The organism is Oribacterium sp. HCP28S3_H8 (assembly GCF_052064775.1).
GTDB lineage: Bacteria > Bacillota > Clostridia > Lachnospirales > Lachnospiraceae > Oribacterium.
This window is the reverse complement of record NZ_JBQHUZ010000004.1, coordinates 1-57,671: the sequence shown is the minus strand read 5'-3', so window position 1 is coordinate 57,671 and position 57,671 is coordinate 1. Positions and strand designations below refer to the sequence as shown.

General features: G+C 47.9%; 45 protein-coding genes, 7 tRNA genes, 1 rRNA gene and 1 pseudogene (1 of these 54 running past the window's edge). 3 read left to right on the top strand and 51 right to left on the bottom strand.

The window, feature by feature from the left end; all coding sequences use genetic code 11:
• The 8 genes from ACTNEN_RS05960 to ACTNEN_RS05925 all read right to left on the bottom strand — a co-directional run.
• Positions 1–393, bottom strand: the 5' portion of a protein-coding gene (locus tag ACTNEN_RS05960; RefSeq protein ID WP_441205132.1) for an ABC transporter ATP-binding protein. Its footprint begins 354 nt before the window's first position; 393 of the gene's 747 nt are visible here — the first part of the coding sequence; it begins with the start codon at positions 391–393; its stop codon lies off the left edge, out of view.
• Between the two features lie 142 nt (positions 394–535).
• Complete coding sequence (locus ACTNEN_RS05955; RefSeq protein ID WP_441205131.1) at positions 536–1,186, bottom strand: S1-like domain-containing RNA-binding protein; 651 nt, start codon at positions 1,184–1,186, stop codon at positions 536–538.
• A gap of 13 nt (positions 1,187–1,199) precedes the next feature.
• Entirely contained in the window at positions 1,200–1,928 is a 729-nt protein-coding gene (locus tag ACTNEN_RS05950) for an acyl-[acyl-carrier-protein] thioesterase (RefSeq protein WP_441205130.1), read from the bottom strand.
• A 13-nt stretch (positions 1,929–1,941) separates the two neighbouring features.
• Entirely contained in the window at positions 1,942–3,102 is a 1,161-nt protein-coding gene (locus ACTNEN_RS05945; RefSeq protein ID WP_441205129.1) for a cation diffusion facilitator family transporter, read from the bottom strand.
• A 57-nt stretch (positions 3,103–3,159) separates the two neighbouring features.
• Complete coding sequence (gene mscL, locus ACTNEN_RS05940) at positions 3,160–3,633, bottom strand: large conductance mechanosensitive channel protein MscL (protein WP_441205128.1); 474 nt, start codon at positions 3,631–3,633, stop codon at positions 3,160–3,162.
• A gap of 153 nt (positions 3,634–3,786) precedes the next feature.
• Positions 3,787–3,858, bottom strand: a tRNA-Gln gene (locus ACTNEN_RS05935).
• Between the two features lie 182 nt (positions 3,859–4,040).
• A complete protein-coding gene (locus ACTNEN_RS05930; RefSeq protein WP_441205127.1) occupies positions 4,041–5,198 on the bottom strand; it encodes an FAD:protein FMN transferase in 1,158 nt (385 codons plus the stop codon).
• A 135-nt stretch (positions 5,199–5,333) separates the two neighbouring features.
• Entirely contained in the window at positions 5,334–6,305 is a 972-nt protein-coding gene (locus ACTNEN_RS05925) for a GNAT family N-acetyltransferase (protein ID WP_441205126.1), read from the bottom strand.
• A 258-nt stretch (positions 6,306–6,563) separates the two neighbouring features.
• Between ACTNEN_RS05925 and ACTNEN_RS05920 the strand changes: the two genes are divergently transcribed.
• Both ACTNEN_RS05920 and ACTNEN_RS05915 read left to right on the top strand, forming a co-directional pair.
• Positions 6,564–6,649 (top strand) — tRNA-Leu (locus tag ACTNEN_RS05920).
• Between the two features lie 55 nt (positions 6,650–6,704).
• Positions 6,705–6,792, top strand: a tRNA-Ser gene (locus tag ACTNEN_RS05915).
• A gap of 266 nt (positions 6,793–7,058) precedes the next feature.
• On the opposite strand, the gene ACTNEN_RS05910 is transcribed toward ACTNEN_RS05915, so the two are convergent.
• The 8 genes from ACTNEN_RS05910 to ACTNEN_RS05875 form a co-directional block, all read right to left on the bottom strand.
• Positions 7,059–7,601 carry a peroxiredoxin-like family protein gene (locus ACTNEN_RS05910; RefSeq protein ID WP_441205125.1) on the bottom strand — a complete coding sequence of 181 codons (543 nt, stop codon included), beginning with the start codon at positions 7,599–7,601 and terminating at the stop codon, positions 7,059–7,061.
• Positions 7,602–7,621: 20 nt separating this feature from the next.
• Positions 7,622–8,839, bottom strand: coding sequence for a MalY/PatB family protein (locus ACTNEN_RS05905; RefSeq protein ID WP_441205124.1), 1,218 nt, complete (start codon positions 8,837–8,839; stop codon positions 7,622–7,624).
• Positions 8,840–8,901: 62 nt separating this feature from the next.
• Positions 8,902–10,284 (bottom strand): APC family permease, encoded by a 1,383-nt coding sequence (locus ACTNEN_RS05900; RefSeq protein WP_441205123.1) that lies wholly within the window; start codon positions 10,282–10,284, stop codon positions 8,902–8,904.
• A 589-nt stretch (positions 10,285–10,873) separates the two neighbouring features.
• Positions 10,874–11,383, bottom strand: a complete 510-nt coding sequence (locus ACTNEN_RS05895; RefSeq protein ID WP_441205122.1) for a MarR family winged helix-turn-helix transcriptional regulator — start codon at positions 11,381–11,383, stop codon at positions 10,874–10,876.
• A gap of 180 nt (positions 11,384–11,563) precedes the next feature.
• Positions 11,564–12,046, bottom strand: a complete 483-nt coding sequence (locus tag ACTNEN_RS05890; RefSeq protein ID WP_441205121.1) for a hypothetical protein — start codon at positions 12,044–12,046, stop codon at positions 11,564–11,566.
• A 27-nt stretch (positions 12,047–12,073) separates the two neighbouring features.
• Entirely contained in the window at positions 12,074–13,618 is a 1,545-nt protein-coding gene (locus ACTNEN_RS05885; RefSeq protein WP_441205120.1) for a Y-family DNA polymerase, read from the bottom strand.
• 122 nt (positions 13,619–13,740) lie between these two features.
• The gene (locus tag ACTNEN_RS05880; protein ID WP_441205119.1) at positions 13,741–14,472 is read right to left on the bottom strand and encodes a sulfite exporter TauE/SafE family protein; all 732 of its coding nucleotides are present in this window, start codon (positions 14,470–14,472) and stop codon (positions 13,741–13,743) included.
• 337 nt (positions 14,473–14,809) lie between these two features.
• The gene (locus ACTNEN_RS05875) at positions 14,810–15,655 is read right to left on the bottom strand and encodes an HAD-IIA family hydrolase (protein ID WP_441205118.1); all 846 of its coding nucleotides are present in this window, start codon (positions 15,653–15,655) and stop codon (positions 14,810–14,812) included.
• Positions 15,656–16,013: 358 nt separating this feature from the next.
• Here ACTNEN_RS05875 and ACTNEN_RS05870 point away from each other — a divergent pair, with 358 nt between their 5' ends.
• Positions 16,014–16,601, top strand: a complete 588-nt coding sequence (locus tag ACTNEN_RS05870) for a LysE family transporter (protein WP_441205117.1) — start codon at positions 16,014–16,016, stop codon at positions 16,599–16,601.
• Positions 16,602–16,699: 98 nt separating this feature from the next.
• Here the strand turns inward: ACTNEN_RS05870 and ACTNEN_RS05865 are convergent, their stop codons facing one another.
• From ACTNEN_RS05865 to ACTNEN_RS05695, 35 genes and pseudogenes are all read right to left on the bottom strand, one after another.
• A complete protein-coding gene (locus tag ACTNEN_RS05865) occupies positions 16,700–17,935 on the bottom strand; it encodes an ABC transporter ATP-binding protein (protein WP_441205116.1) in 1,236 nt (411 codons plus the stop codon).
• Between the two features lie 78 nt (positions 17,936–18,013).
• Positions 18,014–18,778: a glycerophosphodiester phosphodiesterase gene (locus ACTNEN_RS05860; RefSeq protein WP_441205115.1), complete on the bottom strand. Its 765-nt coding sequence runs from the start codon at positions 18,776–18,778 to the stop codon at positions 18,014–18,016.
• 105 nt (positions 18,779–18,883) lie between these two features.
• Positions 18,884–20,308, bottom strand: a complete 1,425-nt coding sequence (locus ACTNEN_RS05855) for an ABC transporter substrate-binding protein (protein WP_441205114.1) — start codon at positions 20,306–20,308, stop codon at positions 18,884–18,886.
• Between the two features lie 137 nt (positions 20,309–20,445).
• Positions 20,446–21,330: a carbohydrate ABC transporter permease gene (locus tag ACTNEN_RS05850; protein WP_441205113.1), complete on the bottom strand. Its 885-nt coding sequence runs from the start codon at positions 21,328–21,330 to the stop codon at positions 20,446–20,448.
• On the bottom strand, positions 21,330–22,220 hold the full coding sequence (locus tag ACTNEN_RS05845) for a carbohydrate ABC transporter permease (protein WP_441205112.1): 891 nt from the start codon (positions 22,218–22,220) through the stop codon (positions 21,330–21,332). The genes ACTNEN_RS05850 and ACTNEN_RS05845 overlap by 1 nt, the downstream gene beginning before the upstream one ends.
• Positions 22,217–23,428 carry an ABC transporter ATP-binding protein gene (locus tag ACTNEN_RS05840; protein WP_441205111.1) on the bottom strand — a complete coding sequence of 404 codons (1,212 nt, stop codon included), beginning with the start codon at positions 23,426–23,428 and terminating at the stop codon, positions 22,217–22,219. The genes ACTNEN_RS05845 and ACTNEN_RS05840 overlap by 4 nt, the downstream gene beginning before the upstream one ends.
• A 189-nt stretch (positions 23,429–23,617) precedes the next feature.
• Positions 23,618–24,418, bottom strand: coding sequence for a bifunctional hydroxymethylpyrimidine kinase/phosphomethylpyrimidine kinase (gene thiD, locus ACTNEN_RS05835; RefSeq protein ID WP_441205110.1), 801 nt, complete (start codon positions 24,416–24,418; stop codon positions 23,618–23,620).
• Between the two features lie 79 nt (positions 24,419–24,497).
• On the bottom strand, positions 24,498–26,366 hold the full coding sequence (locus tag ACTNEN_RS05830; protein ID WP_441205109.1) for an LCP family glycopolymer transferase: 1,869 nt from the start codon (positions 26,364–26,366) through the stop codon (positions 24,498–24,500).
• Positions 26,367–26,967: 601 nt separating this feature from the next.
• A pseudogene (locus ACTNEN_RS05825) lies at positions 26,968–27,750 on the bottom strand (RnfABCDGE type electron transport complex subunit B); the annotation flags it as partial.
• Between the two features lie 16 nt (positions 27,751–27,766).
• Positions 27,767–28,381, bottom strand: a complete 615-nt coding sequence (locus ACTNEN_RS05820) for an electron transport complex protein RnfA (protein ID WP_441205108.1) — start codon at positions 28,379–28,381, stop codon at positions 27,767–27,769.
• A 4-nt stretch (positions 28,382–28,385) separates the two neighbouring features.
• A complete protein-coding gene (gene rsxE, locus ACTNEN_RS05815; RefSeq protein WP_441205107.1) occupies positions 28,386–29,084 on the bottom strand; it encodes an electron transport complex subunit RsxE in 699 nt (232 codons plus the stop codon).
• Positions 29,085–29,101: 17 nt separating this feature from the next.
• Entirely contained in the window at positions 29,102–29,716 is a 615-nt protein-coding gene (locus tag ACTNEN_RS05810) for an RnfABCDGE type electron transport complex subunit G (protein ID WP_441205106.1), read from the bottom strand.
• Positions 29,713–30,660, bottom strand: coding sequence for an RnfABCDGE type electron transport complex subunit D (locus ACTNEN_RS05805; protein ID WP_441205105.1), 948 nt, complete (start codon positions 30,658–30,660; stop codon positions 29,713–29,715). Before ACTNEN_RS05805 ends, ACTNEN_RS05810 begins: the two co-directional genes overlap by 4 nt.
• Complete coding sequence (rsxC, locus tag ACTNEN_RS05800) at positions 30,660–32,057, bottom strand: electron transport complex subunit RsxC (protein ID WP_441205104.1); 1,398 nt, start codon at positions 32,055–32,057, stop codon at positions 30,660–30,662. Before rsxC ends, ACTNEN_RS05805 begins: the two co-directional genes overlap by 1 nt.
• Positions 32,058–32,471: 414 nt before the next feature.
• The gene (glmS, locus tag ACTNEN_RS05795; RefSeq protein ID WP_441205103.1) at positions 32,472–34,310 is read right to left on the bottom strand and encodes a glutamine--fructose-6-phosphate transaminase (isomerizing); all 1,839 of its coding nucleotides are present in this window, start codon (positions 34,308–34,310) and stop codon (positions 32,472–32,474) included.
• 537 nt (positions 34,311–34,847) lie between these two features.
• Positions 34,848–36,107 carry a DUF4349 domain-containing protein gene (locus tag ACTNEN_RS05790; protein WP_441205102.1) on the bottom strand — a complete coding sequence of 420 codons (1,260 nt, stop codon included), beginning with the start codon at positions 36,105–36,107 and terminating at the stop codon, positions 34,848–34,850.
• A gap of 74 nt (positions 36,108–36,181) precedes the next feature.
• Positions 36,182–36,937, bottom strand: coding sequence for a hypothetical protein (locus tag ACTNEN_RS05785; protein ID WP_441205101.1), 756 nt, complete (start codon positions 36,935–36,937; stop codon positions 36,182–36,184).
• Positions 36,934–37,494 (bottom strand): RNA polymerase sigma factor, encoded by a 561-nt coding sequence (locus ACTNEN_RS05780; RefSeq protein ID WP_441205100.1) that lies wholly within the window; start codon positions 37,492–37,494, stop codon positions 36,934–36,936. Before ACTNEN_RS05780 ends, ACTNEN_RS05785 begins: the two co-directional genes overlap by 4 nt.
• A 184-nt stretch (positions 37,495–37,678) precedes the next feature.
• Positions 37,679–40,024 (bottom strand): flavocytochrome c, encoded by a 2,346-nt coding sequence (locus tag ACTNEN_RS05775; RefSeq protein WP_441205099.1) that lies wholly within the window; start codon positions 40,022–40,024, stop codon positions 37,679–37,681.
• 217 nt (positions 40,025–40,241) lie between these two features.
• Positions 40,242–40,910, bottom strand: a complete 669-nt coding sequence (gene trhA, locus ACTNEN_RS05770; RefSeq protein ID WP_441205098.1) for a PAQR family membrane homeostasis protein TrhA — start codon at positions 40,908–40,910, stop codon at positions 40,242–40,244.
• Between the two features lie 408 nt (positions 40,911–41,318).
• A complete protein-coding gene (locus tag ACTNEN_RS05765) occupies positions 41,319–43,082 on the bottom strand; it encodes an ammonium transporter (protein ID WP_441205097.1) in 1,764 nt (587 codons plus the stop codon).
• Positions 43,083–43,460: 378 nt separating this feature from the next.
• Positions 43,461–47,222 (bottom strand): phosphoribosylformylglycinamidine synthase, encoded by a 3,762-nt coding sequence (locus ACTNEN_RS05760; protein WP_441205096.1) that lies wholly within the window; start codon positions 47,220–47,222, stop codon positions 43,461–43,463.
• Positions 47,223–47,234: 12 nt separating this feature from the next.
• The gene (purD, locus tag ACTNEN_RS05755) at positions 47,235–48,503 is read right to left on the bottom strand and encodes a phosphoribosylamine--glycine ligase (protein ID WP_441205095.1); all 1,269 of its coding nucleotides are present in this window, start codon (positions 48,501–48,503) and stop codon (positions 47,235–47,237) included.
• Positions 48,500–49,090 carry a phosphoribosylglycinamide formyltransferase gene (gene purN / locus ACTNEN_RS05750; protein ID WP_441205094.1) on the bottom strand — a complete coding sequence of 197 codons (591 nt, stop codon included), beginning with the start codon at positions 49,088–49,090 and terminating at the stop codon, positions 48,500–48,502. The genes purD and purN overlap by 4 nt, the downstream gene beginning before the upstream one ends.
• Before the next feature lie 44 nt (positions 49,091–49,134).
• Positions 49,135–50,319, bottom strand: a complete 1,185-nt coding sequence (locus ACTNEN_RS05745; protein ID WP_441205093.1) for a phosphoribosylaminoimidazolecarboxamide formyltransferase — start codon at positions 50,317–50,319, stop codon at positions 49,135–49,137.
• A 14-nt stretch (positions 50,320–50,333) separates the two neighbouring features.
• Positions 50,334–51,056, bottom strand: coding sequence for an IMP cyclohydrolase (locus ACTNEN_RS05740; protein ID WP_441205092.1), 723 nt, complete (start codon positions 51,054–51,056; stop codon positions 50,334–50,336).
• Between the two features lie 14 nt (positions 51,057–51,070).
• The gene (gene purM, locus ACTNEN_RS05735; RefSeq protein ID WP_441205091.1) at positions 51,071–52,120 is read right to left on the bottom strand and encodes a phosphoribosylformylglycinamidine cyclo-ligase; all 1,050 of its coding nucleotides are present in this window, start codon (positions 52,118–52,120) and stop codon (positions 51,071–51,073) included.
• A 3-nt stretch (positions 52,121–52,123) separates the two neighbouring features.
• Positions 52,124–53,671 carry an amidophosphoribosyltransferase gene (gene purF, locus ACTNEN_RS05730; protein ID WP_441205090.1) on the bottom strand — a complete coding sequence of 516 codons (1,548 nt, stop codon included), beginning with the start codon at positions 53,669–53,671 and terminating at the stop codon, positions 52,124–52,126.
• A 39-nt stretch (positions 53,672–53,710) separates the two neighbouring features.
• On the bottom strand, positions 53,711–54,205 hold the full coding sequence (gene purE / locus ACTNEN_RS05725) for a 5-(carboxyamino)imidazole ribonucleotide mutase (RefSeq protein WP_441205089.1): 495 nt from the start codon (positions 54,203–54,205) through the stop codon (positions 53,711–53,713).
• A 338-nt stretch (positions 54,206–54,543) separates the two neighbouring features.
• Positions 54,544–56,574, bottom strand: coding sequence for a molecular chaperone HtpG (gene htpG, locus ACTNEN_RS05720; protein ID WP_441205088.1), 2,031 nt, complete (start codon positions 56,572–56,574; stop codon positions 54,544–54,546).
• 426 nt (positions 56,575–57,000) lie between these two features.
• Positions 57,001–57,073: transfer RNA gene (locus ACTNEN_RS05715), tRNA-Thr, on the bottom strand.
• Between the two features lie 11 nt (positions 57,074–57,084).
• Positions 57,085–57,158 (bottom strand) — tRNA-Ile (locus tag ACTNEN_RS05710).
• Between the two features lie 84 nt (positions 57,159–57,242).
• A tRNA-Thr gene (locus tag ACTNEN_RS05705) sits at positions 57,243–57,315 on the bottom strand.
• A 21-nt stretch (positions 57,316–57,336) separates the two neighbouring features.
• Positions 57,337–57,409, bottom strand: a tRNA-Asn gene (locus tag ACTNEN_RS05700).
• A 114-nt stretch (positions 57,410–57,523) separates the two neighbouring features.
• A 23S ribosomal RNA gene (locus tag ACTNEN_RS05695) occupies positions 57,524–57,671 on the bottom strand; the annotation flags it as partial.

The following is a 57,671-nucleotide window of genomic DNA, read 5'->3' as shown; positions in this document are numbered from 1 at the left end:
ATAGCGTGACAGCAGCTCCCGGATTTTAAGAGTCTCAGCCGTTTCCTTTACTCTGTGATCAATTTCCTCCTCCGGCAGCTCCTGCAGTCTCAGTCCAAATGCAATATTGTCATAGACAGTCATGTCATCATATAGGGCGGACTTATGAAACAGCATTGCAATACCCCGCTCTCTCGGAGGGGTATTTTTTGCGCTGACTCCATTGATCAGGAGATCCCCGGATGTAATGTCCTCCAGTCCGGCGATCATCCTGAGAATTGTGGTTTTACCGGAACCGGTTGGTCCCAACAGGAGCAGGAACTTCCCATCCTCCACCGTCAGATTGAGATTCCGTACGGCGATGAAGCCATCCGGAAATTGTTTGCTTACATTTTTCAGCTGAATTTCAGCCATAAGGTGCAATCTCCTTTGCTAAATACGATCTTTGCTTTTACAGAAATATGATACATGTACAAGGGTAATTACACTACAGCACAACTCTCCGAAAATGTTTCATGGAATTTATGAAAAATAAAGCAATGTGTCTTTGATATTGTTAATATATATAAAAAATAGATGCTTTTGTAATTTTTATTTTCCCATCTTTCAGAAGCTTACCGATAGATCTCTTAAAGGCTGCCTTGGAGATACCAAAGTCCTGAAGGATCTGCTCCGGCTCTACGGTCTTATCGGTGTACGGTACATGACCGTCAAATTTCTCCCGGAGGATCCCGAGCACACGGTCGGCGTCTTGTTCGTAGTGATAGGTGCGGATCTCGCTGCCCTCGATATGCTTTGCGTCCTCGTGCTTTTTGGTATACATGGTAGCCGCAAGCCGGTGGGATTTATCCTCGTAAAGATACACCTCTACACTCTCGCCCTTTTTAGGCTCATAGCGCATTTCATGGTGTGGAATCAGGACATCCTTCTCAAGACCTATACTCACAAAGGCACCAATGTCGTTAACATCTGTCACGATCACCCTGGCAATGTCTCCTACCTCCATGATTGGCTTGCGAGTTGTAGAGATCATCCGGTCCCGGGAGTCCTTATAGACAAATACAGAAATCTCGTCCCCAATCTGCTTGCCCTTTGGTACCTGCTTCTTAGGCAGGAGCACGGAATTGCCCTCTGCATCCTCCAGATAAACGCCGAAGTCCTTCTCTCTTGCAATGCGTAATTTCTGAGTTTTACCTAACTGAATCATATGTTCCTCTTTCTCAGCGAAATTCTACATTGCAGTAGACCTCGCCGCCTGGGTTTTGCAGACTGACAATAACACCCTGCCCGTCTGCGGTGCTGCCATACAGCGGGATCATGGTGTCACCAAGGACCGCTGCGGTTCTGTATTCTACCCGGACTCTGCCGGAGGTAAATCGTTTGCTGCCCTTTACTGCGGATGTCAGTGCCTCATCCGCAATTTCAATATACTGGGCATTGTTTACATGATGGTTGCTGTCGATGTGATGCGGCTGTATCAGGACCGGTTCGGCTGCAATCAAATCTGCAGGCACATCGATTTTGCGGCTGCTTACCGGAAGCTTCAGAAGATTCTCCTGCACGCCAAAGGGGAGAATCATTTCCTCCGGAGCTTTGACAGGTCTCCTGCGCTCTGTGTCAAAACAGAACCAGACACTGTCAGCGCGCAGTAAATCCTCGCCGCTCTCCGTGCGAATCCAGAAATTTCTACTGGCGAGCACACCCCGGAAGCCATAGGGACTGGTACCAATCAGGATTTGCTCGCCGAGGCGGGGCATGCGGTCGATGTAAATATCCCAGTAGCTCAGAAGCCAGGTGCGGTGCATTTCCTTAAGCCTTGATATAGGGAGTCCTGCATCCATCGAATGAAATGTGGAGCAGTCCTGCAGGTAATTTACAAGTGCAGTGAGCCGGATATTGCCGAGCTCATCGGTTTCCGAGTATCGTACCCGGCTGTTACATTGATACATGAGATCTCCTTATCTAAGTGCGTTCCTGTACATACGGCTTATCCAGATGAATCACCAGGCGGATCCCGGGATTCTTTTTGCGGATTTTTTCGGTTAGAGACATTCGCAGCTGCTCATCCTCTGCTTCACTCCGGGACCAGGGGGTCACCATATCAAAGGACATGCGGAGATGCATACCGTCGGAGTCGTCGGGATCCCGTCCTAGCTGGAAGTCGTGAATGCTGATCGCCGGATCGATTTCCGCTGCCGTCTTTAAAAGGAAGTTCTCATAGTACTTCGACGCCTCGTCATGATCCACCGGATCCATATGGATCACAAGCTCAATGCCGAGCTGCTGATATGCGTCCCGCTCGATCTGATCGATGATTTCGTGTGCTTCCCGGACGGTCATGCCTCCATCTACCTCGGCATGGATCGATGCCATGGATTGACTCGGACCGTAATTATGTACCACCAGGTCGTGGGCTCCATAAATGCCCCGGTATTTTTTTACAAACGATATAACTCGCTCATAAAGCGCCGGATCAATGGAGCCTCCGATCAGAGGACGCAGAGTTTCACGTACAATGCCAATGCCGTTGTAGATAACTATGATGGATACCATCAGTCCGATGATCGCATCCAGGTTACGACCTGAAAAACGGTAAATCAAAAGAGACACAAGCGTCGCCGTAGTTGTAATGGTATCCTGCAGGGAATCAGACGCGGATGCCTCATAGACCTTGGAATCAATGCGATGCGCAACCTGCTTATAGTACCACGCCATGAAGCACTTGATCAGGATAGATGCAATGAGGATGCCGGCGGTAATCCGCGAAAACACAAGCTCCTCCGGGTGCAGGATCCGGCCTACTGCATTTCGGAAGGCGGTAATACCGACCTCGACTACCAGGAAGGCGATGATGAATGCAGCGATGTATTCAATCCTCCCGTGCCCGAACGGATGGTTGGCATCGGCCTGCTTTGCCGCCATTTTGGATCCGACGATGGAAATGACAGCGCTTCCGGCATCGGAAAGGTTGTTAAAGGCATCTGCCATGATGGACACGGAGTTTGCCAGGAGCCCTACAAGAAGCTTGGATACAAAAAGAAGCAGGTTGCATAATATGCCTACAAAACCTGCTCTTTCACTTATCCTGCTACGTTCTTTTGTGCTTAATGTAATTTCGTTCATTCCGGTAAAATCTTTTTAAATCCGGCTTATGTCACATGGGGAGATCCGACAGCGCCATCAGGCCTCTGCTGTCGTCTCCTCCTTAAAGCCGGCAAGCTTTGAAGTACAATGCGGACATCTCGTTGCGGCAATCGGGATCATGGTCTTGCAGTACGGACATTCCTTCTCAGTTGGTGCTGTCTCCGGAGTTGCTGCAGGTTTCCGAAGCCGGTTCATCTGCTTCACAAAAATAAATACGACCAGCGCCATAATCAGGAAATTGATGACACCTGTGATGAATGCACCATAGCCCAGTACTGCGCCCTCGGCAACGGCTTCAGAATACACCTTGGTTGTCTGACCAGCCAGAGGGATAAACATGTTGTTGAAGTCGATCTTTCCGGTAATCAGAGAAAGAAGAGGCATAACAATTTCGTCTACAAAGGCCTTTACGAGAGCAGTGAATGCAGAACCAATGATCATGCCGACAGCCAGATCGATCATATTGCCTTTAATTGCAAATTCTTTAAATTCTTTAAAAAAGTTTTTCATGGTTTGCCCCCCTTTTTCTTAGACTTTACTCCACCAAGAGGATAACTGCAAGAGATTCTTATATAATTACGACTTATTAATTTTGGGGCTGACGGGCGATACATAATATAAGACCCGGCACCTTGAATTCTCAAAGCGTCGGGTCTTATTTAGCAGGGCTACGTGGATTCGAACCACGAAATGACGGAGTCAGAGTCCGTTGCCTTACCGTTTGGCGATAGCCCTAAGTCTTGCTTCTTGTTTTTGTCTCGCCTTGTTTCTGACGACTCATGTATAATACAAAATCCCGAGATTTTTGTCAACAACTTTTTGAAATTAATTTTGCGATTTATTTCATTGCCTTTTTAACAACATACGGATAACATACGGATCGACAAAACCGACAGCCGATCCGCATGCGGAAGTTCTTATTTCTCTATATAATTCTTAAATCCGTCTGTATAGGTCATGGTACCGTCGGCATCAATCCAGCAGGCTTCAATCTGGTCATCCTGCGGTCGGTCAGCATTCAGCTTGGAAAGACATGCCTTGCCATCTTCCACCGACATGAGAAACAATCCTGTGGATAAAGCATCCGCGAGCCCGGAGTCCGAGGTCAGGATGGAAACACTTCTATGATATGTGCCGGGGTACAGCGTGTCCGGATCGATCAGATGGGAGTATCTCACGCCATTTACCGTATAGTATCTCTCATAGTCTCCACTTGTGACCAGTGATTTCCCGTCCAGATTTGTGACTACGGCGTACTGCTCCGCGTTTGTGTCTCCATCCCGGTAGTCTGGATTTTCAATTGGAATCACCCATTTCTTGCCGTCCGCGCGGGTGCCGATGGTGCGCACATTCCCGCCAAGATTAACACAGAAGCTCTGGTTTCCCTCTGCCATGATCTGCTTTGCCGCAAGCTCCGCAGAGTAGCCCTTGGCGATACCGCCCACATCCAGACTCATATCCGGATCCGAAAGATAAACGGTAGAGTTTGCCTCATCAATGACGATGTTGTTGATGTCCGTGTGCTTCGCCGCCTGCTTGAGCTCCTCGTCCTTAGGCAGTTCTGCATGCTCCGGATCACTGATCCCGGCTTCCCGCTTATCATGCCAGACGCTTAGTACTGCACCACCGGCAATATTCACCTTGCCATCGGTGATCTCATAGACCTCCTTGCCAAATTTTACAAGGTCAATGATCTTCTGATCCACCTTGACAGGCGCGATTCCGGCATTGTCGTTGACGGTTTTTAAGTTGTTCATGCCGTCATAATTATTATAGATATCATACAGACGGTGGCAGTCCAGCAGGAGATCGTGCGCATCCGAATACGTTTTCTGGAAGCTGTCTTCATTTTTGCTGTATCCTATAATTATGGATACGGTATCAAAAACGTCCAGGAACTGGTTCTGATAGCGGCTCAGACTGACACCGCAGCCGGCAAGCACTCCCACCAAGCAGATGACAGCTGCGAATGCAGTCAGACTTTTAAATCCTCGTTTCTTCTGGATTTTGCGATCTCCTTTAGTTAGTTGCGTTAGCAGTTTTTCTTCGCGTTCTGTTGTCTTAATTTTCTTCATGTGTTTGTTAAAACTAGTCCAAAATGAAAAATGCATAAATCAGTGAAATCCTTCCTGTTAATCCTTTCTTAAATGCCAGCCCTGGAGCCGGTATTGTATTTGGGCGATAAAAACTTTGTAAGCGAGCAGCTTGCGTCAGTGCCCGATCACCTTGCGGATGATGGACAGGATAAGACCTGCGATGCCGAGAGTGCGAATGATTATGCCATTTGCAAGATAGGTTTCTGCGGCAGTAAGGATCCCGCTCAGGACCATACCATCTCCGGTTACAAAGGCATCCGCAACAAGAGCCAGGAGATAGAAAAACAGCACCAGCACAAATGCAGTGATGCCTCTGCCACTGTCGATTCGATAGCTGCCATCCTCATCCCAGACCTTTTTGCGGGTGAGCATCCAGAAAAATTCAATGAAGAAGATCAGGAGGATTCCTCCGGAAATTCCGCAGAAGGTCATTTCTGCAATATTTTTATCATATACCATCGTCTCCCATTGCCCCAACGTTTCAAGGTTCAGGAGCACGGCATAGGTATAGATGATAAAAATCAGCGCGAGGAAAAAGGCGCAAAGCAGCTGCAGACCTCGTGTGATTACGCCCATGACGGTTCCGGCAACATTACGGGGCATGCCGCTCTCTGCTTCCTTATACGCAGGAGTGTATTCCGGAGCCGTGCGGCGCAGTCTGGGCGCCGGGGCATAAGCACCAGGATAAGGAACGGATGCGGGGTCCGGATGATGGACGTAGGGATCCTGACCTTGCCCTCCGGCGGGGCTTCCTGTCTGCTCTGGTCTAGGTGCGGCAGGCATATCCTCAAGCTCGGGCATATAGTCCGGCGACAGAACGTCGGAGGCTTCCGGGTGTTTTTGAAACCATTTGACTGCATAGGAACAGCTGGGAATAGCTGTCAGATGGTTTTTGCGCAGGTACTCTGTCAGCTTCAGCATGAGCTTCCCTGCGATGCCCTGTCCCTGCAGGCTCTCATCCACTACAGTGTGTGTGATTTCCACGGTATGATCCGCTCCTTCAATCGCCGGAAAATCCACCTCCGCCAATGCGAGATCGTCGTCGTCCGCGAGTACGATACGATCGTGATATATCTTATAAATCATTTTACTCTCCATCCCGCTGTGATGCAGGTACCGGTTTGCTTTTGATACAGTTGATTTATTATATCGTAAAGAGTAGAGAGGCGCAACTTATCCGGAGGGGAGGAAGGCATCCCCCACTCAAGTTTCATCTGCACGGGGATGAATCATCCGGGAGGAGTGATTTAGACCTCGATCGGATGACTTTCCAACTATGGAGCAATGATCTGACACGTGAAAATAATTGACAATCCGTAAAATTTCAGATATTATAATTCTGTTGCCGGTGTGGCGGAATTGGCAGACGCACAGGACTTAAAATCCTGAGGTTCGAAAGGACCGTACCGGTTCGACCCCGGTCACCGGCACTTGAAAAGGATGAAATCAAGTAAGGGTTTCATCCTTTTCTTTTAAAAATTATATGGAGATGTACCCAAGAGGCTGAAGGGGAGGCACTCGAAATGCTTTAGGCCGTGTAAGCGGCGCCAGGGTTCAAATCCCTGCATCTCCGTTAATAAACATAACGTATTTAAAAAAAGGGTCGTTTGCAGGTTTGTATATGCTTATCTGCAAATGACCTTTTTGCTATTATACAAGACAAGAGCTGCATCTGTACGAGAGATTTAAAAGCAGATCCTCCCAGGTACCTGATCAAATGTACCTGGGAGGATCTGCTCTATTGAAAAACTTTTATATAACTTGAGATTCTCCGGATTATTATATATCCGGGTATCTTCATATATCCCGGGCATCTGCCACCGGTCTTGCCACGATGACTTAGCTCAGGAGCTCCACCATCTCATCAACCGTCGGGAAATCTCCCGCGCTGACACCGTAGTGGGCATGTAATGCCTTACCTGTTTTGTCTACTACAAAGCAAGCCGGGAGCTGCAGTTCATTACCCTCATATTCGCCATGCTGGTATCCGGCTGCGTGAACCTTCTGAATGAGCTCCATGGTCCTGGCATCTCCCATTTTCTCCATGGAAGGTGCTGGTTCAATGGACAAAAGCTTGTAAATCGACTGATCCGGATCGCAGATGATCGGGAAGGACAGGGCATTTCCTTCAAGCTTCTCTAGAAGAGACGTCCGTTCTGACTGAAGGACAACATAAAGCTGCCCTCCAGTTGCCTTAATTCTATCAAAATGTGTCTGAATTTCATGTATATCGAACTGACAAATCGGACATCCATAGTAACGGAGAAACAGAAGCATTGTCTTCGGAGCCGCTTTCACAACCTCTGAGAGCTGCTGATTTAATTGCTCTGTTGTATCAAATGTAAAATTCGGCATGGTCTCCCCAACCGAAATACGAGACATACATCAAACCTCCTGCAAAATTATGCATTAAAAACATATTTATCCATCCGGTCAAAGGCTTCCTTGATCCTGGATGTCGGGGACGCAAGATTGAGACGGATGCAGGTCGGACCTTCAAAGAGGTGACCATCCTGCCAGCCGATACCATAGTCCCAGCCTTTCTTAAGAAGATCTTTCTGCTCCATGTTGTGCTCCTTAAGCCACTCTGCGCAGTCCAGGAACATCATGTAAGTACCCTCGGTCCGGAAGGTATATACACCCTTAAAATGCTCCTTGATGTAGTCATATGCATAGTTTACATTGGCGGAGAGCACCGGCAGCAGCTGACTCAGCCAGTTATCTCCCTCTGCACTGTAGGCGCCGATGAGCGCATGCTCGGAGAAAACATTCATCGAATTATACACAAGCTTGGAGCTGATGCCCTGTACTCTCTCACGGATCGGCTTGTTGTAGATGACGCTGTAGCTTCCGATCAGACCGGCAAGGTTAAAGGTCTTGGACGGAGCATAGAAGTTAATGGTATGGTACTTTGCCCATTCGCTGACAGATGCCACCGGTGTGTATTTGTGACCATTCATCATGAGATCCGACCAGATTTCATCCACGATTACCCAGACATCGTTCTTTTCATAGACCTCCATCGCCTGCGCGATTTCATCCTTTGTCCATACACGTCCGCATGGGTTGTGAGGATTACAGAAAATGGCAACGTGAATGTGGTTTTCCTTAATCTTCCGGTCCATATCCTCATAATCCATCCGCCAGGTGCCTTCGGCATCAATTGTCAGTGGACTGTGAATGATATGGTAGCCGTTGCTTGTCACGCAGTTTGTAAATCCCATATACGTCGGGCTGTGAAGCAGAACATTGTCTCCTGGCGCTGCAAATACCTTGAGCGCGGATACCACGCCGCCCAATACTCCGTTTTCATATCCGATGTCCTCTCTCTTAAGGTCGGTCACGCCCTTTCTCAGCTTATGCCAGTAGAGGATTGCGTCAAAATATTCATCCGATGGAGTGAAATATCCAAATGCCGGATGCTCTGCTCTTTTGATGATGGCATCCTGAATCGATCTTGCAGTCGGGAAATTCATATCTGCAACCCACATAGGGATTGTATCAAAACCCTCCTTGGGAGTGGAAGGCGCAAAGCCCTTAAATGCATCTTTTCCAATCGCATCCACTGCGATGGCATCATGCCCACGACGATCCAGTAAAGTTTCAAAATCGTATTTCATAGTAGTTCCTCCTATTTTTGATAGATATTTATAGTATATATAATATTGTTCTTACAGTAAAATTAATCTACATCATCCAGCAGAGCTTCTGCGACAATTTTCTTTTTCTGCTCTTTAAGATAATCTACATTTACAGCACCTATCTTAAGTCTCCAGAGAGACAGACCAACCAGAGCGACAAGGATAATAACGCAGACGATTGCGTTCTGCATATTGAGATCCTTAAACAGGTTAAATGCTACTACCCCTGCGCAGAAAGCGCCAAGTACACAGCAGACATTGTAGAAACCTACGCCCATTTTAATGGAGCGATCATTCCATTGATTTGGATATGTTTTTGGCAGCGTCATGCAGGCAATATTCATATACATATTCATCAGCATGGATGGAATCATAACAAGAGAAACTGCGGCATCCAGACTCATACCAGTTACAATCGGAAATACGCTGACAAGATAAAATACCAGATAGGTGAGATATGGATATCCACTCTTGGTTGTTTTTTTAAATACTGCAGGAAGCCATCCATCTTCAGCTATATGGATGAGCGGGTAACGGAACATTGCAAGTCCGCCGAGCAGCGAGGAAGCGATGGCTCCGATGCCGCCGCCGATTACAAAGAAGGCATACAGTGATTTCGGGAAAATTGCCTCTGCAGTCACACTCAAGTTGGCACCTGCAATCTTTTCATACGGGAGAACACCGCCTGCAACATATGCCATTAATCCATATACCACTGCAAGAAGTGCGGTGATAATGATGATACCTACAGGAATGGTCCTCTTGGGCTTTTCTGTTACAGCAGCCATGGACACCGGAGCCATGGTAGTTCCCTGACAAGCCCAGCCCATAACGGCGATTGCACTGACAAATCCGGAAAAGCCGCCATGGAAAAAGCCGCCATCTGCAGTCGGATTAAAGAACTCTATAGGATTTACATGAGGGATACCAAATAAAACAAATAATGCAAGTGCGGCAATAAGTACGATTGTTACCAGATTTTCAAGTATGGTAACGAAGCGGGACCCTTTGATAGTTGAAATGAAAAATACCGTAATGATGATAAACGAACATAACTGCTGATATGCTTCAATTTTAGGAAATACAACCATCAGATAGCTTGTGATGGCAATGGCATAGCTGGACATTGCAAAAGCATTTACGATCGTCATCCATCCGCCTACGCCGGTCATTATAGGATTAAACAGCATTGCTTTCATACTGTAATCTCCGCCCTTCAGGACAAATATGCTTGGCATCGCAAGATTATACCAGTATGCAAGAAGCATAAAGAAACAACCAATGATGACAACCCAGATAATGGATCTGCCGGTGTACTTGATACCTGCTCCGAGCAGGACAAAGATACCTGTACCAATGGCTCCGCCTAGACCGAGACCAATGATATTCAGGATATTAAGCTTTTTGCCTTTTTCCTCGTTCATAAAATCCCCTTTCGGGCACTCTCCGCCTGCGCATTGCATCAAGGCCCAGACACTGTAAAATACGACAAAATGATTCGATCACGTGCACGATTCATACATTAATGTTTAACGTATTTAAATATTAATGTACTTAACTATTAAGTATTATAAATAAAAATTGTTCTTAAGTAAATACAATTTCCATTGTGTTTATTACCGAAAAAACGCTTTCCTTTTTGATACATATTTTTTAACACATATTGCTCCTTTCTGAGAATCCCCGTTTCTGTATTCTGCGTGGAGCAAGTGGCCTGCTGCTCTACACTTACAGCAACAAAAAAGCGCACACAATATGGATCTGAAACGTATCCATCATTGTATGCGCAATTGATATTCTCGATTTGATTAATTTACCTGTATTTTAGAGCGGTTAGCCTAAAAATGCAAGTACATATTTGTATAATTAAGATACTTATGTTTAAGTATGACTTAAGGGTAAAAAGCTCTTATACAGTTCAAAATGATATGTGTCTATCCATCGCGGCATGGAGCATAGAGAACCTATGTCACTCATAGCAACGCGGAAGGAACAGGAGGCGTTAACCAAAGCTTACCTACTCTGCTTCTTGTAAAAACCCGGGATCGGAAAAAAACGCTGTCCACTCTCGACATCATCAAGATAGGCAGCATTGATGGACTCCTGTACTTTAGCTGCGATTGCAAGTTCTTCATCAGAGTATTTAGCAAGCAGTTTGCGCATTTTTTCCTGGCAGTCCTCGGTAAAGGCTACATGACTTTTGTATACACTCTGTCCAAACTCCGTAAGCGTGAGATAATACTCCCGGTTATTTTTCTGATTTCTGACCTGCTCGACGATGCCCTTTGCGCGCAGCTTCCGGATGAGCTGGGAGCAGGCACTCGGAGTTTTATTTAATATGATCGCAAGCTCTGTGATCGTTACATCCTTATGCTCCGCAATCAGATCTATAAGCACTCCCTCTGCCTGGTACAGTGTGATCTCCTCACTGTATCTGTGAGGAATCGAGTCATACTGTGCCATAAGATCATAGGCTCTGTCCTGCGCCTTCCATATCGTCTGAAAGATTTCTTCTCGAGTCATACCGTTTTGCCCCTCCGTAAGAGAAATGTCTAAAAACGGCATTCCTCCAGGATTTTTTTACATGGCAATAATCATATCGTAAGAAACAAAGCTATGTCAATCCTTCTTTAATCATTTGAACTGCCATGGAAAGCATTCACGATGGTTTACCTGCAATGTGATTTATCCAATCAGGTTCCGTCAGACCAAAATTATATTATAGATATCATCAATGGGAATCTCTTTTCCGCCTATAAAAATCAATACGTTCCGTATCAGATCAGCCTTTCGGAAATTTCCCTTAAAAGAGCAATAGGAACCGCCGTGTTTTACGTAATCCTCTTTGAAAAAGGTAAGCTGTACCGTTGGACTTTCCTTTTCGCGTGCGATGAGATTCTGTAATACTGCATCAATCTCCGCTTTCCGTGTATCACTAAGCTCCGATTTTTCTTTGGTATACCTGGCGCTTTCCTTAATGGCGTCTTCATATCCGGTGAGAGCAGCAAAGGGAGAAAACTGAGCCGCACGTGCTTCCAATGACATTCGCGGATGTTTCACCGGATCCGGCTCATGATGCGGCAGATCCATCATATCACCGTACTGTCTGACTGCCTCATCGGCAGCATTTTTGAGCTCTTTGCTTGTCACACCCAGGACATTATGCCAGTACTTTTTCTTATCCATGTATCCTGACCTGCTTATGTTTCATTTTCATGCCTTGTGGCCTCCGATCTGCATATTCCTTTCCCGCATTGTGGCACCCTCCAGGAAATTCATGCCTCGCAGCACTGCATTATGACCGAATTTCTTTTTAATTTCCAGTGTCGCGTCCTGCATTTTCCGTTCTTTTTTTATTGATTGATCTAATGAATTCCGCTTTTTCTCCTCTGCGTCGTAATCGGTAAAGAGATCCAATTGCTCCCAGGTGCCGGTTTGATTGCCAAAGGTATTCTTTTTTTTAGAAACTATTTCTTCCGGTTTCACATGACAGGCAGTGATGTTTATACGTCGAATCGTAAGGACAGGATCTGTAATTTTATCAAATAAAGAAGTTACTGCGGTAATGATTTGCTGACCCGAGCTCATGCTAAAAGGAAGATTGACGGAACCATGTGCAGGTTTTGGAATCATTCTTCCATACCAATCTTTTTTCACCGGACCATGATAATTTTTTCGATGATTTGGATCTGTAAGATTTTCTATATCATAGCCGATATCCAGCACCAGCTGATCCGTTACCAGCCGTTTATCAACAAGGTCAAGGACAAGTGCGTCTGTCATCTCCTTTACAATGAGCCGAGCGTTATCTCGATCGTAAGGGCAATGCAGTACCTGTCCGGAACAAAGGCTTCTGTCCTCCGGACGATAGGCTTTGATCTCCTTAAGACCACAGCTCTCATACCCCCATGCGTGATCAATCAGAAGCTCTGCATTCACACCAAAGGCTTTATAGAGCATGTCCTCGTCCTGCAGTGAGCATCTGGCAATATCGCCCATTGTATATAAGCCTAAAGCACTAAGCTTCTTTATGTAACCACCGCCGACTCTCCAGAAATCTGTAAGTGGTCTATGCGTCCATAAAAGCCGCCGGAAGCTCATTTCGTCCAGCTCTGCAATCCGTACACCATCCTGGTCTGCCGGAATGTGTTTGGCGACAATATCCATGGCAATTTTGGCAAGATATAAATTTGTGCCGATGCCTGCCGTCGCCGTGATACCGGTTGCATCCATCACAGCATGAATCATCCTGACACAAAGCTCATGCGGTGTCATGGCATAGGTATTAAGATAAGGCGCAACATCCATAAATACCTCATCAATGGAATACACATGGATATCCTCCGGTGCGATCCATTGAAGATAAATATGGTAAATGTCCGTGCTGATCTTTATATAATGTGCCATTTGTGGTGTCGCGACAATAAAATCAACCGCAAGAGAAGGATCTGCTGCCAGCGCTGTCTGGTTCGCCGACTTTCCGGTAAAAGGATGACCATGGTTTTTCCGTTTTCTTTCTGCATTCACCTCGCGAACTCTTTCCATCACTTCAAAGAGCCGTGCCCTGCCGGGAATGCCGTAAGATTTTAGTGAAGGCGATACCGCGAGGCAGATCGTTTTTTCCGTGCGGGAAATATCTGCAACCACCAGATTGGTTGTTAGTGGATCAAGATTTCGCTCGTGACATTCGACGGATGCGTAAAATGACTTGAGATTAATTGCAATATAAGATTTGTTTCCGGTATACTTATCCGCCATTATTTCTCCCATTGCCTACTTAAAAAATATATATAACAGAACATACATTCTGATTATATACAAAAATGCCTCTGATTGCAATTAAAATGAATAACCGGAAGGCTACGATCCGTAAGCAACCTTCAAAGTGGTGACAGCATATATACACCGGCAAGAACCATAAATATGCAGACCACCTTTCGGAAGGCATCCTGCCGGATTTTCCGGAACACCTTTAGCCCCACCACTGTTCCAATGCCAAGACCGAGAACCGCCGCTATACAGTACATCCATACCTGTGATGTAAGGTGCCCCATAAAAATATGGGTGAGCAGCAGATATATTGAGGATAAGAAGAAATACATCTGCAGTGTTGCTGCGTACTCTTCCTTGGAATCCGTAACACTGAGACAATACAGTACCATCGGCGGCCCGCCAATGCTCATGAGACCGCCCATGATTCCACTCAGCGTTCCTGCTGCAAGACCTGACATGATCCAGTTCCCTGCTTTTGCTGCCTGCCGCGTTTTCATCATCCAGAAAGAAAGCATGATCAGGCAGATCCCGAGGATCTTTCTTAGCATTACGTCCGGAACAGCGGACTGGATGCAGATGCCGATATATCCGAAAACCGCATTGGCTATCATCGGTAAGACAATAAGCCTCCAGCGAATATTTTTCCAGTACCTGAGTGCAATAGCGCATACCATAACCGAGGATGTAACGACCTCAAGCACGGAAGCTGTCTGAATGCTCAGAAAAACAGGGAGAATGGACATTAATACGATGGCATAGCCAAATCCTGAAACGGATTGGATAAAACTACCCAAAACCGCGGTCCCAAAAATGACCGCCAAAATGCTGTTGTACTGCATATGTTTATCCTGCCCTTTCCTGCTGCGCTCCCCGGTTATCGGCCATGCCGGAAGCTATTGCTACTAAAATTTTTATATACTGGGAGTAATTTGTCACTAGAAACAATTTGTTATAATATTTAACTAATTATGGCATAAAACAGCAGGATGGTTCAAGAGGCAATCCGTTTCAAGCAGAAATTGGGAGCAAGAAATGGTGGAACAGTTTGCTCGCCATCCAGCATCATGCAGCCAGCTCTTAATGGCGATGGCTGCAAAAAGCCTTTTGGCATATACAGAAAATAATAAAAAACGTACCCGAAAATGCGGCAGACATTCGGGTACAAATTACTGTACTTTACTTTTCTGTGACCTTTGTTACTGTCACATTGGCTGCGCCGCTGACGCTCTCCTGCGCCGCTTTTTTGGCAAGCCTTGGAATGTCTCCAACGCCGTTCAGTACGACACTAGGACGATAGGCATATTCCTTAAGCGTTTCCTGAGTTGAAATACCGGACAGCACAAGCACCGTAGACATACCGCTTTCCAGACCTGTGATGACATCCGTATCCATACGGTCGCCAACCATCACTGCCTCTGCAGAATGACAGTTCAGAATCCTGAGCCCGGTCCGCATCATCAGCGGATTAGGCTTACCACAGAAGTAGGCCTTTTTACCGGTTGCAATTTCTATTGGCGCAATCAGCGCACCGCAGGCCGGAGCAATACCGTGCTCAATCGGGCCGGAGACATCGGAGTTTGCACCGATCAGCTTGGCGCCCGCCAGCACCAGATTGGTCGCCTTGGTCAGCGCATCCAGCGAATAGGACTTGCCCTCTCCTACCACGACATAATCCGGGTCGACATCATTCATCGTGATACCCGCATTGTAAAGTGCGTTAAAAAGTCCCGCTTCACCGATTACGTAGGCGGAGCATCCCGGCGCCTGATCCTTGAGAAACGCTGCCGTCGCAAGCGCACTGGTATAGAAATGGTTTTCCGATACATCCAGTCCCATACGGCTCAGCTTCTGGCTCAGCTCCTTCGGCGTACTGCTGCTGTTATTGGTAAGGAAAAGATATTCCTTTTTGGTATCCTGAAGCCAGTGTATAAATTCCTTAACACCTGGAAGGATGTTGTTGCCATAATAGATGACGCCATCCATATCGCAGATGAAGCCTTTTTTTGCATTGAAATTAATCATGATCTGTTTCCTCCTTGATCTATTTCCCGCTTATCATAATCTGCGAATGTGAACTCCTTATGAATTTTCCGTTATTTCTTAATGTTCTTGCTTTTCTCTGAAATTTTACAGATTCCTCATCGATCTTTGAGATATGTGTTCAATTTATTTCACAATCGGAGCTTCCTGTAGTATATTTAATCAATATGCACGCAGGTCCAGATCAAGGCTGAAAACCAAAATACGAAATTCCTGTGTGAAGCAGGACGGAATCAAGCTAAGTGCCTCATCAGGAACTGTATCAAGGCCAAGACAAGACCTCAGAAGTAAGCGACAGGACAAAAAATCCAGCCATCGATATCAACAGAGAGGAGTCGCCATGCCAGGATCCATTATTCCGTCTTTTTTATTTTATTGTTTCATAAACGGCATTACCCCGGGACCGGCAAATCTCACATCGCTTAATGCCGCGCTGCGCTATGGCAGGGATGCTGCATTACGTCAGTGGAGCGGCATCTTTATCGGATTTTTTGCGGATGCCATGTTTGCGGTATTTCTGAATTTCTTTGTGGGAGCTGCGCTTGGATCCAAGGTTCGGTATCTCTCTTATGTCGGCATAGCCTATATCCTATGGCTGGCTGTTCATATACTGAGGAGCACCGGTACCGGTGAAGCAAATGCAAAACAAAACTGCAATTTTCTGACAGGCTTTTTTGTGCAGATCACCAATGTCAAGGTCATCCTTTTCTGCATTACTGCACTCGGAACTTTTGTCCTGCCCTATACGGACAACCTCCGGCAGCTTATATTGGTAGGCTGCTTTCTGCCGTTTACAGGACCGATCTGCAACCTGGTATGGCTGTTTGCGGGAGTCTATCTGCAGGGAATCTTCCGTAGGCATGAACGCGTCATTAACATCATCATGTTTATCGCGCTCATTCTGTGTGCGTTAAATCTCCTGAGATAAAACCGATGATACCACAATCATGACCGGGAGCTGCGGCTCTGAGATAAGATAAGAAAGGATACTTTATCATATCCTGCACACAGAGGGCTTACGGGAACCTAGACTTTCTCCGGCTCGCTCAACAGGCTTTTCCCGCTTGTTTCTGAAAAAAGGTGAATATCGCTACCCAGAAAGCTGAACGCGAGGGGCTGCCCGGGCTGAAGCTGCATGCTCTCCCACTGAAGCGCCGGGATCACCGCCGTACGGTCACCGTCACAGGCAGTGAAATGAAGCTGTACGGTTGCGCCCATGAGCTCTGATACATCGGCTGTGCCGGGAAGCGCATGGAGCCCGGCATTCACAGGCTGTGTAGGGAGAGGCTGCGCTTTTGCGGTGCTTCCGGACTGTGTAAGGGATTCCGTTTGCATGAGCAAGATGTTTTCCGGGCGGACGCCGATGATCACATCCTGCACAAGGGTTCCGGAGGAAACAAGTGTTTTACATGCGTCCTTTGGCAGAGGAAAAATGACATCTTCAATCTCGACCTTATATTCCGTCCCTGTTTTAAGAAGTGTGCCTTTAAAGAAATTCATTTTAGGAACGCCGATAAAGCCAGCAACAAAAAGATTTGTCGGATGATCGTAAACCTCCTCCGGTGTTCCGATCTGCTGGATCACCCCATCCTTCATTATAACAATCCGGTCACCCAGCGTCATAGCTTCGGTCTGATCATGGGTAACGTAGATAAAGGTGGTCTTTAACTGTTTTCTCAGCTGAATGATTTCTGCCCGCATCTGATTCCGAAGCTTTGCATCCAGATTGGACAGTGGCTCATCCATAAGCAGCACCTTGGGATGCCGGACAATGGCACGTCCGATGGCAACTCTCTGTCGCTGCCCACCGGACAGAGCTCCCGGCTTCCGCTTTAACAGATCCTTGATTTCCAGCATTTCTGCGGCTTCCTGCACTCTCCTGCGGATTTCTTCCTTTGGAGTCTTGCGAAGTTTTAAAGGAAATTCCATATTCTCCTGCACGGTCATGTGTGGATACAATGCGTAATTCTGGAAAACCATCGAAATATCCCGCTCCTTGGGAGGCACGTTATTCATGAGTGTGCCATCGATATAGAGATCTCCCCGGCTGATGGATTCAAGACCGGCAATCATCCGGAGTGTCGTGGATTTACCGCAGCCGGAGGGACCGACCAGTACAATAAACTCCTGATCTTTTATTTCAAGATTAAAATCCTCAACAGCGTGTACACCCTCTTCGGAAATCCGGAGATTCTGTGTTCCGTCAGGTTTATCCTGTGCCGGATAGATTTTTTCAATATGCTTTAATGTAACCGATGCCATAATGCTCCTGTCTGATGCTGCTTTCAAAAAATCCTCTGTCTATTTTGCAGCTCCTCTAAGGGATCTGCATTCACGGATTTATTTTAAAAAACTTCTGACATAGTCCGGCCGGTTGGTGATGATTGCATCCACACCCTGACGGAGACATTCCTCAATGTCCGGCTGCTCGTTAACCGTCCAGACATGTACGGAGAGACCATGCGCATGTGCATCCTTTACCAGAGATTCATCGGACAGATGATAGATCGCAGGATGCAGGGCATTGACTCTCAGGATGTCCTTGGCATACGAAATGACCTTTACCGGGCGATCACCGTAAAGCATCCCGGTAACAGCATCGGGTCTAAGCTCACGAAGAAGAACCAGGCTCTGATGACCAAAGGAGGAGTAGATCACGCGATCCTCCATGCCCATTTCCTGTGTGATCCGCAGCACCTTTTCCTCGATGCCCGGATAGGTGAATATACCTGTTTTAAGTTCTACGTTGACAAGCATCTTTCCCGGCTTGACGAGTTCATAGACCTCCCGGAGCGTCGGAATCACGGCAGTGGTATATTCCGGATGTGTCCGATTAAAATGCAGAGACTTGAGCTCCGCAAGCGTATAATTTTTAAGAAAGCCCATTCCATCAGAGGTCCGGTCAATTTTTTCATCATGACAGACAACGACCTCTCCGTCTTTTGTAAGCTGAACGTCAAGCTCGATCCCGTCTGCACCCTGCTCCTCTGCAAGCTGAAATGCCTCCAGAGTATTTTCCGGTGCATATTGTGAGGCACCACGATGTCCCCAGATCCTGCAGGGATGATCAGATGCACGATTGTTATTTTGATTTTGCTGTTTCATTTTTTTCTCTATTTTTGGAAATTGCAGATGAACCAAAGACACCTTTGCTTAAGATATCCCGGAAAAGGCATGTAAAGCAAGGGTGTCTGGTAGTTTTGTAATCAGTTACCCATTGACCAGGTTATAGTCAGAAATTGCGGAGTTGATCTGCTCTGCCATCTTTGATGCGGTATCCTCTGGTGAGGCATCGTTATTGAGCATGTTTTCAATTTCGGTTTCCACGATCTGACGAGCCTCCGGAAATACACTCAAGAGTGCGCCAGCGGATTCCGGTGTGGAATCATGCAGCTGATCAATGGCAGTACCGAACTGAGGATACTTTGCAAGGTTATCCTTAAATACCTGTTCATCATGTGCAGCGGTTGTTACAGGGAAGTATCCGGTCTGAGCATTCCAGTATGCCTGAGATTCCGGAGAAACCAGGAATTTCACAAACTCCCAGGTTGCTGCCTTTTTGGCATCATCTTTATTATCCAGAGCCCAGAGTGATGCACCACCGATGGAAACACCGCCCTTGTCGGAATCGGAAACCTTAGGGAAGTATGCAGTGCCAACTTCAAACTTGCCATTGACATCCTCCAGTACCTGCTTGAGAGATGCGGTGGATCCAAGCGTCATTGCAGACTTTCCGGAAGAGAAATCTACAAGTCCGGCATCGCCGCCACGGCCTACCATTGGAGCTGCACCGGAAGTATAGAGGTCTTTCCAAGCCTTCAGGATGTTTACAGCGGCACCGTTGGAATCAAATGCAACTTTGGTGGCAGCTGTTTCTCTGCCGTTTCCATTATCCACATAGGCAAGACCCTGCTTGCAGCAGAACTGCTCAAAGAACCAGCCATAGATGGAAAGGGAGATCGCTTCCCCTGCCCCGCCATCCTTTACAAGCTTGTCTGCAACCTTACCAATTGCCGGGAGGCTGTCCGGAATCTCGGTGATACCGGCTTTATCAAACATATCTTTATTATAGTAAAGGATCGGTGTGGAGGAGTTAAATGGCATGGAGTACAGTTTATTGTCGACGGTATAATACGCGGCGATATTTGGCTCGAGCTTTGACACATCCCAGCCATCAGCGTCGATTAGCTCCTGCATTGGGACCACCCATCCGGAGTCAATCATAAAACGGGTGCCGATATCATAGATCTGTACAAGATCTGCGCCCATGTTTCCGATCTGCGCGGACTTCAGCTTATTGATTGCGTCGTCGTATTCACCCTGGAATTCAGCGGTTACGTGGATGTTTTTATCATTCTCCTCATTAAATTTATTGATGAGATAATCAAGGGCCTGTCCGTTGACACCACCCATGCTATGCCAGAATGTGATTTCTGTCTTATCGCCGGATGCAGATGAGGCACTGGAATCCTCAGAGCTTGCCTTTGTAGCTGATGCATCTGCCGCAGAGGAAGTCTGCGTTTCAGTCTGAGCAGCACTTGTGCCTGCATTGGGTGCGGATGTGGAACCGCAGGCGGAAAACAGCATGGAAGCCATGGCAGCACCTGCAGCGACTCTTAACATGTTCTTTTTCATAATATTTGCTCCTTAAAAAATATGTATAACGCCAAATGGCGCAGATACCAAAGATATGTGATTATAATCTGCTTCTCTCAACTGCGCGATTCCTCTGCTTTGAGATGCGGAAAAATGGACCTCAAAAGGGATAGGGATCAGCCCTTGACAGCGCCGGAAAACATGCCGCGGATCAGCTGCTTCTGACCAATGATAAAGATGGATATGGATGGCAGGATGATAATTACTACACCGGCAATCATCAGTGTCATGGACTGCGCGTCTACAGAATTGAGCATGGAAATTCCGATCTGCACGGTCCGCATCTGCTGGGAGCCGGTGACAAGCAGCGGCCACATATACATGTTCCAGGCATTGATAAAGGTATATACTGCCATGGCTCCGATCGCGGATTTGGTGAGCGGAAGCAGGATTCTGAAGATAAAGCGAATGTTGGAGCATCCATCAATCATCGCCGATTCATAGAGAGAAATCGGGAAGGACTTGTAGAACTGCCGGAAAAGAAAGATTCCCATAGCGGAGGTCAGATAAGGAATGATAAGGACGTGGTAACTGTCCAGCCACCCCCATCCGCTGACCGTCAAATAATTGGAAATAATGGTAGCCTCTCCCGGGATCATCATAGTTGCCATGAGCAGCATAAACAGGACTTCTTTCCCTTTAAAATTAAGGAAGGAAAAGGAAAACGCCGCGAGTGAGCAGGAAATGATCTGTCCGATCGTGATCAGTCCCGCCACTATAAAGGAATTCAGTACAAAGCGGAACAGAGGAACCTTCTGAAGCGCATCCCGGAAATTTGTAAGCGTCGGGTGCTTTGGTAGCAGGTTCATTTCCGTAGAAAACAGCTCTCCTGAGGGCATAAACGCAATGCTTACAGCATATAAGAGCGGCAGAAGGATGAGGAATGCAAAAATTACATTGGTGATCAGCAAAGCACTTGTTTTTAAGCGGCGCCTTTGAAGCGCTTTTGCATTGGCAGTATTTTTTAGATGATCGATTTCCTCTTTGGTGAGTGTGGACATCAGTAGCTGACTCCTTTCTTCTCTGCCTTAAACATAAGTAAGGTAAGGCACATGATAATGACAAACAGGATAACAGACTCTGCTGCGGCGCTTCCGAAGCGGTAATTAAAAAATGCATCGCGGTAGATGGAGTATACGATCAGGTTGGTGGCATCTCCGGGACCGCCTTGTGTCAGGATCTTGACCTGACCGAAGGACTGGAATGCCTGGATGATATTAACAACGATGGTATAAAACAGGATGGGACTCAGTCCAGGTAATGTCAGATGGACAAACTGGCGGACCGGACCGGCTCCGTCCACAGAAGCTCTCTCATAAATGGTTTCATCAATGCTCGCAAGACCTGCGGAAAAGTAAAGGAAGTCAATGCCGCTGTTCAGCCATCCGGTGAGGATCGCAACGAGGACCAGCGCGTATCTCGGGTCTGCGAGCCAGTTGATATTGAGATGCAGGAGCTTGTTTACGATGCCGATGGATGGATGCAGCATAATCCGGAAAATCATCGCGGCGGAGCTTGAGGCGATTGCCATAGGCAAAGCATACGCTGTACTGAAAAAGCGTATACCGGGGAATGTCTTATTGCAAAGTATTGCACCGATCAGACCCAGCAGCATGCTGATGGAAACAACGATGATGACAAAAACCAGAGTTACATACAGGGAGTTGATAAAGGTACTCGATTGAAACAACTCTTTATAATTCCCAATACCCACAAACAGTTTTGCCTGTCCAAGCTTGTTGGTTTTATAAAAGCTGAGATATATAGTTTTTAAAAACGGCCAGAACAAAAAGATGGAAAAAATGAGGATGCTTGGGACGAGATAAAGATATGGTTCTGTGGCAGAAAATACGTTTCGGATGCGGGAAATTCTGGAACTGCTGTGATTCATGCTTGCCTCCTTTCTGTTGCTAATGTTTCCGGATCGGCAGGAGTTCCCGGATACAGAAGATTTCTTCCACTTTCCGGATCAAAAAGCTGCATATGTTCTGTGACAATCTGCATTGGAATCCGGTCGTGGTCGGAAATTGTATCGTTCCGTTTCATACTGATAACAATCATTTTTTCTTTTTTACGGGAAATGCCAAAAGGATCTGCAGCAGACACCATATATCCATGGAGCAGATAATCATTACCGAGATTCTCTACAACAGCCGGCTCAAACAGGAAGTCTGCAGCCTGATAGCTGGATACCGGGATAAAATCCTCCGGACGGACTCCAAGAATCAGATCCTTCTGTGCATAATTTCCATGAAGAGTTTCATTATGGCTATCCCCATGAACGGCACTTTCTACCGTTTCATCGGCTTTTACCTTAAGATTTTTACCAATGAGGGAAAAGCCGAAGGCATCCTCCCGGGATTTGACCGGGATAAAATTCATTTCCGGGCTCCCGATAAAACCGGCTACAAACTGATTGATCGGATGCCGGTAGAGCTCCATTGGAGCAGCCACCTGCTGTACAATACCATCCTTCATGACCATGATACGGTCGGCAAGTGTCATAGCTTCGACCTGATCATGCGTTACGTAGATCATGGTGGCGTTGAGCTTTTTATGCAGTCTGGAAAGCTCCACGCGCATTTCGGCACGGAGCTTGGCATCGAGATTAGAGAGCGGCTCATCCATGAGAAACGCCCTGGCATTTCTTACAATGGCGGAACCGATGGCGACTCTCTGCCGCTGTCCACCGGAGAGTGCCGCGGGCTTCCTGTGAAGAAGTGCGGAGATTCCAAGCATATCAGCTACGCTCATGACCTGCCGTTCTATTTCTTCTTTAGGGAGCTTACGAACCTTCAGGCTGAATGCGATATTGTCAAAAACCGTCATGTGCGGGTAGAGCGCATAATTCTGGAAAACCATCGCAAGATTCCGCTCCTGCGGCTCCAGCATGTTGCTGAGCTCTCCGTCAATGTAGAGCTCGCCGCTGCTGATTTTTTCCAGCCCTGCGATCATACGGAGTGTGGTGGATTTACCGCAGCCAGAGGGACCGATAATCATAAAAAACTCATGGTCGTGGATTGTGACATTGCAGTCTTTCACGGCATAGAATCCGTTTTTATAGAGCTTGGAAACATTTACAAGAGATATTTCAGACATAGACCTTTCCTTAATGACATAAAAGATTCCCGTTTATGAATATCAATTTCTCATTGAACGTGCTCTAGTCTACTGACAGGAAGTAAAATCTATGGAAATGGTAATGTTAAAAAAAGATTAAAAAATCCGCAGCTGATGTCTGCGGATTTTACAAAGACTTATATTGATGTGTTCCGTCCTATGGCTAATCTATACTTTGCTATAGTCGCCCTTGATCATAAATCCATGATCCATGGGACCTGAGCCTTTGCCTAGATCCAGCATAGCATTCAGAGCTCCGGAGATATAATTTTTAGCATAGCGTACGGAGTGTTCCAGATCCAGTCCTTTGGCGAGATTGGACGCGATCGCCGAGGACAAGGTGCATCCGGTACCATGTGTATTGGGATTGTTAATGCGCTTTCCCTGAAACCAGACACCTTTGCCGTCAGCATAAAGATAATCATTGGCGTCATTGAGCCGATGACCGCCTTTTACCAGGACGGCACAGCCAAAGCGTCCGGAAATCGCGCGCGCGGCAAGTTCCATATCCTGACTTGAGTTAAGCGTCATCTCCGCGAGCACCTCGGTCTCCGGAATGTTGGGAGTCACAATCGTTGCAAGAGGGAGAAGATTAGACTTGAGTGACTGCAAGGCACCGTTTCCACTCAAACTTGCGCCGCTGGTCGCCACCATGACAGGATCTAAAACAATCTGGCGTGCCTTGTAAAAGCGTAATCTTTCCGCGATCACGTCGCAAAGCTCCCCCGACGGGATCATGCCGATTTTAACTGCATCTGGAAAGATATCCGTAAACACAGAGTCAATCTGTGCTGTGAGAAATGCAGGCGTCACCGGTGCAATTGCCTGGACACCGCATGTATTTTGTGCGGTCAGTGCGGTAATGGCAGTCATTCCGTAAACATGGTGGGCAAGCACGGTTTTCAGGTCCGCCTGAATGCCTGCGCCGCCACTTGCATCGCTTCCCGCGATAGATAAAACCGTATGCATGGTAATTATGCTCTCCTTCTTAAACTGCAGCATCCTTGCTCAGCTGATTTTATAAATGCCCCATTTGGTGAATGTATGATTAGCTCACGCCGGGACCTGCGCTGCTGTCTGCATCGGAGTTGTCACGCCCCGGTCCGCTGGAAATGGTTTCGGAGGCTGCGTTCGTATCCGACCCGGATTTAGTGGAGCTGCTCTTGGTGCTCTTTGTTTCAGCAGTATTCTCTTGTTCAACTGACGTTTCCGTGTTCTTGCTGTTTTGCTTACGATCCTTACTTCCGGCTGTGGTTTCCGTGACTTCTATAGACATGTCATCTGCCGTCTTAGTCTCTGTACGCTGCGTGGACTTTTCTTCTCCCTCGGTAGATTCCGTGAGCTTACCTCCGGGACCCTCGATGCCATTTAGTTTGGCGGAGGAACTGTTCTTATCTGTGTCTGTATTAGTTTTCTGCTCTTTATTGGATTTCAGCTCATCAATGGACTCGATGGTTTCGTTTTCCTTTGCAGCGCGGCTGGTTTCAGATGCAGCAGGGGATGCTGTAGTTTCTGCTTCGATTTCCGCTAAAATCTCCTCTGTTTCAATTTCAGGTGTCTTAGCTGTTTTTACAGAAGTGTTAGACTTGCCGGATTTTGCCTTGCCGCCACCGGTTCCTGCTTCCGGTGCCGGTGCCTCCGGATCCACAACGCCGGTGACCTCCCCGATATGGGCGCTGATTTTAGCTACGGTATCAGATACGGCGTAATTCTGGTCATCATACAGCAGCTTATGCAGGTCAACGACATTACTGCGCAGCGTCGCGGGAACGACGACATTCATCTTGCCGACATTCATGGTTGCCCGTGCAAATGGAAATCCGGTGGAAGTTTTGATGTTATAGCTTCCGGCATTTTGCGCAAGCTCCGCAAGATCCGATGCGCCGATGCTGGTATGCAGCATGGGGATGACCTGGACAGCGGCGGAAACGAGCGTTTTTTTATCTGCCTGCTTTGCTTTGTCGAGAGCGAGGCTTATGACCTTACGCTGCCGGGCGGTGCGGTTAAAATCTGTGTCCATGAGACGCAGCCGTCCATACGCTACGGCCTGGACACCGTCAAGATGATTGGCGCCCGCGTGGGTGAGCTGTGTGGAACCAATCCCTGTAGAATTGACGGTTTCCGTGATAAATGCATTGATATAGGAAAACTCTGCGTCGCTCAGTTCCAGATCGACGCCGCCGAGCGCATTGATGCCTTTGGCGACAGCGGCCCAGTTAAACGTAATGTAGTCATCAATTTTAAGATCCAGGTTTCTTTCCAATGCATGTACCGCCTGTGTATGGCCACCCTTGAAGTAAGCCTCGTTCAGCTTATGGTAAGTCCCTTTATCATCAATCTGGGTATAGGTATCCCGGTAAACGGATACCAGGGTCACGTCCTTGGTACGGCGATTGATGCTTGCCACCATGATGACATCGGATAAGGCGCCTGCTTCCAGATTTCCATCTCTCGAGTCCACGCCAAATACAGCCAGTGTCCAGTATTTATTACCGATGTAAGGCCGAAGGAAGCTCCACGCACCAAACAGGATCATGAGGATCAGCACCATCGCGATGATGGGCTTCCAGAATTTCTTTTTTCTGCGGTGCTGACGGCGGGGATTCCCGGGATTAAGCTGCATTCGTCGGGGATCTGATTGCATAGAACCGGCAGAATGTGTTGATCTTATTGAATTTTCATAAGGATCATCACGGTATTGCTTTGTACGCGCGGATGCGGTCCGATGTACATTGATCTTATCTGTGTCTTGGCAATCTGTGGCGCTTCTTGAGGATGGTGTTCTCCGCAGTACATGACTGCCCCGCTGAAACTCCTCGTCAAAATCATCCTCATAGGATGCTTCCACAGGTCTTGTCCGATACCGGAGCGTATGCATTTCCGTGGATCCTGTACGGCTTTTACCGTCTGTATTCATGCGATTTAAATTCCTCCTGTATATTGACTTTTGACGGAACATTGAGAGGTTGTAGTACATCCCCCTCAGGACAAATGGCTCCCTGTAAACCGATAGATTATTTCAGATTACATTATATATTGATAGTGCAAGAGATCGGTCATGGATACCTCTTTAATGGCATTATAGCAAAGGAATGCCTTTAGTGCCGGGAATTTAGCAATTTGTAATAAAGCATTTGGAATTATTCTGTCCCCACGATATCTTTGCCTTACTTTTAACAAAAAAAGAACTGTACCCAAAGGATACAGTTCTTAATGATACGATTATTTCATTTTTATAGTGCCTGCCTCGCAGATACAATACTGTAAAGCATTGCGTAGATGGGTAAGATGAATGAAGAAAACAATACCTGCAGCAATGTATGGAGACAATACAAAAAGCATCAAGCCTGTGCCGGAGTCTCCTTGGAAGCTGCTGCCTCAACAGGAGCCTTTGGTGCTGCTGCAGTCGAAACCGCATTTTCAGCCGGTACTGTTTTAGCTTCTACAGCCTTTGGAGCTGGAGCGGTTTTTGGAGCTGCCGGCTTTTTAGCTGCAGGATTTACCGGACGCTTACCGGTAATCGCACCGGTCGGACACTTCTGGGCACAAATGCCGCAGTCCTTGCACTTTTCATTCATGACCGCGAGATCATCGATGACATGGATCGCATCAAACGGACAGTTTTTCTCACAGAGACCGCAGGCAATACAGCCGATGGAGCAGGCGTCACGCACAGTCTTGCCCTTTAAGTGGCTCATGCAGGCAACAATGTGCTTTTTCTTATATGGAACCAGTGTGATGATGTTCTTAGGACAAGCCTTGATACAAGCTCCGCAGGAAGTGCACTTCTCCTTATCGACAACAGCAACGCCGTTAACGATGTGAATCGCATCAAACTGGCAGGCCTTTACACAAGAGCCATATCCACAGCAGGAGTACGGGCATTCCTTCTCGGAACCGTTAGGAACTACAGAGAGATCTGCGCAGTCTGCAATTCCAGAGTATTTATATGTCTGCTTTGCCTTACTGCAGTCGCCCTGACATCTTACAAAGGCAACCTGCTTTTCCTTGGCATCTCCGGCAGAGGTACCCAGGATTGCGGCGATTTTTTCCGCAACAGGCTGACCACCGACAGGACACTGATTGGCAGGAGCTTCACCGGAAGCAATCGCCTTGGCACAGCCGTCACATCCGGGGAAACCGCAGGCACCACAGTTGTTGCCCGGGAGAGCTGCTCTTACTGCAGCTTCTGTTTCATCAACGTTAACCTTGAATTTCTCGGATGCAACACCAAGAAACATACCAAGGATCAGACCAGTCGCACCGACGAGGGCGGCAGCGACAACGATAAATGTTACCATATGCTCTACTACCTCCTTAAATCAGTCCGCTGAATCCAAAGAATGCAATCGCCATCAGGGAAGCTGTAATCAGAACGATCGGAGATCCCTGGAAGGAATGTGGAATCTTGTCATTTCCTTCGATGATATCTTCACGGATTGTTGCCATCAGAATCAGTGCAAGTGCAAATCCAATGGAAATACCAAGACCGTAAACGATACACTCTGCCATATTGTATCCATAGGATACGTTATTAAGAGCAACACCGAGTACAGCGCAGTTGGTAGTGATCAGAGGAAGATAAACACCAAGGGCATCATAGAGACCCTTCATATTTTTCTTCATAAACATCTCAACAAACTGAACCAGTGCGGCAATAACCAGGATAAATACAATGGTATTAAGATATTCCAGGCCATCCTTAAGTCCCAGAGCTTTACACAGAGGACTGGTCGCACTGAGAAATGCGATGTAGATCAGATGTGTTACAAAGGATGCAAGGCAGATAACAAAGATAACTGCGGCGCCCATACCCTTGGAGGAATCCACCTTCTTGGAAACACCAAGAAATGCGCAGATACCAAGGAACTGGCTCAGAACGACGTTTGATACCAGTGAGTATTTAATTGCAATCAGTAAAAGATGTACCATGTGCTTAAGCCTCCTTCTTTACAGGAGCCTGAGCCTTTTCCTCGCTCTCTGCGAAGCAGCCCATGCAGTTTCCGCTGCATACGAACTCCGGATTCTCAGCATCACCGTTGGTTGCGGATGGCAGTTTCAGCTTGTTCTGGATTGCAGTAAGTACAGCCAGTACAAGGAATGCTCCGGGAGCCAGAACCATGATACTGATATGGTATGCCTCCGGGATGAGCTGGAAGCCGAAAATGGATCCGGCACCTAGCAGTTCACGGATGGAACCAAGTACAGTCAGTGCAAAGGTAAATCCAAGTCCCATGCCGAGACCGTCACAGAAAGAAAGCAGTGGCGGGTTAAAAAGGGCATAAGCCTCTGCACGTCCCAGGATGATGCAGTTCACTACGATCAGCGGGATGTAGATACCAAGAGCGGAATAAATGCTTGGTACATAGGCCTGGATCAGCATTTGCACGATGGTTACCAGAGAAGCTACTACGACGATCTCGCCGGGCAGTCTCATGCGATCCGGAATCACATGTCTCAGAGCTGAAATCAGCAGGTTGGAAAACACGAGAACGGCCGTAGTGGAAAGTCCCATACCAATTGCATTGATGGCACTGGTTGTAGTAGCCAGCGTAGGACACATACCAAGCATGATTACGAAGGTAGGGTTCTCTTTGATGATACCGTTGTAAATACGTTCAACATATTTGTTCATATCCGTCTCCTCCTTCTTTACTTTTTATTTAAGATATAATCCTGTACAAATTCTGTAGAAGCATTTACAGAATTGGTAACTGCCGTGGATGTGATGGTTGCGCCAGAGATGGCATCAATTTCATCCTCTCCTGCTCCACCGCCCTTTTTAACGGACAGGTTCATACCCTTACCGGCAAACTGCTCATAGAATGCGGGCTCGGTTGCCTTCTGTCCAAGACCAGCAGTCTCCGGAAGTGCTTCCGGGAAGGAAATACCGGTGATCTTAAGATCCGGAGAGACACCTACGACAACAATGTCATCTCCGCCGTATCCGGCATTGGAGGCCTTTACGATATAACCAATTTCGTTACCGGAGGCATCCTTGGCTGCTACAACGGAGTAAAATTTTGTGCCTGCATGATTTGCTGCAATCGTGCCATCATCTGTGGCCTGCTTAAGTGCATCAGCGTAAGCTTCGTCATCATAGGAGTCTGCCGGGATAACCTTGGCATAGGCTTCCATGGTGGATTTATTATTGATTTCCTCAATCCGGTCCTTGGTCATGCCATATGCACCGCCGAGCAGAAAACCTGCTACCAATGTAATGAGAGTCAGAACAAGGGCATCTCTTACAAATGAATCCTTTTTCATGATTTGCTGCCCTCCTTTCCGAATGCCTTTGGAATCGTTACGCTATTGATCGCCGGTACCAGAATATTGGTCAGGATGATCGCATAGGATACACCCTCCGCGGAACCGCCGAACAGTCGGAAAAGACCTGTCAGGATGCCAAGGATGATTGCAAATACAATCTGGCCATTAGGTGTAATCGGTGATGTCACATAATCGGTTGCCATAAAGAATGCACCGAAAATCAGACCGCCGCCCAGGATCTCTTCCAGAGTGAACATCAGGTTAAAGCCTCCAAAGAGGAAGGTAAATACTGCAACAGTTGCAATGTATACACAAGGAATCTTCGGAGAGATCACCTTGCGGATAATCAGATATGCAGCACCGATCAGAAGACAAATCTTGGAAACCTCACCAATGGTACCGGGGATCCGACCGATAAACTCATCAACAAGGCTTACAGTTGCACCATGGTCTGCCTTGAGTACAGCCAGTGCAGTTGCACCGGAAAAGGTATCTGCTCCAACCGGTGTAAAGGATGTCATCTTGCCCGCAAATGAAATCAGCAGGAAGCATCTTGCACCAAGTGCCGGGTTCATCCAGTTGTGACCAAGTCCGCCATAAAGCTGCTTGATAACAATGATGGCAAATACCGCACCGAGGCAGGGGATCCATACCGGGATGTCCGGAGGACAGTTCAGTGCAAGGATCAGCCCGGTTACAGCTGCCGACCAGTCACCGATGGTGATCGGGAGCTTCATTGCCTTCTCGTATACATACTCTGAGAGTACCGCAAAGGCGATGGTAAAAATCACAACAAGTGCCGCATTGAGCCCCCACTGCAATACACCGTAGATGGTTGTAGGGATCATTGCGATTACTACATCTCTCATGATTGAGGAGGTCGTGATGTTGTCACGGATATGAGGATTGGCGGAAAGATTTAAAAGCTTTGTGTTTTCCATTACTTCTTTACCTCCTCTGCCTTTTTAGCTTCTTCCTGCTGAGCCTTTTTAGCAGCCTCGGCCTTAGCTTTGGCAGCTGCTGCTCTTCTCTCGCCGTTGACACGTCTCTTCATCTGCTTAAAGCCCTGTGTAAGCGGTCTCTTGGCAGGACAAACATAAGAGCAGCATCCACACTCGATACACTCCATACCATAGAGTGCTTCAAATTTTGCACTGTTCTTGGCAAGAGCTGCCTTCATCATAAGTGTCGGCATCAGATTTTCAGGACAAGCTGCTACACAGCGGCCGCAGTTGATACATGCGGTTGTCGGCTCTGCGGAAACCTGATCATGCTGGAACGCAAGGATTGAGCTTGAGTTTTTAGCAACCGGGATGTCCAGCTTAAACAGAGGGATACCCATCATCGGACCACCGGAGATGATCTTTTCCGGAGCGACCTTAAATCCGCCTGCTGCAGCAATGACTTCCTGATAGTTGGTGCCAAGTGGTACACGGAAGTTTCCGGGGTGCGCAACGGCATCACCTGTTACCGTAAGGATCTTCCGTACCAGAGGCTTCTGAAGACATACTGCCTCATAGATTGCAACGATGGTATCAATATTGTCCACAACAACACCGGCATCGGCTGGCAGCATGGAAGAATTGATCTTTCGTCCTGTAACTGCATAAATCAGCTGACGCTCACCACCCTGCGGATACTTGGTCTTGAGTCCGAGCACCTCGATATTAGGCTCATCCTTTACCATCTCGGAGAGTCTGGCAATGGCTTCCGGCTTGTTATCCTCAATGCAGATTTTACCCTTGGCATTAGGGAAGATCGAGAGCACAACCTTCAGACCGCCGATGATTTCCTCTGGAGTTTCCATCATATCTCTGTAGTCAGATGTGAGATATGGCTCACATTCCGCTCCGTTTACGAGGAAATAGTCAATCTTATTGATGTCCTTTGGCATGAGCTTTACATTGGTCGGGAAACCGGCACCGCCAAGTCCGACAATACCTGCTTCTTTTACAATGCTTACGATTTCGTCTCTGGAGAGCTTTGTATAATCTCTCTTTTCGCCGAAACCCGGAATCGTCTCATACTGCTTGTCGTTTTCGATGATAATAGCGTCAGCTATGGCACCGCCGGCTGTAAGTCTCTTTTCGATACCCTTTACGGTACCGGAAACCGAGGAAATTACAACAGCGGAAATAAACCCGCCTGCTTCCGCGATCTTCTGACCGACCAGAACATGGTCACCCTTGGCTACGATTGGCTTCGCCGGGGCACCGATGTGCTGAGAAAGCGGGAATACCATGAGTCCCTCGGGCTTGATCTCTACGATAGGCTGATCCTTCGCAAGATCCTTGCCGTCATAAGGATGGACGCCACCTTTAAAAGTGGAAACACCCATATGTATACCTCCAAAAATTTAATAGACATTGTGTATTATAACCAATTTTTTATAAAAGAACAATAAATTAGCAATGAATGCACAGGAATAAATGCATATTTTTTTATAAAAAATTAATAGTTATACGTTAAATAATTGTCATTCTTACACAAGAAAAGAATCTCTGCCAGTTCCCTTGAATATGAATAATTGCACAATGTATACATGTATCACAGCCTTTCGGCTGGAATATTATATATTACAAATGATCATAACGCGTACATAAATATAAGAGACCCGGACGCAAAAAGCATTCGGATCTCTTATGTATCAGTCTGTATCAGTCGTCTAAGTGAATGGTGTAACTATTTTGCTTCAAGGCGCTTCATCGTTTCATATTTTCTAAACGATCAAGCACGTCAGACTATATTTAACTTATTCTACGGTGACAGATTTTGCGAGATTTCTTGGTTTATCAACATCAAGTCCTTTAGCGACGCTGACATAGTATGCCAGAAGTTGCAGCGGTACAACGGCAAGGCTTGTCGCAAAATAAGGGTCAGTGGACGGAACATATACGGTAAAATCTGCGGTATCTTCTATATTATAATTACCATCAGTAGTGAGTCCCATCAGATATCCGCCACGGCTCTTGACTTCGACCATGTTTGAAACGGTCTTTTCAAAAAGCTCCGGCTGTGTCAGGATTCCGACGACAAGGGTGCCCTTTTCAATCAAACTGATGGTCCCATGCTTAAGCTCTCCTGCCGCATACGCTTCGGAATGGATGTAGCTGATTTCCTTAAGCTTCAGGGAGCCTTCCAGTCCGATGGCATAGTCAATGCCTCTGCCGATAAAAAATACATCCTGTGCGTTGGCGTATTTGGAAGCAAACCACTGGATCCGCTCCTTATCCTCCAGGATCTTGCTGATCTGCTCCGGGAGTGCCTCCATTGCGGAAATCAGTTCCGCATATCGCAGACTATCAATCTGTCCTCGTACTCTTGCAAACTCGATGGCAAGTGCATATCCGGCGATCAGCTGCGTGCTGTATGCCTTGGTTGTGGCAACAGCAATTTCCGGACCGGCGAGCGTGTAGAAGACATGATCCGCTTCCCGTGCAATGGACGAACCGACAACATTCACAATGGCAAGCGTCCTGAGTCCCCGCTTTTTAGCCTCACGAAGCGCAGCAAGAGAATCGGCGGTTTCTCCCGACTGGCTTATAATAATCACCAGTCCGTCCGGGTCAAGAATCGGATTCCGGTAGCGGAACTCTGATGCAAGCTCTACTCTCACAGGGATCCTGGCAAGACCTTCCAGCACATACTGGCTGACCACACCAACGTGATAAGCAGAACCGCAGGCAACGATGTAGATCTGACTCACCCTGCGGAGGTCATCATCACTGAGTCCAATCGCGCTGAAATCCAGAGCGCCGTTCTTTACTACGGAATGAATTGTGTCGCTCACCGCCTTGGGCTGCTCATGGATTTCCTTCATCATGAAATGCTCAAAGCCGCCCTTTTCTGCAGCCTGAGCATCCATATGGATTTCGACAAGCTCCTTCTCTACAGGTTCCTGGTCAATGTTAAAAAATTCAGCCTTTCCCGGGGTAACCTTGGCGATTTCTTCATTGTCGATATAGTAGACCTTCCTTGCGTATTTAAGAATTGCCGGTACATCGGAGGCAATATAGCTCTCACCCTCTGCCGTGCCGATGATCATCGGTGCATCCTTCCGTGCCGCGTAAAGCTCACCCGGATGATCCTGGAACATGAACTCAAGCGCATAGGATCCGCGGAATCGTATCATGGCGCGGGAAATTGCGTCTATCGGACCAAGCTTGTATTTCTGATAATAATAATCCACAAGATTGACCGCAATCTCGGTGTCCGTCTGCGAATAAAATTCATATCCGTTTTTCAGAAGCTTTTCTTTGATTTCCTGGAAATTTTCGATGATGCCGTTGTGTACACCGACTACGGTATGATGAAAGCTGATATGCGGGTGCGCATTGGTTTCCGAGGGCTCGCCGTGGGTAGCCCAGCGGGTATGCCCGATGCCTGCGGTACCTTTTAAAGATGCGCCGCCGTTGATTTTATCTGACAGCACTTTGAGACGTCCCTTGGCTTTTATAATTTTGATTTCATTGTCGTTGTCTCTTACGGCAATACCGGCGGAGTCATAGCCTCTGTACTCAAGCTTTGCAAGTCCGTCCAGAAGGATCGGTGCAGCCTGCTCGTTACCAATATATCCAACAATTCCACACATAAAAAAATTCTCCTCTCACAAAGTGAAATCCCGGTGCGGCTCTCGATCAAAAATGCGTACATGCGTAAGCCTTAAATAAGCCGACTTTAAATAAGCAGAGTACTGCTCTGCCCTTTTATCCTGCCGGAATTTCATATACTGTGAGTGAGAAACCTTCTGTTACGGTTTTGATTCCGCTTTTTCTGTTTTCTCTGTCGATTCACTACTCCGTGACAGTATCCGCCGAGTCTTTCGATCACTGTCATCCTCGTCAACCAATTACGGTCCTGGCGCTAATGAGCCTTGCTTTAACCTAAAATATCTCCTTCCGCTCAAGGCTCATTTTCCCATACCATAGCACATTTTCCCTGGATGCGCAACCCGGGCACCTTTGGCAGGAGCTTTGATGTCACCTGCATGCTGCGGTATCAGCGAGACCAGGATATCGCAGCGTGTGACGTATTTATATCAAAAGGTGGCGTAGACTAGAGCTTTACCGTGGTTTATTACAGATAACCATGCGAGAAATCCATGCGATACATAGCAAACCTTAGTCCATCATGCTTTCGGGGTGTCATCAGTGGCAGAAGCATTCGCATCCGGAACCTGTGGAGTGCCGGTTTTATCCTGGCTTTTTCGTCTCATCAAATGCTTTTTCCGGATTTTTTTCCCTGCGAATGCAAATACCGCAACAGCCGCGAGCGTGACGAGGATCTGCGGAAGATGCGTGATGATGCTTACCATAAGGTTTGCCGCATCAGAGACCAGTGCTCCGGTATTTTCCTTGAGCCCCTCCCGGATCCGGTCCTGGAGACGATCGCCCGTACCGGTTGTAAAGGCACGAGTTTCTTTTACGCTGAGCGTCACAGTCGAGTATTGCACCTGATTGTCATACAGCCGGAGGTTGGATTCCAGTGACTCGAGCTGGTAGCGAATGTCACTTAGCCGGGACTCGATCGCAATCACTGCATCCATGGACTCTGCCTGCGCCATAAGCTCAAGAAGACGATCCTGCTCTGCGGTCAGTGCCTTTTTCCTGGACTCGATGTCATGATACTGAAGCGTGACATCCTGTGTATTTTCTGTTTTCCGTGTGAGATGCGCTTTACCGGATGCAAACATTAGGAAGCTGTCCAGCTTCTCGGACGGTATCCTCAGAGTGAAGGTTGCGTACCGGTCCGTAGATGCATAGGTGCTTGCCGCCTGCCCTTCTGTACCCTGGATATCCGAACTCTCAATATAGCCTCCCAGTGCCTTGGTTTCCGACGAAATATCCGAAAGAAAGGCATCAAAATCATCCGTTTCAAAGGAAAGATCGGCGTTTCGGATGAGCTTCCGATCCGGGCGGATCTCGTTGCTGCCGACGGCGCTGTTGTCTGCAGCTGAAGCTTCACTGGTGGCTCCCGTCAAATCATCCGAAGAGTCTTCCATCAAAGCTTCTTCAGTATCCTCCAAAGAGCCTTCCCCATGTGCCGAGGTGCCGGAGGAAGCCCCGGGATATGGAGACGGATGAACCGACGCGGCTTTTAAACCGGATGTACCTGACGCCATGTCTCCGCTCATGACCGTCTCACCCCGGGAACTGTCCGCCTCTTGCGAAACTGCGCTTAACTCCTGCCGGAAGCTTTGCGTCGCCTTAGCTCCCGCACCGCAGGCATTGAGACATCCCATCGCGAGCAGCAGTACAGCACCCGCCACTATAAGCACTCGGCGTTTTGAAGCTTTCCTGCCAAAACCAAAGCTCCTGTATTTAAAGTGGAGTTTCTTACAAAAGGTCCTGAGCGGATCCTGCATCGGCTTAAACTGCTGTTTCTTCATGATTCCACCTCCTGTTCTCTTTCACGACATGGCGGGCTATTTGGATCGTCTGCTTTTTGCGCGACCAGTGACGTTCAGCTGATTTTCCGGATCAGCTCGAGCATGTCTTCCTCTGTGAATGCTTCCTGCCCGGCATCGACCGCGTAGCTGTATGTTGTTTTGCCGTCACCATCTTTTGCAGACCAGATTGCATTTCCAACTTTGCCATCCTTCATCCGAAGCGTCACATCATGTCCTTCAAGTGTAAGTGTTTTCTCCTCATCATAGCTTGTGTAATCTCCGCTGATGTCATCGGAGCTAAGGGATTTCCGGATCCGGAAGCCCTCCTGACCAGCGGGACCGGGACTTAAGTAAAGGATTTCCAGAGTCTCACCGGGTATCGCACGGTATGTAAGCGAGGTATACGAACCGTATGCATCCGGTGCCTCGATTGTTATACCGGCACTCTGCTCTGCTTCCTCGAGTGTAGAAAAATCCATCCATGGATTGCCAATGGATAACGCTGCGCTGTCCTTTGTCCCGGCTGCTGCTTTACTTCGGATTTCCGGAGCTGCTTCAGTGAGATCCGGGGAAGTTTCTGTTTCTATGCCGGCGGCAAGCTCGGAGCGGTAAGCATTCACCTTGGCCTGCTTTATGGTATGAATCGCGATACCGGACCCGAGTACCACGATAACTGTAGCGGCTGCAGTCCATACCTGTCTCCTGAAGTGTGACGTTTTGCGGTTTGGCATGTGGAGGACAGGAGCGTTGTCTTCCGGAGGCGCAGCTTCTTCTATGTAACGGTCATCGATCTTTCCTATCGCATTCAGCAGTTTTTCCTGTCTTGTCATATCGCAATTTCCCCTTTTATGAGTTCTGCCCTGAGCTTATCGCGGCTTCTTTTTAACGTCATTTTGACCTTGCTTTCACTTAACGCATACTGTCCCGCAATCTCCTTTATCGAAGCACAATACCAGTAACGCCGGACAAAAACCTTTCGCTCCTCTGCCTTCAGTCCGGAGAGAAACTGATTCAGTACATGTATCAGAGCCTGCTGGTCTACAATCCCTTCAACGTCAGATTTCCCGGGCAATGTTTCCTGAAGCTCATCCAAAAGGACGGGGATTTCTCCGCCGCCACGCTTTTTAGCATGTATTTCTTCGTATTTATTAAGCGCAAGATTTCTGGATATCTTTCCGAGAAATGCCTTTAAAAATGAGGGTCTTGCCTCAGGCATGGCATGCCAGGCGCTGAGCCACGTATCATTCAGGCACTCTTCTGTATCCTCCGGATTTTTGAGAATGTTTCCGGCGATATATTTACAGTATCTTCCATACTTCTTTTCTGTTTCAGGTATGGCATCTTCCGATCGACTCCAGTAGAGGTCGATGATGTCTTTATCTTCCATGAAAGCGAACTACTCCCTTACGTCTACTTTGATTATCTGCTTTTTTTACTACTCTATTCATCTCTTTTCATCCTAACAGACAGGAATCGCTGGAAAGGCGTCACAAAAATATGAGATTTTAAAAGCGGACCACCGCTCATGCGACAGTCCGCTTTTATGACATTCCTGTTGTCAAATCATTTTATTAAGCAGCTTTTTTGGTTTCAGCTGTGGCACTTGCAGTTGTCTCAGCAGTGCTGCTCCCCTGTGCAGTGCCAAGGTTGGCTGCAGCATGCTGTCCGGCAATTCTGCCAAATACAGTGAAGTCTGCAACGGCATTTCCACCAAGACGGTTTGCACCGTGTACGCCTCCGGTAACCTCACCGGCAGCATAGAGATTTCCGATCGGAGTACCATCCTCCTTCAGCACTTCTGTATTCTTATCGATCTTAATACCACCCATGGTATGGTGAATACCTGCAGTTACCTTAATTGCATAATACGGAGCGGTATCCAACGGAGATGCAAAGGAAGTACGATTAAAGTCAGGATCGGACTTCTGTGCAACATAACCATTCCAGGTATTGATGGTTGCATCCAGTGTATCCGGATCAATCTCCAGCTCCTTGGCAAGTGCCTTGTAATCGTCACCCTGCTTTGTATAACCGGACTTGATGTATCCCTGAATAACAGCGGAGGCATCCACCATCTTCTGATCTACGATGAGCCAGCTGTAAGAGCCCGGCTGTGCGATTTCCGCAGCGGAAACCACATCTCTGGTACCTACTTCATCAACGAAACGCTTACCATCCTGGTTCACAAGGATAGCACCGTCACCACGGAGACCCTCGGTAATCAGATGTGCAGTGTTGGCTTCCACGGTCGGATGAATCTGGATTTGATCCATATCTACAGTAGCGGCGCCAACGGCAGTAGCCATATCGATACCCTGACCCTGCGCACCTGCGGCATTGGTTGTCATAAAGCCCTTAAGGTCCGGACGATACTTTGTTACCATATCAAGGTTGGCACCAAAGCCACCAGTGGTAATTACAACAGAACCTGCGTTGATGGTGACATTATTGCCGGTTTCGCCGGTTGCATGGATACCGACAGCCTTTTTACCGGACGCATCCATCAGGATCTTATCTGCAGTAGTGGAGAAAAGAACCTGAATGTTCTTACGGTCGTTGACATTCTTTTCCAGAATCGGAACCATATAAGCACCAACGGCAGTGGTCTTGCCCTCTGCGTTGACCGGACGATGAATACGCTTTACTGAAGCACCGCCGAAGGATCCGACATTATGCATTTCTGCACCGATGGAATCCAGCCAGTCAATGGCAGCAGAAGAATTTTCTACCAGCGTCTTTACAAGAGTAAAGTCATTTTTGCCTTTACCGCCGATCATGGTATCAAGTTCAAAAAGCTCCGGAGAATCAAAATATCCGTTTGGAGCTGCCTGATACTCTGCCCACTGCTTCTCAACGGTATCTGCAAGAGTCTGAATGTCTTTATTATCTGCATACTGCTCTCTTGCGGTCTTGAGCTTGGCTTCTACGCCGGCACCCTCATTAAACTCATTGGCATCCTGCCACTTGGTTTTGGCGGCATTGAGACCTCCGGTTGCGCGGATGGAGTTACCGCCAACCATGGTCTGAGACTCGACGAGGATGACATTTTTACCTGCATCGGCAGCTTCAATGGCAGCAACCATACCTGCACCGCCTGCGCCGACAATTACAACATCGGTATCATAGCTTACATCCTCTGCCTTTTCCTTATTGGCAGCTTTGGCAACATCAAATTTAGCCGGATCAAAGCCTGCATCCTTGATTGCAGCTTTTACTGCCTCGATGATGGCGTTGGAGGTCACAGTTGCACCGGATACCGTATCTACCTTGGTTGTATTTCTCTCAATGATTTCCGGTGGAACCTGCTCGATTGCCTTAGTCCCGATGCCTTCCGTTTCCTGATGCTTGGTTACCTTAACATCATAGATGTTATCGGCATCCATGGTAACTTCAACTGTGACATCACCGTTGTTGCCCTTGGCTGTGCCGGTTCCCTTTACCGCATCTGCAGGGATCTCCTTCTTGGCTGTGCCCTCCGAAGCTGCCTTGGTCTCTCCGCCTGCCTTGGTATATCCAAAGGCTGCCGGATCCAGTCCTGCAGATGTAAGAGCGGCTGCAGCTGCTTCCTTAATTGCATTGGATGTAATGGTTGCACCGGAAACACCATCAACCTCAAGGCTGTTTGCTGAAAAAATGGCAGCAGGCAGCTGGTCTACGGCTTTGGTTCCGATGTCCTTTGTTTCATTCTGCTCTGTAACCTTTATTGCATAAATCTTGTCCTTGGTTGCAGTGACTTCCACAGTAACAGGACCTTCCATACCCTGTGCGGTACCACTTGCTGTTACGGCATCGGATGGGATATCGCCGGGTGCGGCACTGCTGCTGGTGCCCAGGTTTCTGGAGCCAAGTCCAAAGTAAACTGCAGCGATGACACCCACTGCAATTACAAGGATCGAAATCCATTTCTGGTTTTTCATTGAAATACTCTCCCTCTTTTCTGAGATAAATAAAACATTAATAATAATGTGTTAAAATTATATCAGAAACCCTATGGAAAGCCAATATCAAATTATTATTTATCTGGATGGAAGCAGTAAAACAGGTTATTTCGGATGAATCGAGCCCCGAGATAGCCGTCCTCCGCAATGAAACCTTACTCATAGGCTGAAACCCGGTTCTGCTCCTCTCTTACTTTCACGCTAGGAGCAGCATCACGCCATAGTGGCAAATTGAGCCTGCAATGACAAAGCAGTGGAAAATCTCATGATTTCCAAAAAACCTTGGCAGCCTGTCAAAGATCTTAAGCTTCAGAGCATAGATTACGCCGCCGATGGTATAGATGATGCCGCCTGAGAGGAGCAGGGCAAATTCCGGAGCAGTCAGTGCCGCATGTATTTTTACAATGGCAAAGATGCAGGTCCATCCGAGCAGTATGTAGATCAAAGAATTCAGCCATTTCGGAGTATTGATAAAAATAATGTTCACAGCCATACCAATAAGCGACAGCGCCCATACAAGGATCAGCAGTCTCCAGCCCGTACGGTCACCGAGAGCAATCGCGCAGATCGGAGTGTAAGATCCGGCAATTAACAGATAGATCATCATGTGATCGATCTTTTTCAGCAGCTTGTTGACCTTGGGAGAAATATCAAAAAGATGATATGTGGCACTCGCGGCATACAAAAGTACAATACTCAGCGCGAATATGCCAAACGCCAGAAGTTTCTCCGGACTCGGGTTCTGCGCAATCCGGTAAAACAGGGGGATGGCTGCAAGTATCGATAGAATCATGGCAATATAATGGGTCAGGAAGCTGCCCGGGTCCTTGACCTTAAGCAAAATGGAATTTCCTCGGAACAACATACACACACCTCCAAATTTATCAATAAGATACAATATAGTTTTTAAAACTATGTTATGTCTTATACATGATTATATATGTTTTTGTGGAAAAAGCAATGTTCATCGCCAAATATTTAAAATTATTTAATTTAATACAACATCTAAACAACGCCTACGATGACCACAGTGTGACATCCAAAAAAAAACGAAGGAAAAAGGACCCCCGCGTTTGCAGAGATCCTCTCTCGATGAAGTACTACTATGTCTTTTTATGTGAAAGCGGTGCCCAAACCGCAGATCACCGTGGTAGGTTCTACCAAATGTTTTCGTTAGTTCTTAGTTCTGGTTTTTAGTTATGTTCCATGGCTGTTTTTTTCATAACCACAAAAACTACTTCTTGTCAGTTTTTATAGCAGCTGCACATTCCGACTATTCCACATCCTGGATGGCGTCGTATCCCTCCTCGCCGGTCCGGACCTTAACGGCACGGGTGACATTAAATACAAAGATCTTGCCATCGCCGATATGCCCGGTGTACAGTGCCTTCTTGGCAGTTTCCACGACATGGTCCACGGAAATCTTGGCAACTACCACTTCAACCTTAACCTTCGGCAGCAGTGTGGAATCTACCGGGACACCACGATACATCTCCGAGGATCCTCTCTGAATGCCGGAGCCCATGACCTGTGTCACGGTCATGCCGGTTACACCAAGATCATTCATTGCCTTTTTAAGAGCATCGAACTTGGAAAGTCTGCAGATAATGGATACCTTGTGAATGCCGGTATCATATTCCATGCCCACGGTTTCGGAAACGGACGGCTCCCGCACAACATGTACCGCAGCATTTTTCTGCGCTTCGGAAGCAGCTTCATAGGAACCCTCCCCGAGATCCGTGTTTTCATTGGCCTCCACCGTCATATCTGTTACATCCGTAATGGCAAATCCGGAGTATGCAGAGGTAAGACCGTGCTCATGGATATCCAGACCATCAATTTCAATCTGTGCAGGGACACGGAGACCAATGGTTTTATCGATCAGCTTAAAGATAATAAACATGGTGATCAGCACATAGGCTGCGATTGCAACAATACCTGTCGCCTGGATGCCCAGCTGATGGAGACCTCCTCCGTAAAAGAGCCCCTTGCCGACACCGTTATTTCCGGTGGAGAAAAGTCCGACGGCGAGTGTGCCCCAGATACCGTTTGCCATATGTACCGAAACCGCGCCGACCGGATCATCGATTTTAGCCTTGTTATCAAAAAACTCTACGCTCAATACAACCAGGAAGCCTGCAACAAGACCGATGAAAAAGGCACCGGCAGGAGTGACAACATCACAGGGAGCAGTAATTGCAACAAGACCTGCAAGTGCTCCGTTAAAGGTCATGGAGACATCCGGTTTTCCATAGCGGAACCAGGTAAAAATCATGGTTGTCGTGGTGGCAACGGCTGCAGCAAGGTTTGTGGTCATAAACGCGTTGGAAGCATTCACAGCATCATCCGCAGTGGCCATTGCCGCAGTGGAGCCGCCGTTAAAACCAAACCAGCAGAACCAGAGGATAAATACACCAAGTGCACATGCCGTCATGTTATGCCCCGGGATGGCTTTGGCATTTCCATCCTTATCATACTTGCCGATTCGTGGACCAAGCATCCAGGCACCGAGGCAGGCGATCAGTCCACCGGTCATGTGAACGCAGGCAGAGCCGGCAAAATCGTGGAATCCGAGCCCTGACAGCCAGCCACCGCCCCATACCCAGTGACCTTCGATCGGGTAAATAATCAGCGAAATTGCAGCGGAGTATACACAGTACGCTTTGAAGTTGGTCCGCTCTGCCATGGAACCGGAAACGATGGTCGCTGCAGTTGCGCAGAAGACGGTCTCAAAGATTACATAGCACCAGAGTGGCATTGTCTGCGGTACGACGGAATTGGCTGCTGTATAACTTCCCTGGATAAAAGGATCAAAACCGCCGACCAGAGGTCCGAGACCTCCGAACATGAGACCAAAGCCTACAAGCCAGTAGCAGGGCGTGCCGATACAGAAGTCCATCATGTTTTTCATGAGGATATTGCCTGTATTTTTGGCTCTGGTGAGACCTGCTTCACAAAGTGCAAACCCGGCCTGCATAAAATAGATGAGCGCTGTCGCGATCAGGACCCACGTGACCGTTGATACGTTGATTTCCATACTCTTCTCCCCCTAAGTAAGAATCTCAGCTGTGTGCAGGTCAGGATATACTATCCAGATCAGGTTAAACCATCCATAGCAGGATGTACTCTCTTCCACCTCCGGATGCTAGTGCCGGCTTGAGTACAACCAGCAAATCTGACAAACATAAAAGGGCAAGCACAAAAGGCGCCGGTTCTCAGCATGAACCGGCGCCTTTGCCTAGGAGGTCTTTTTACACTTTTACACTTAGCTGTAAGTAAAGCAAAAGAGCGTCTGGAATTGGAATTTCCAGACGCCCTTGCCTTATGTCCCGTATCTTACCTTCGGAGCTCTCTTATGTCAACTGCAAGATTTTTATAAGAGAAATTCACATACGTTATGCTATAGCCCCGTTTATTACATGAAGTATTCCTTCGCAGCCTTAAACAGTCCCATGTCATAATTTCCGGGTACATTTTTATAAAGCTCATGTCCCCAGCGCTCTGCATGTCCCATCTTACCAAAGACACGACCATCCGGAGAAGTAATACCCTCTACCGCATAGTAGGATCCATTAGGATTATACTGAATGTCCATGGTCGGACATCCGTCCTGATCCACGTACTGTGTTGCGATCTGACCATTCTCGACAAGCTTACGGAAAAGCTGTTCCTCACAGAGGAAACGACCTTCACCATGCGAGATCGGCACCTGGAAGACCTCACCCGGATCCGTATCCTCGAGCCACGGAGACAGGTTGGATGCCACACGGATATTGACGATCTTGGACTGATGTCTTGAGATCGTATTGTAGGTGAGTGTCGGGCAATGCTCATCCGTATCAATGATTTCACCGTAAGGTACCAGTCCGAGCTTGATCAGCGCCTGGAAACCATTGCAGATTCCGAGCATCAGACCATCGCGCTCATTCAAAAGCCGCATCGTGGCATCCTTTACCGCTGCATTACGGAAGAAGGATGTGATGAACTTTGCTGAGCCGTCCGGTTCATCTCCGCCGGAGAAGCCGCCCGGGATAAAGATCAGCTGTGACTGGTCGATCCTGCCCGCAACATAGCGAACCGAATCCTCTATATCCTTTTTCGTAAGATTCCGGATCACGACGATTTCCGGATCCAGACCTGCATCGCGCATCGCCTTGGCAGAATCGTATTCGCAGTTGTTGCCCGGGAACACCGGAATCAGTACCTTAGGCTTCTCGATTCCGACCTTAGGTGCAAACCAGGTTGACTCTGTGTAATCCGGAATCGTAAGATCCTTCGCAGCATCCTCTTCTGCATGATCCTTATCGAGGTTCATATTGCAGGTGAATACTTTTTCCAGACGATCCTCGTAGGCTTCCTCGAGATCGCAAAGCTTCAAAACTTCATCATTATAGCGAAGCTCTGCGTCATCTGTTGTTGTACCGAGATCCGCGATGATCACACCCTTGCCTGTAAGCTCCTCCGCATGATAAATCTCATCCACCGTTGCCGCATCCGTAAGCTCCACAAGGAAGCTTCCGTACTGGTAGCCAAAAAGATCCTCTACGGAAACACTTCCTGCAAAGCTAAATCCAAAGCCGTTACCCATACACTGCTTGAGGACAGCCTCTGCAGCACCGCCATAGGTAGGAGTATAAACGGATGCAGCCTTACCCTCGGTCACAAGCTTATGCACATATGTAAAGAGCGCAAGGAGGGACTCCTTGGTCGGGAGCTCATCTACATAGGCAGGCTTCAGCCAGAGCACCCGGTGCCCTGCTGCCTTGTACTCCGGAGAAACAATATTTCCGGCATCCTCTGTGGTAATCGCAAAGGATACAAGCGTTGGAGGCACATCCAGCTTTTCAAAGCTTCCGGACATGGAGTCCTTGCCTCCGATTGCGGCGATTCCCAGATCCAGCTGTGCATTCAGCGCACCCAGCAGCGCTTCGAGCGGCTGACCCCAGCGCTCCGGAACTCTTCCGGGCTTACCAAAGTACTCCTGGAACGTAAGATAGGTATCCTCAAAGCCCGCGCCTGTGGCAATCAGCTTGGCAGCGGACTCCACTACCGCAAGGTAAGCACCCTTATAGCAGTTCCGCTCGGTGATAAACGGATTATATCCATATGCCATCACAGAGCTTAGGTCCGTATGTCCCTTTTCCACGGAAATCTTTCCTGCCATCGCCTGAATCGGTGTCCGCTGATACTTTCCGCCAAACGGCATCAGCACGGTACCGGCGCCGATGGTGGAGTCAAAGCGCTCGGAGAGACCACGCTTGGAGCAGACATTCAGATCCGATGCCAGCTTCTCGTAGTTCTCGGAGAAGCTGCCGCGTACCTCCCGGCGAATGCTTCCGCCGGCACTTGTCACGATGTCAATGTGTTTCTCAGCACCGTTGGAATTTAAAAATGTCCTCGAGAGATCGATGATCTTTTTACCATTCCATCTTGCGACAAGGCGGTTGGTGTCTGTTACATCCGCAACATGTGTCGCCTCCAGATTTTCCGCAGCGGCAAGCTCCATAAAGGTCTTTTCATCCTCAGGCGCAACCACTACCGCCATACGCTCCTGAGACTCGGAAATGGCAAGCTCTGTGCCGTCGAGACCCTCATACTTTTTCGGTACCTTGTTAAGGTCGATATCCAGACCATCGGCAAGCTCGCCAATGGCAACAGAAACTCCGCCGGCACCGAAATCATTACATCTCTTTATCAGCCTTGAAGCGGCAGGATTACGGAACAGTCTCTGCAGCTTCCGTTCCTCCGGCGCATTACCCTTCTGCACCTCAGCTCCATCCTTTTCCAGAGACTCTACATTATGTGCCTTGGAGGAACCGGTGGCACCGCCGATGCCGTCCCGTCCGGTACGTCCGCCCAGGAGGATCACAACATCTCCAGGTGCCGGAACCTCGCGGCGTACATTTGCCTGCGGAGCTGCGGCAACCACCGCGCCGATTTCCATTCGCTTTGCGGCATAGCCCGGGTGATAGATCTCATCTACGAGTCCGGTCGCAAGTCCGATCTGGTTGCCATAGCTTGAGTAGCCGTCTGCGGCAGTTGTCACCAGCTTCCGCTGTGGCAGCTTCCCTGGCATGGTATCCTGTACTGGCACGGTCGGATCGGCAGCGCCGGTGACACGCATGGCATGATATACATAAGAACGACCGGACAGCGGATCACGGATGGCACCTCCGATACAGGTAGCGGCGCCACCAAACGGCTCGATTTCGGTCGGATGATTGTGTGTTTCGTTTTTAAAGAGCAGGAGCCAGTCCTGATCCTCTCCGTCTACATTGACTTGGATTTTCACAGTGCAGGCATTGATTTCTTCGGACTCGTCCAGCTTCTGCAGCTTCCCTTCTTTTTTCAGCACCTTTGCCGCGATGGTGCCGAGATCCATGAGATTGATTGGCTTTGTGCGGTTCAGCTCCTTACGCGCAGCAAGATAACGATCCCAGGCATGCTGCAGGGTTTCGTCCGCAAACTTCACATGATCAATGGTAGTGAGAAATGTCGTATGCCGGCAGTGATCGGACCAGTAGGTATCGATCATACGGATTTCCGTGATGGTCGGATCACGGTGCTCCTCATCACGGAAATAGTCTCTGCAGAATCTTAAATCATCAAGATCCATGGCGAGACCCTTCTCTGCGAGGAAATTCTGAAGCTTTTCATCCGACTCTGTAATAAAGCCGTCAAGGTTCTCTACGGTCGTCGGGATATTGTACTGTACCTTAAGTGTGTCATAGGTTTTAAGAGAAGCCTCTCTAGCCTCCACAGGGTTAATGACATACTTTTTAATCTGCTGTACTTCCTCCTCCGTGAGATCTCCATAAAGCAGATAAACCTTGGCAGAGCGGACCGCCGGGCGGTCCACCTGGGCAAGGATCTGAATACACTGTGCAGCACTATCGGCTCTCTGGTCATACTGGCCCGGGAGATATTCGACGGCAAAAATCCTGGCAGATGCATCCTCCGGAAGGGTATAGCTTACATTGTCAAGAGGCGGCTCGGACAGAACCTTGGAAACAGCCTCCTGAAATACCTCTTCCGTGCAGCCCTCAACATCATAACGATTGAGGAGGCGTACATCCGTAAGATTTTTGATGAGCAGGATATTCCGGATATCATGACGAAGCCCTGACGCCTCATGACGTAGACCTTCCTTTTTTTCTACATAAACGCGATAAACCATGTATGCCTCCTTTTACTGTGCTAATGCCTTTAATGCCCGCTGTCCGATGTCATGGCGCATATGCATGTGCGCAAACGAAACCTTGGCGGCACTCTCATAGGCTTTATCAATGGCTTCCTTCAGCGTAGGTGCAGTTTCCACAACGCCGAGGACACGCCCGCCGTGAGTATACAGCTTGCCGTCCTTGAGCTCCGCGCCGGCAACATAGACATGCTCCGCCTGGTCAATGCCCTTGATTTCATAGCCTGACTTGTAGCTCACAGGATATCCGCCCGAGGCTTCAATGACACAGCAGGCTGCGGCATCCTTCCACTTCACCATATCCTCGCGAAGTGTGCCGTTGGTGGTTGCCTGCATAATGGTGAGCAGGTCGCTGTCCAGAAGCGGCAGTACCACCTGTGCCTCCGGATCGCCGAAGCGGCAGTTGTATTCGATGACCTTGGGACCATCCTTGGTGATCATCAGTCCGAAATAGAGACATCCGCGGAAGGTTCTGCCCTCCTGATTCATTGCAGCAATGGTAGGCTTAAAGATTTTTTCCATACATTCCGCCGCAATCTCCTTGGTATAGTAAGGATTTGGCGCAATGGTGCCCATACCACCGGTATTAGGTCCCTCGTCGTTATCGTTGATCCGCTTATGATCCATGGAGGAAATCATCGGAACCACGGTTTTGCCATCGGTAAAGCTTAAGACGGAAACCTCCGGTCCCTCCAGGTACTCCTCAATGACGATCTGGTCGCCGGAGTGTCCGAACTTCTTTTCTTCCATGATGGTCTTGATGCCCGCGACTGCCTCCTCCCGGGTCATAGCGATGATAACACCCTTACCGAGCGCCAGACCGTCCGCCTTGATGACGGTCGGGATCGGACAGGTCCTGACATAGTCCTCTGCAGCCTGGATGTCATGAAATACTTCATATTTTGCTGTCGGGATTCCATATTTTTTCATGAGGTTCTTGGAAAAGACCTTGGAGCCCTCGATGATCGCCGCGTTTGCTTTGGGTCCGAATGCGGGAATCCCGACGTTTTCCAGCGCGTCTACAGTCCCGAGCACCAGTGGGTCATCCGGTGCGACTACCACATAGTCAAGCTTCTGATCCTTACAGAACTTTACGACAGCCGGCACATCCGTTGCCTTGATCTCCGGTACGCATACTGCATCCCGCGCAATTCCACCGTTACCGGGGATCGCGTAGATGACCTCGATCTCTTTGTTTTTTTTGAGAGCCTTGATGATCGCGTGCTCACGACCACCGCCGCCGACTACTCCTATTTTCATCCTTCTGCCTCCCTGATTTCCTTACTGATCATCTCTGCAGCCTTAGGCAAAAGCTTCCACTCTGCCTGCTCCATAATCCTCCGCTGCAGGATCTCCGGTGTATCTCCGTCCTGAACCTCTACGGCTTTCTGCAGGAGGATCCTGCCGCCATCCGGGATTTCATTTACAAGATGAACGGTTGCACCCGAAACCTTGACGCCATAGCTTAAGGCTGCTTCATGCACCTTTAAGCCGTACATGCCTTTGCCACAGAAGCTCGGGATCAGCGACGGATGGATATTGATGATCCGGTTGGCATATCTCTTTGTGAAGTCCGCGGAGAGGATTGTAAGATATCCCGCGAGGATAATGAGCTCAATATGATGCTCCTCCAGCACTTTGATCAGCTTCTCCTCATCCTTATGCACAACGGTATGCTCGATGCCGGCCTTTTCCGCGCGTTCCAGAGCGTAGATTCCCTCCCGGGAACCTACGACCAGAACAATTTCTCCATCCGGAATCTCGCCGCGCTTCTCAGAGTCAATCAGCGCCTGGAGATTGGTACCGCCGCCGCTTACCAGCACGGCGATTCTGGTTTTATCTTTCATTCTGCTGCCCTTCTCCGGAGCTGTATTCTCCGGAACTGCTTTTATCAGTGATGGAACAGACGCATGCCGGTGAAGCATACGACCATATTGTACTTGTCCGCGGTCTCGATGACATTGTCATCCCGGATGGATCCGCCCGGCTCAGCCACATACGAAACGCCGGACTTTCTTGCACGCTCAATGTTGTCACCAAACGGGAAGAACGCATCCGAGCCAAGCGCAGTGCCGGTGATATGGCTCAGGAATTCCTTCTGCTCCGCTCTCGTAAAAGGCTCCGGACGCTCGGTAAAGTACTGCTGCCATGCGCCGTCCTTTAACACATCGTCACACTCCTCGGAGAGATAAACATCGATCACATTGTCACGGTCTGCACGGCGGAGACCCTCCTTAAACGGCAGGTTCAGTACACGGTCCGACTGACGGAGATGCCAGTGATCGGCCTTGTCACCTGCGAGTCTCGTACAGTGAATCCGGGACTGCTGTCCGGCACCTACACCGATTGCCTGACCATCCTCCGCATATGCTACCGAGTTGGACTGCGTGTATTTCAGTGTGATGAGTGCAACCGTCAGATTGAGCCTTGCTTCTGCGGTAAGCTCCTTATTTTTGGTGACAATATTGGCAAAGGCTTCATCCGTCACCTTATACTCGTTCCTGCCCTGCTCAAATGTCACGCCAAAGACCTGCTTATGCTCCTTGGGTGCAGGCTTATATGCAGGATCGATCTGGATAATATTGTAATTTCCCTTTTTCTTTGTCTTAAGCAGCGCAAGTGCGTCGGGTGCATAGGATGGAGCGATGACGCCGTCTGATACCTCTCTATGAATGATTTTAGCCGTGGTCAGGTCGCATTCATCGGATAAAGCAATAAAATCTCCATACGAGGACATACGGTCCACGCCTCTGGCTCTTGCATAGGCACAGGCAAGCGGAGAATCGTCAAGTCCCTCGATGTCATCCACGAAGCAGGCCTTTTTCAGCTTTTCCGGAAGCTTCCTGCCGATGGACGCGCCGGACGGAGAAACATGCTTAAAGGATGCTGCCGCAACCTCGCCGGTCGCCTCCTTAAGATCGGAGACCAGCTGCCAGCTGTTCAGGGCATCCAGAAAATTAATATAGCCGGGTCTTCCATTGAGGATCTGAAACGGCAGCTCCGAGCCATCCTGCATATAAACTCTCGCCGGCTTCTGATTGGGATTCATGCCATATTTTAATTCAAATTCTTTCATCTCGTTCCGCTCCTTCAGTTTACCTTGTCATATTTATTGATCAGGACATTTTGACAACTCATGTCGGTAAGACGGATATATCTCACATAAAGAGAAATCTTGTTATCTGTATTGAGGTTCTCCCAGATGAGATCCGCAAGCTCCTTTGCCGTATTGGGGATAGAGACTCTCTCCGGCTCTCCCGCAAAGGTCGGGATCGGATTACCGTCATTTTGATATGTGTGAATGAAATGGCCGAGACCATTCTCAAGCTTATAGCTAAAGGTATATCTTGCGCAGTCGGTACCGTCCGCATCCTCGGATTTCAGGATGCTCATCTTATAGCTGTCGCTGTCATCCAGCAGCACCAGTGCAGAGATTCTCGGTGTCCAGTTCGGACCATCCGGCTCAAATTCCCGCGTCTCGAGTGCTTCCTCAAAGGTATTGCCCTCCTTAAGGAAATCATAGATCGTGTCGGTCTGGTCACCGTTGGTAACAATCAGATTGTCTCCAAGCTTCCGGATCGGCGAATAGATGATGAGGCTCGGATCCTCGACCTTGGAGGAATCCGCCGGATAAATTGTAACGGTATCGCCATCTTCGGTAAACACACGGTTTCTGGAATTCTGGGATCTGCCCATAATGAAGTACGCAATCGCAATGGAATTACCATCGGCGGATTTTCCGACTACAATGCCTCTCCCCGGGTAGCTGTTGTTTTTAAGCAGTGTCCCCAGATTGTGAATGTCATATGCCATAAAGCTTCCTCCTCTTATTCCAGTACAACCTTATCCTTTGAACGAATAATCTCACCAAGATGATATGCCTCAACTCCACATGCATGGAGAACCTCGAGAGCCTTTGCTTCCTCATCCTTGCTTACAACCACACTCATGCCGACACCCATGTTGTAGGTGTTAAACATATCATGTGTGCTGATATTGCCGGTCTTCTGAATCAGCTTGAAGATCGGGAGAACACGGACATCCTCCATCCGGATCCGTGCGCCGAAGCCATCCGGGATGGATCTCGGGATATTTTCATAGAAACCGCCGCCGGTAATGTGGCTGATACCCTTGACGGTTACATTCTCAAGGAGCTTGAGAACCGGCTTTACATAGATAACGGTCGGCGTCAGCAGTGTCTCGCCAAGGGAAGCACCACCGAGCTCTGCCACCGGCTTAAGGGCTTCTTCCTTTGTCATGTGATCGATATCAAAAACCCGTCTTACGAGTGAGAAACCATTGGAGTGTACACCGCTGGACGGCAGTGCGATCACGGCATCACCCTCTGTGATGGTATTGTTGTCGATGATTTTATCCTTATCTACGACGCCTACGGAGAAGCCGGCAAGGTCATATTCATCCTCCGGGTAAAATCCGGGCATCTCGGCAGTCTCACCGCCGATCAGTGCAGAGTCTCCCTGTACGCAGCCTTCCGCAACGCCCTTTACGATATCCGCAATTTTTTCGGGCACGTTTTTGCCGCAGGCAATGTAATCCAGGAAAAACAGCGGCTTTGCGCCACAGCAGATGACATCATTTACACACATGGCAACGCAGTCAATGCCGACGGTATCATATTTCTCCAGTAAAAAGGCAATTTTCAGCTTGGTGCCGACACCATCGGTTCCGGAAACGAGGATCGGATGCTTATAGCCCTCCGGAAGCTCAAACAAACCGCCAAAGCCACCGAGACCGGAGGCAACACCCTTGGTCATGGTACGCGCAACATACTGCTTCATCAGTTCCACCGACTTGTATCCGGCAGTGATATCTACACCCGCATCCTTATATGCTTCACTGTAGCTCTTGGTATTCATGCTTTATCCCTCTTCCTTTTCTTCCGGCTTGACAGCACTGCAGGCTGCCGCACTTGTATTCTGCTCTTTATTTACTGCTGCATCATCCGTATCCGTGTCATTTTCTGCCTTGTGACGATTTCTCCACTCCTTGGGGATTTTTTCCTCAAAACGATTCTTTTCCGTCACACTTGGAATTTCCGTAGGATACTGACCGTTAAAGCACGCTGCACAGAAATGTGGGTGCTTGCTTCCGGCTGGGATTTTGAGCGCATCCTCTACGGACAGATATCCGAGCGTATCTGCACCGATAATTTTGGCAATTTCTTCGATTGAATGATGGCAGGCAATCAGATTTTCGCGGGAATCGATATCCGTGCCATAATAGCAGGGATTTAAAAATGGCGGCGCGGAAATCCGCATATGCACTTCTTTGGCGCCCGCTTCCCGGACAAGCTTCACGATACGGGCGCTTGTGGTGCCGCGGACAATAGAATCATCCACCAGGATCACCCGCTTCCCCTCGATTTCCGAACGGATCGCATTAAGCTTGATGCGGACTAGCTTCTCACGCTGCTCCTGCCCCGGCGCGATAAAGGTTCTGCCGATATATTTGTTTTTGATGAGTCCGATGCCGTAAGGGATGCCGGACTGCCGCGCATACCCAATGGCAGCATCCAGTCCCGAGTCCGGGACACCAATCACGACATCTGCATTCACAGGATGCTCCAGTGCAAGGAACGAACCTGCGCGTAGTCTTGCCTCATGGACTGAGGCACCATCAATAATAGAATCCGGTCGTGCAAAATAGATGTACTCAAAAATACACGTAGACGGAGTCACCTTATTGCAGTGATCCGTAATACTGCGAATGCCGTTGTCATCCACCACCATGATCTCGCCGGGTTCAAGCTCTCTTACCAATGTCGCACCGACAGCATCCAGTGCACAGCTCTCGGATGCAAATACGATCGAGCCGTCCTCCATTGTGCCGTAGCAGAGTGGACGGAAGCCATGCTCGTCACGGCAGGCAATCAGCTTGCTTGGAGACATAATGACAAGAGAATACGCTCCGTGCAGCTGATCCATTGCATGGTTTACAGCGCCCTCAATGGAGCCGCAATGCAGACGCTCTCTGGTGATGACATAGGAAATCGCTTCTGTATCTGTTGTGGACTGGAAAATGCATCCATCCAGCTCCAGCTTGTGTCGAAGTTCGTAGGAGTTCACCAGATTTCCGTTGTGGCATAATGCCATATGACCTTTTACATGATTCACGACGATCGGCTGGGCGTTGATCCGATTGGTGATGCCACTCGTTGAGTACCGTACATGACCGACGGAAATCTGACCGCTTCCGAGACGGCTGATCTGATCCGGCGTCATCGCGTCATTTACAAGTCCAAGCTCCCGGTAAAAACGGAACACGCCCTCATCATTTACAACAATTCCTGCAGATTCCTGACCTCTGTGCTGCAGCGCAAACAAACCATAGTAGGTCAAAAGACCAAGTGGTTTTGTCGTTTTGGAGTAGATACCAAAAACACCGCACTCTTCGTTGATTTTTTTCATTCAAATCCCCTGTTTTGGCTGCCAGGCAGCCGATAATGATTACTGGTTAAACTGTGCCTCAATCGCTTTATCTTTTTCAAGGATTTTGGCATGATTTTGCTCTCTGTCCTTAAGAAGCTTCTCTGCAAGACCTTCATCCTCTACCGCCAGGATTTCAATGGCAAGCAATGCTGCATTTTTGGCAGTATTGATTCCAACGGTAGCAACCGGTATTCCGGGCGGCATCATGACAGTGGAAAGCAGGGCATCCATACCCTCCAGCACCTGGGAGGAGCAAGGTATCCCGATCACCGGCAGTGTTGTGTTGGCAGCGAATGCTCCTGCCAGATGTGCTGCCATGCCCGCTGCGGCGATGATGACGCCAAAGCCATTGCTGCGAGCGGATTTTGCAAATGCGGAAGCTTCCTCTGGTGTCCTGTGAGCAGAGAAAACATGCACCTCGTGTGGTACCCCGTAATCCTTCAGTACCGAGATTGCCTTTTCAACCACCGGGAGATCCGAATCTGATCCCATAATGACTGCTACCTTTTTCATTTGACTCCTTTCTCATGTGCCGCGGAGTATTTAACCGCGAAAAAAAGAGGAAACAGCGCATAGCTGTTCCCTCTTACTTTTTAAACCTTGTGATATGCGACAATGACAGAATTTTCACGATAATTTCCGAATCCTGTAATAAGGTGCACTGCCGTAATGCCGTAAAATCTCAGACGGGCAGAAAATGAGTTCCAATGACTTTCGTATACTGCGAAATTCATTTCCATCTTCATTCTCCATCCTCTCGTGCAAGACATCAGACATCACAAGAATTATATTGGATACCGTACTTTCCGTCAAGCCCGTAAAAAAGATGTAAATTCCAGTCTAAAACCAGCTTATTTTGTGAGTTTGAGAAGGATCTCATTGCTCCGCTGGATAAACTTTGTCATTTCATCCGCCTTAAGTGGTGACTGCTGAAGTCTTGCAAGATCATATACCTGCTCGCAAATCATTTTGCTTGTATCATCCGCTTTATCCTCATGCTCCATAAGATACTTTACCAGAGGATGCTCGGTATTGAGAATCAGTGTCTCATCAACCGGCATCTCGCCAAGCTGCATACCCTGTGCGGCATACATCTTCATCATATCATTCATACGACGGGATTCCTCGGAAACAGAGAGCATCGCCGCCGTATTCTGACTGGTCATCTTCTGCAGCTTCACGTTGAGCTTATCCTTACCGGTTGCGGTACGGATTTCCGATTCCAGCGCCTTGGACTTTTCTGCAAGAGTCTTTTCCTCATCTTCGCTGGTTTCCGCCTTAAACTCATCGGTAAGATCCGCATCAATTCTCCGGAAATGAACCCCCTGATTTTTAGCTTCCAGCTCGGAGATGAACGGCTGATCGATACGCTCCGGTAAAATAACGGCATCCTTTCCAGCCTCACGGAACATCGCAATATACTGGCTCTGCTGTACCTGGTCGGTTACGTAATAGATAATCTTGTTTTTCTCTTCTTTCTGAGCGGATGCTTCTTTATTGCTATCAGTGTCATCCTTTTTACTATCTGGATCAACCTTGTTTACCTCAAGGCATTCCGGTAATGCAAGATACTTGCCGTTAATGTCTTTAAACAGAATGTAATCAGTCATCTTCTGGCAGAACTTATCGTCCTTTAAGCAGCCATACTTGATGAATGGTGCGATATCATCCCAGTATTTCTCATAGGTTTCCCGATCCGTCTTGCACATACCGGAAAGCTTATCTGCCACCTTTTTGGTGATATAGTCTGAAATCTTCTTAACAAATCCATCATTCTGAAGCTGTGATCTGGATACATTGAGCGGAAGATCCGGACAGTCAATCACACCCTTAAGAAGCATAAGGTACTCCGGGATGACTTCCTTAATGTTATCTGCAACAAAGACCTGATTGTTGTACAGCTTAATGGTGCCCTCAATGGACTCATACTCCATATTGATTTTAGGGAAGTATAAGATACCCTTTAGATTGTATGGATAGTCCATGTTGAGATGGATCCAGAACAGCGGTTCCTTATAGTCATGGAATACCTTGTGATAGAAGTTGATATAATCTTCCTTCTTGCACTCACTTGGACTTTTTGTCCAGAGTGGATGAATGTCGTTTACAAGTTCCGGACGCTTCTCAATTTTAACCTTGGCAGGGATTTTGGTCTCCTTACCATCCTTATCTGTTTCTGTCTTTTCCGGAATTTCCTCCAGGACAACATCTGTATCCAGCTTATCACTGGCATCGATGGTTTCTGTATCCTTTGGAAGCTTGGTAAGATAGATCTCGACAGGCATGAAGGATGCGTACTTATCAATGATCTCACGTACTTCCCATTCGTTGTCATATTTCAGGCAGTCATCATTAAGGTGCAGCGTAATGACGGTACCATGATCCTTTTTGCTTCCCTCTGTCAGAGTATAATCCGTGCCTCCATTACACTCCCAGTGAACTGGTTTTGCATCCTTCTGGTAAGATAATGTATCGATTTCAACAAGGTCAGAGACCATAAATGCGGAATAAAATCCAAGACCAAAATGCCCGATGATTTGATCGTCATTAGCCTTGTCCTTATACTTCTGGATGAAGTCTGTTGCACCGGAAAATGCAATCTGATTGATATATTTATCAACCTCATCGGCTGTCATGCCGATGCCGTTATCCTTAAAGGTAATGGTTTTGTTATCGGAATCAACAATGACATCCACTCTGCCCTTATAATCCTGCGGCTTCTCCCACTCTCCGATGAGAGCCAGCTTTTCAAGCTTTGTAACTGCATCGCAGGCATTGGAAATCTGCTCACGGATAAAAATATCCTGGTCTGAATACATCCATTTTTTGATGATCGGGAAAATGTTCTCGCTGTTAATCGATAAACTACCTTGTTTTGCCATAATCATTGCTCCTTTATCAGATCCTACGTAGTTTTCTGTGTCTATATAATGCATAGACAGCTTGTTATTTAAAAGTTGAAATATACTGAAAGATACGTAAGAAATTTACATAGTAAAAAGTCTACTGTCTTAGAATCAACGATAGGTAGTATAACACGAGAATTAGCACTCTGCAAGCAAGCTGGCTAACAAATCGAGAAATACACAGATAATTCACAGATTCATAGAGAGAGCGTTTTCATTTAAAGAGCTTATTAAATCAGTGTATGTGCAGTAATAGAAATGAATGCAGTAATAGAAATGAAGTGAAAAGCCTGCAGCTTGTGAACGCACCCAAATGTACATATGATATAAGTTGAGAAGTAAAGAATAAAAATGGGCTGTCGACGGCACTGTGAAGTGCACATGCGACAACCCCCTTTATTAAGCCGGGATTCGGACTCGAACCGAAGACCTACTGATTACAAATCAGTTGCTCTACCAACTGAGCTATACCGGCATATATAGTAATGGAACCTCTGGGACTCGAACCCGGGACCGATCGGTTATGAGCCGACTGCTCTAACCAACTGAGCTAAGGTTCCATAACAATCCGTATATGTCATAAACGATTTTATATTCCGTATGATTTAAAAAAACGCCTAAGCTTCAGATTAAGCTCAGGCTTAAGCCGGGATTCGGACTCGAACCGAAGACCTACTGATTACAAATCAGTTGCTCTACCAACTGAGCTATACCGGCATTGGTTGTTATAAACAACAACTCCCCCAGTTGGACTCGAACCAACGACACCGCGGTTAACAGCCGCGTGCTCTACCGACTGAGCTATAGAGGAAAACTCAAACCCGGCAGGTAAAACCTACTAGGGAATCGTGCCTTGAAAATCGCATACCGCTTTATCCATAAATACATTTCATAAAACATCAAACCTAACCGGACCAAAAACCTTTTGGATAAGCCCTCGACCTATTAGTAACTATCACCTAAATGCCTTGCGGCACTTACAGCTTAGCCCTATCAACCTTGTACTCTGCAAGGGGTCTTACTCTTACGATGGGATATCTCATCTTGAGGGTGGCTTCACGCTTAGATGCCTT

Bases quoted from the DNA above. Each gene is read 5' to 3' on its own strand.
- ACTNEN_RS05945 (WP_441205129.1), bottom strand. From the start codon at position 3,102: ATGAACGAAATTACATTAAGCACAAAAGAACGTAGCAGGATAAGTGAA.
- ACTNEN_RS05830 (WP_441205109.1), bottom strand. From the start codon at position 26,366: ATGAATACAGACGGTAAAAGCCGTACAGGATCCACGGAAATGCATACG.
- ACTNEN_RS05895 (WP_441205122.1), bottom strand. From the start codon at position 11,383: ATGACTCGAGAAGAAATCTTTCAGACGATATGGAAGGCGCAGGACAGA.
- ACTNEN_RS05900 (WP_441205123.1), bottom strand. From the start codon at position 10,284: ATGAACGAGGAAAAAGGCAAAAAGCTTAATATCCTGAATATCATTGGT.
- ACTNEN_RS05925 (WP_441205126.1), bottom strand. From the start codon at position 6,305: ATGATTTATAAGATATATCACGATCGTATCGTACTCGCGGACGACGAC.
- thiD (WP_441205110.1), bottom strand. From the start codon at position 24,418: ATGCATACGGTTTTATCTATCGCGGGAAGCGATGCAAGTGGCGGCGCA.
- purF (WP_441205090.1), bottom strand. From the start codon at position 53,671: ATGAAAAAAATCAACGAAGAGTGCGGTGTTTTTGGTATCTACTCCAAA.
- purD (WP_441205095.1), bottom strand. From the start codon at position 48,503: ATGAAAATAGGAGTAGTCGGCGGCGGTGGTCGTGAGCACGCGATCATC.
- htpG (WP_441205088.1), bottom strand. From the start codon at position 56,574: ATGGCAAAACAAGGTAGTTTATCGATTAACAGCGAGAACATTTTCCCG.
- trhA (WP_441205098.1), bottom strand. From the start codon at position 40,910: ATGTTGTTCCGAGGAAATTCCATTTTGCTTAAGGTCAAGGACCCGGGC.
- ACTNEN_RS05820 (WP_441205108.1), bottom strand. From the start codon at position 28,381: ATGGTACATCTTTTACTGATTGCAATTAAATACTCACTGGTATCAAAC.
- ACTNEN_RS05890 (WP_441205121.1), bottom strand. From the start codon at position 12,046: ATGGATAAGAAAAAGTACTGGCATAATGTCCTGGGTGTGACAAGCAAA.
- ACTNEN_RS05775 (WP_441205099.1), bottom strand. From the start codon at position 40,024: ATGAAAAACCAGAAATGGATTTCGATCCTTGTAATTGCAGTGGGTGTC.
- ACTNEN_RS05885 (WP_441205120.1), bottom strand. From the start codon at position 13,618: ATGGCGGATAAGTATACCGGAAACAAATCTTATATTGCAATTAATCTC.
- ACTNEN_RS05780 (WP_441205100.1), bottom strand. From the start codon at position 37,494: ATGGAAGATAAAGACATCATCGACCTCTACTGGAGTCGATCGGAAGAT.
- purM (WP_441205091.1), bottom strand. From the start codon at position 52,120: ATGAATACCAAGAGCTACAGTGAAGCATATAAGGATGCGGGTGTAGAT.
- mscL (WP_441205128.1), bottom strand. From the start codon at position 3,633: ATGAAAAACTTTTTTAAAGAATTTAAAGAATTTGCAATTAAAGGCAAT.
- ACTNEN_RS05790 (WP_441205102.1), bottom strand. From the start codon at position 36,107: ATGAAGAAACAGCAGTTTAAGCCGATGCAGGATCCGCTCAGGACCTTT.
- ACTNEN_RS05910 (WP_441205125.1), bottom strand. From the start codon at position 7,601: ATGTCTCGTATTTCGGTTGGGGAGACCATGCCGAATTTTACATTTGAT.
- ACTNEN_RS05930 (WP_441205127.1), bottom strand. From the start codon at position 5,198: ATGAAGAAAATTAAGACAACAGAACGCGAAGAAAAACTGCTAACGCAA.
- ACTNEN_RS05880 (WP_441205119.1), bottom strand. From the start codon at position 14,472: ATGCAGTACAACAGCATTTTGGCGGTCATTTTTGGGACCGCGGTTTTG.
- rsxC (WP_441205104.1), bottom strand. From the start codon at position 32,057: ATGGGTGTTTCCACTTTTAAAGGTGGCGTCCATCCTTATGACGGCAAG.
- purE (WP_441205089.1), bottom strand. From the start codon at position 54,205: ATGAAAAAGGTAGCAGTCATTATGGGATCAGATTCGGATCTCCCGGTG.
- ACTNEN_RS05810 (WP_441205106.1), bottom strand. From the start codon at position 29,716: ATGAAAAAGGATTCATTTGTAAGAGATGCCCTTGTTCTGACTCTCATT.
- purN (WP_441205094.1), bottom strand. From the start codon at position 49,090: ATGAAAGATAAAACCAGAATCGCCGTGCTGGTAAGCGGCGGCGGTACC.
- ACTNEN_RS05840 (WP_441205111.1), bottom strand. From the start codon at position 23,428: ATGTCTGAAATATCTCTTGTAAATGTTTCCAAGCTCTATAAAAACGGA.
- ACTNEN_RS05785 (WP_441205101.1), bottom strand. From the start codon at position 36,937: ATGACAAGACAGGAAAAACTGCTGAATGCGATAGGAAAGATCGATGAC.
- ACTNEN_RS05805 (WP_441205105.1), bottom strand. From the start codon at position 30,660: ATGGAAAACACAAAGCTTTTAAATCTTTCCGCCAATCCTCATATCCGT.
- ACTNEN_RS05855 (WP_441205114.1), bottom strand. From the start codon at position 20,308: ATGAAAAAGAACATGTTAAGAGTCGCTGCAGGTGCTGCCATGGCTTCC.
- ACTNEN_RS05765 (WP_441205097.1), bottom strand. From the start codon at position 43,082: ATGGAAATCAACGTATCAACGGTCACGTGGGTCCTGATCGCGACAGCG.
- ACTNEN_RS05865 (WP_441205116.1), bottom strand. From the start codon at position 17,935: ATGGCATCGGTTACATTAAAGCATATTGAAAAAATCTATCCGGCACAG.
- ACTNEN_RS05860 (WP_441205115.1), bottom strand. From the start codon at position 18,778: ATGAAACAGCAAAATCAAAATAACAATCGTGCATCTGATCATCCCTGC.
- rsxE (WP_441205107.1), bottom strand. From the start codon at position 29,084: ATGAACAAATATGTTGAACGTATTTACAACGGTATCATCAAAGAGAAC.
- ACTNEN_RS05760 (WP_441205096.1), bottom strand. From the start codon at position 47,222: ATGGTTTATCGCGTTTATGTAGAAAAAAAGGAAGGTCTACGTCATGAG.
- ACTNEN_RS05950 (WP_441205130.1), bottom strand. From the start codon at position 1,928: ATGTATCAATGTAACAGCCGGGTACGATACTCGGAAACCGATGAGCTC.
- ACTNEN_RS05870 (WP_441205117.1), top strand. From the start codon at position 16,014: ATGCCAGGATCCATTATTCCGTCTTTTTTATTTTATTGTTTCATAAAC.
- ACTNEN_RS05850 (WP_441205113.1), bottom strand. From the start codon at position 21,330: ATGTCCACACTCACCAAAGAGGAAATCGATCATCTAAAAAATACTGCC.
- ACTNEN_RS05955 (WP_441205131.1), bottom strand. From the start codon at position 1,186: ATGATTCAGTTAGGTAAAACTCAGAAATTACGCATTGCAAGAGAGAAG.
- glmS (WP_441205103.1), bottom strand. From the start codon at position 34,310: ATGTGTGGAATTGTTGGATATATTGGTAACGAGCAGGCTGCACCGATC.
- ACTNEN_RS05875 (WP_441205118.1), bottom strand. From the start codon at position 15,655: ATGATTAATTTCAATGCAAAAAAAGGCTTCATCTGCGATATGGATGGC.
- ACTNEN_RS05745 (WP_441205093.1), bottom strand. From the start codon at position 50,319: ATGAAAGAATTTGAATTAAAATATGGCATGAATCCCAATCAGAAGCCG.
- ACTNEN_RS05740 (WP_441205092.1), bottom strand. From the start codon at position 51,056: ATGGCATATGACATTCACAATCTGGGGACACTGCTTAAAAACAACAGC.
- ACTNEN_RS05905 (WP_441205124.1), bottom strand. From the start codon at position 8,839: ATGAAATACGATTTTGAAACTTTACTGGATCGTCGTGGGCATGATGCC.
- ACTNEN_RS05845 (WP_441205112.1), bottom strand. From the start codon at position 22,220: ATGAATCACAGCAGTTCCAGAATTTCCCGCATCCGAAACGTATTTTCT.